The sequence below is a fragment of the Acrocarpospora sp. B8E8 genome, from assembly GCF_039871605.1.
GTDB classification, from domain to species: Bacteria; Actinomycetota; Actinomycetes; order Streptosporangiales; family Streptosporangiaceae; genus Acrocarpospora; species Acrocarpospora macrocephala.
In genome coordinates, this window is the sequence record NZ_JBDPLV010000042.1 from 57,672 (window position 1) to 99,682 (window position 42,011).

A 42,011-nucleotide genomic window follows, 5' to 3' on the forward strand; every position below is an offset into this window, starting at 1 on the left:
TCCAGCGGGCCAGAGACATCGCCGATCCGGCGGACCGGCTGGCGGCGCTGACCGGCGCGGCGGGCCTCTCCGCCGACGCGCAGCAGCCGGGCGACGAGTTCCGGATCCTCACCGCCCTGTATCTCCTGACCGCCGACCTGGCGGCGCGAAACCCGCTGGTCATCGTGGTGGACGACCTGCACTGGGCGGACACGCCCGCCGTGCAGTTCCTGACCTTCCTCGCCGCCCGCCTCGACGCGTTGCCGGTGGTGCTCGTGCTCGCCCTCCGGCCCGGCCAGGACCGTATCGGCCGTCTGGTCTCGGCCATCGCCGGCCTGCCGCACGCGGTCACCCGGGCGCTGCGGCCCCTCAGCCCGGACGGCTGCGCCGAACTGCTCGCCAGGGTGATCGACATCGAGCCCGACCGCGACCTGGTCGGCCAGTGCCACGCCATGACCAGCGGCAACCCCTTCCTGATGCGGGAGCTCGCCGCGCAGCTCACCGCCTCGGGGGGCGATGTGCGCAAGGCCGTGCCCGAGGATTCGCCGGGCGTGACCCGGTTCGCCAACCAGCAGCTGCGCTATCTGCCCCCCGCCGCCGTGGACGTGGCCAGGGCCTTGGCCGTGCTGGGCGACGAGGTCGGCAGCGACTGGCTGGCCCAGGTGACGCGGACATCCCCCAGGGAGGCCATGGACGCGCTGGTCCCGCTGCTGGCCGACCAGCTGATCGTCGCCGCGGGCATCCCGGCCAGGTTCTCCTTCGCCCACCCGCTGATCCGCGCCTCGGTCTACGACTCCATGCCGGCGGCACTCCGTACCGACCTGCACCTGCGGGCCGTGGACGTGGCGATCCGCGGCCAGGATCCGATCAAGGCGGCGACGCACCTGCTCAGGGTCCCGCCGCGCGTCGGCGGGCCCGATCCGGTCGAGGTGCTGAGCCTGGCGGCCGAGCTCAGCCTGGCCAGCGGCTCGGTGAGCAGCGCGGTGAACTTCCTGCGCCGGACTCTGGAGGAGGATCTCGGCGAACGGCGGACCGGGATGCTGACCCGGCTCGGCATGGCGGAGGCGCTGGTGGACAGCGAGCGGGCCATCGAGCGGCTGTCGGAGGCGCTGGCCGGGGAGCCGGACCCCGAGGCGCGCGCGCAGATCCGGTTCGGGCTGGCCAGCACGCTGTGGCTGGCCGGCAGGCCGCGGGAGGCGGCTCTCGTCTGCCAGGACTCCCTGGCCCGCGACCAGGGCATGTCCGCGGAGGCCAGGCTGTCCCTGCGGGGGTGCATCGCGATGGTGGCGTTACGGCACGCGCCACGGCACCGACCTGGTCGCGCTGATCGACGGTTTCGCGGCCGAGCCGCCGCACGAATCCGTCGGCGGGCTCATCCTCGAATCGGGCCTCGCCCTGCATGACATGTACCAGAACCGGCGGGAGTCGGCGGCGCGGCGCGCCTCGCGGGTCATCGCGGGCGACCGCCTGCTCAGGCTCGCGATGGCCGAGCCGACGCTCACCTGCGCCTGGTATGCCCTGATCCCGTGTGATTCGCCCGCGCTGCTGCCGTCCGTGGAGGCGGCGCTCGCGCACAACCAGAAGGCCGGTTCTTCGCGCGGTCTCGCGCCTTCCCTCTGCGTCCGGGCGGAGGTCATGTACGCCCACGGCCGCCTGGCCGAGGCCCTCCGCGACGCGCGGCAGGCGTGGGAGGTCTGCCAGTTCACCACCGTCGGTCTCGGCGGGATGTTCATCGGGAACGTGCTGATGCTGGCGCTGGCGGCGCACGGGGAGGTCGAGGAGGCCGCGAAGGTCCTCAGGGAGGTCAAGGCCAAGCAGGTCGCCAACGTCACGGCGTCCCTGTACGCCCCCGGCGAGATCGCCGTCCAGCTGGCCATGGGTCAGACCCGGCGCGCCTTCGAGACGGTGCTGGCCACCCGGAACGAGTGCAGGTGGCAGCCCATGAACAATCCGCTGGCCACCGACTGGCGGGCACCCAGGCCAACCTGGAGCACGCCAAGTCCCTGCACGCGTTCGGCGCGGCTCTGGCCGAACCGGGCCACCTCGCGGACGCGCGAGCCCGCCTGGCGGCCGCGCTGGACCTGGCCGCGCTCTGCGGGGCGCTGCCCCTCCAGGACGCCGTCACGGCGGCCGTCCGGCGGGCCGGGGCCGCCCCCGGGGGTGCGTCGACGCCGTTGCCGGCACCCCCAGGAGCGGTTCACCCCGCGATCAGCTGATCAGGGGTTGATGGGGCCGGGCCAGGGCCAGTCACCGGGCTCCTGGAAGTCGTACGGAGGAGTCGGATCCGGACCCGGCAGGGACGGGCAGGGGATCTCGTACGTCTCCCCAGGGTGTCCGGGCATGGGGAGTTCCACACCGCAGGGGGGCAGAGCCCCGACCCTGGTCTCCACGGCCCCGCTGACCGCGACGGCCAAGCAGGCGCCGAGGGCCACGCCGAGCGCCGCCAGCGCGGCACGTGACCGCCCTCGCATGACGTTTCTGAAGTCACTTAGACCTCCATGATGGTTATCTCGCTTTCGCGACTGGCATAATCATCAAAAGGCATTCCGCGGCGCACAGCCCAGTACCGCTTACGGTGAAATAAAGCGCCCAAGTGGACTATTCCGGTCCGCTTCCCGGCCAATATTCCGGCCAAGCGGACCTGTGGCCGACACGGCCCGGCGAGTTCTCATGAACTAGGCGAGTGCTTTATGACACAACGGTCGGCGTCAGCCCGTTCGGAAAGTCGAATTCCGCGCGCGGCCACGTACTACGACTGGCTGCGCATCCTCCACGACGTCAAGTCGGCCCGTTTCATGGGCGACGACGACGCTCCCAGTACCGCGAGCTGGCTGGGTGACAACCTCAGGCGGGCCGTGCACACCGGCCGGACGTCCGCCCTGGCGTATCCCACGCTCGGCCTGACCGAGACCGCCCTGCTGGCCGCCCCGCTGCTGCCCTGCGGACGGCCGGTCCCGGCGGAGCTGAAGGATCGTTTCCCCCTGCTGCACACCTTGAGCACCACCTGCTCCTGCCGCGGCTGCGCCGGCGAGGTCACCCGGGTGTTCTGCAACCTCGCCTCGCTGACGATCGGCCTGCCCTGGCCGCAGTTCCGCTCCCGCTACGAGGTCCAGGTGCCCGTGGAGCGGTTCGACCTGGTGATGGCGCACAATCTGACCACACTGCGCGGCGGTCGGGGGCGCGTCGTCGAGCCGCTCCGCCTGGTGCTGGACACGCCGTCCGGGCCGGAGTACGAGGCGTGGCTGAGCCGGGCCTGGCGAAGACTCGACGCGTGACGCGGATGCCCGGCTACCTGCTGGATCCGAGGGCCGACGCGACCGATGCGCGGATGGCCGGCGGCCCCAGCCGAAGCAGCTCCCGCGGATCGGTCACGCCGCGGAGCACCCCCGCCTCGACATGCCACAGCCCTTCCCCCGGCTCGACACCGAGCTCGTCGATGAACGTCCGCCTGGCCCCGCCCGCCCGCGCGCCCCAGCGCGGCCCTCAGCTTGGCGATGTGCGCATGCAACGTACGCACGGCTTTAGGCGGCGCGTCCTCCCCCCACAGCCCGTCCACCAGCTGCTCCACGGTGACCATGCCCCCAGCCCTGAGCGCCAGCAGCCCTCTCCGGCGCGGCGGCAACACCACAGCCTTCCCCGCACACCACACCTCAAGCGGCCCCAGCACGTTGATCCATCTCCGGGTTGTCGGTCCGCCCATTTCACTTCCTCACGTACGGCAGGACTGACCGGTACTCTCTCCCGACATGCTGAGACACCCCTGATATGGCACTGGAACGACGCTGGATTCCGGCTCAGGCCCTCGAATGGATTTCAGGGGCCACAAGGCGCGGTCCGTACCGGAGGATCAGCGGTAGGGACGCGAGGAGGAAAGCTCCCGCCACAGTCACCCACGCGAACCACTCGCCGGAGGTTCCGGCGATGGCGGGGACCGCGGTCGCGCCGATACCGGCGCCGATCGCACCGGACAACGCCACCGCGGAGACCGTGGACGCCCGGTGGTCGTCGTTGACCATGCTGTGCAGCCAGCCGCCGGTGGTCGGTGTGGAACCGGCGAGCGCCACGTGGAAGGTCACGAAGGCGGCGGCCAAGGCGACCGGTGAGGCCAGCGGCATCAGCGTGGCGCACCCGGCCGCCGCGACGATCATCAAAATCAGGACGATCCGGACCGGGCCGAAGCTCTGGGCGACTTTGGTCAGGTAGGTGGCGGCGAACGCGCTGAGTGTCATGCCGCAGACGATGACAACGCTGTAGAACGTGGGGGCCGTCTGGGCGCCGAGCAGTCGGATCGCCGATACGGGCAATAACGTCTCCAGAGCTCCAGCGACCAGCCCCGCACCGCAGCCGGCGTACAGCACGGCCCGGACGGCCGGTCGTCGGATGGCGTCGCCGAAGTGCTGGAACACGGCACGGTTTCGGGGCGATGCTCCGGCCGTACGCCGGTGTGGTGGGCCGGTCATCAAGACCGCGATCGCGATGCCGTGGACGGCCGCCAGCGCGCAGGCGAGCGCGATGGGAACCGCGGTCGCCGCGATGCCGGCCTGGGGTCCGGCGAGCGGAAGCAGACCACCCGCCAGCGCGCCGGACGCGATTCCCGTGCCCAGTCCCGCCTCGGCGCCGGCGAGGCCCCGTGGCACCTCCTCCGGCGCTGAACTCGCCTGGTCGACGAACCAGGACTCGGCCGTCCCGGACAGGGCGGCACGGCTCGCACCGATGAGGGCGCCGGCCGCGACCATGGCACCCAGGCCGGCACCGAGGGCGAGCACGCCTAGACCCACCGTCTTGGTGATCGCGCCGCAGAGCGCGACCGGCTTTCGCCCGTACAGGTCGGCCAGCAGGCCCGCGGGGAGTTCGAAGCCGGCCGAGACGACCGCGTGAACCGCGAAGATCATGCCTATCTGGACGGGGTCGACGCCGCGCTCGACAAGCAGGAGAGCCACCACGGGGAACATCAGTCCACCTGGCAACCACTCGAGGAATGCGAGCGTCCGCAGGCGGCGCCGGATCAGGCTGACATCGGTCACGTCCGCAGCCTTCGCTCGGATATCCGCGCCAGCTCCGCGACCAGCTCGCGCGCCCGGCGAAGAAGCCGGTGCTCCTCCCCCACCCGTCCGGCGAGACCAGCCACGACGTCCAGGGCATGCTGCCAGGCTTCGTCGACACGGCCCATCCGCGTCAGCAGCCGGGCGAAGTTATGAATGCTCAGCAAGGTCGTCGGGTTGTCGGGACCCCAAACCCGCGTCTTGATGGCGATGGCGCGCGCATAGAGCCGTTCCGCCTCCTCGAAGTCGTCGCCGGCCACCGCCACGGCGGCGAGATTTCCCAGATTCACCGCCACCTCGGGATGGTCCGGGCCGTAGGAGTTCGCAAAGATCTCGCACGCTCGGGAAAAGCATCGCGCGGCCTCCTCAACCCGGCCGACGTCGAACAGCAGACCGCCAAGATTCGACAGGTCCGCGGCGACCAGCACGGAGTTTTCTCCGTGCCGGGCGGTACGGATGCGAACCGACTCCTGCCCGGCCTCGATACCCGATCGGGCATCCTCCCGCGCATGGGCGAGCCCGGCGATGTTGTGCAGGATCGTCGCGAGGGCGTCCTCGTCGCCGGCGCCGCGCAATTCCGTCCGCGCCAGCTCGTAGTATCCGGCCGCGTCGTCGAAACGAGCGGTGTATCGGCAGAGCATGCCAAGCGCGTTCAGGCACATGCCATGGAGCAGGCGCGCCGCACGGAGATGGGTGTCGACGTCGTCAGCGGCCGCGCGTAACTCCCTTTCGGCGTCGTCGTACTGCCCCAGCGCGGTCAGGATGTTGCCCAAGTCGACTCGAAGAGCTGCCAGCGCCCCGTCGGCCCCGTCGACGATCGCTGCGATGCCGCAGCGCAGAATCCCCACGGCGGCGAGGGCGTCGCCCTGCTCGAACGCCGCCGATGCCGCCTCCTGGTGCGCTACCGCACTACCCGTGGTGGATACGCAAAGACGGCAGTCGTTACCGAATTTGGCGGTCACATCTACTCTCCCTGAACAAGGTCGTAAAGCGTCTGGGACGACCCCTCTCCCAAACGGAGGGTGCCGTTGGTGGCTGGCCATCGATGATGACCAGCCACCACGACTAACCGATTACCTCAGAGTGGTTCGTCGCGATTCTGGCGCTGTTCATCACGTGTTCCTCCTTTCCGTCGGTTCAGAGGTACGAGGAATCTGTTGCCATTCGGTTGCCATCATGCGCGAGGGTCCGGAGTCCGACCGGCCGTGGCGGTCTGAACTGCGCGGACAAGCTCGCATCAGCGTCGTTTCAGGCCCGTTCCAGCAGTCCCGGCTACTTTGCCGCAGAAATACTCCACTCGACTGACGCCCTGCCCGAAGCCGACCACAGTCACCTGAAAGTTTCAGAATCCGAAACCATGACCACCCAACCCAGCGCGCACTTCTGACGACCTGCGCTATCAGGTGGATAGGGCCTCAGTAAATTCGATTTCCAGCGGGCTAACAACGCTTTTGTGCCTGATGTTAACTCCCCCGCCCGCCGGTCCGAATTTTGCGTACGAAATGCGAGATTGAAAGTCCGGCCACGGCGGCACACACTCGGCGATAAGAAGGCCCACCCCCGATTGTGGAGGCACAATGGACCGAGCCGTAACCGGAATTCACGGACGTAGAAAATCGATGCTCCGGCGCCTCTCGTCCGCCGCCGTCGCGGTGCTCGCCGTGGCATTCCTCGGCGTGCCGCCCGCCTCCGCCCTCGCGCTGCCGACGCCGAAGGATCTGACCGCCTTCCTGGACCTCGAATGCTTCAAGACCAACCCGTACCAGCCGCCCGCCACCACGCTCACGCTGCGGCACATCAACCCGGTGCTCGGCAACCTGCCGATCGAGACCGTCACCCTCGGCCAGCGTGAGCAGCTGTGCGTCCCGGTCGCCAAGAACACCCAGATGGCGCCGTCGCCCGCGATCGACTTCATCAAGTACATCGACCTGGCCTGCTACAAGATCTCCGGCACCACGGTGACCACGGGCCTCGTGCTCAGCCACCTCAACCCGCTGTTCCAGACCCTGCCGCGCACGCAGATCTCGATGAACACCCCGCAGCAGCTGTGCGTGCCGGTCATCAAGAACAACGCGGTCCCACCCGCTGACGTGCTGGCGCTGGTCCGGCACATCGACCTCAAGTGCTACGCCATCACCCCCAACAACCCGCTGAACCAGCAGTTGTCGCTGCGCCAGCTCAACCCCGTCCTGACGCCGATAATCCCCACGCACGGCGCGCAGGTCCGCTACGCCCGCCAGCTGTGCGTCCCGGTGCAGAAGGCCGGCGACAACATCCCCGCCCAGGTGTTCACCATCGTCCGGTGGATCGACCTGGAGAAGTTCGACCTCGTCACCCCGGCCCTGCCGACGGTCACGCTGACCCTGCGGCACATCAACCCCGTCCTCGCCGGCCTCCCGGCCGAGCAGGCCACCCTCACCGGCGCCAGCCAGCTGGCCCTGCCGGTCGCCAAGAACGGCAATCTCCCCCCGGGCTGATCCCGTGACCCAGAGTCCCTCCACCCGCGCCGGTGGAGGGACTCCGCCGTTGCGCCGGCACGCGTCGCCCGGCCTGAAGACGACCTTGACGATGGAGATTCCGGATCCTACCCTCTTGCCGTGGGAGCGTTCCCACGGTCGGGCGCGCAGGCGTTCTCGAAGGCTCTGGTACGCGATCCCCCGTCCGATGGAGGTTATGGATGCCCCGGAACCCGGCCTCACCTTTACAGCGGGGCATGTGGATCAACGAACTGGCCGGATCCGGCACCGCCTACCAGATGCCGCTGGCGATCACTTTCGAGGGATCGCTCGACGTGCCCGCGCTGCTCGCGGCATGCACGGCCGTCCTGGACCGGCACGAGCTCCTCGGCGCCGCGTTCCAGGAGGACGACGGCGAGCTGCTGATCGTCCGAGCGGACATTCCGCCGACCGTGGCGCACGGTCCGGAGCAGCCGCCGGATTTCGACGTCCGCTGGGGGCCGCTCGCCCGGTTCACCCTGACGGAGACCGGGCCGGACCGGCACCGCCTGCTGTTCGTCGCCCATCACCTGGTCTTCGACGGAATGTCGAAGGACATCCTGGTCCGGGACCTCGCCGCGCTGTATGCCGGACGTCCGGTGGCGCCCGCCGCCCCGCCGTACGGCGAGGTGATCCAGGCCGAACGCGAGCGGGTCGAGGAGGCGCTCCCCGCGGCCGAGACCTTCTGGAAGGCCCGATGGCGCGACCAGTTCGAGGTCTTCACGCCGGGCGGCGAGACCACCGCGTCCCGGCGGCCCGGGCCGGGCGCGAGCGTGGCGGCGCTGTCCGGTCTCCCCGATCCCGGCGACCTGGGCGTGACCACGTTCGAGCACGTCCTGACCGCGCTGCACGCGCTGCTGCACCGGTACGGCCCCCGCGAGCCGATCATCTCGGTGGACCTGTCCACCCGCGGGCCGGAAACCGCGGAGACCGTGGGCCTGCTGGTCAACGAGCTGCCCGTGGTGGCCAGGCCGGAGCCGGGCGGCACCTTCCGCGAGCTCGCCCACCAGGTGCGCGACGAGCTGCGCGCCGTCTACGGCTTCCGCGAGGTGCCGCTGGCGCGGGCGCTCGGCGGCCTGTCGCCACGCGGCTCGCTCACGCCGGTCTCGGTGAGCTACCGGCGGCGCGGACCCGACCCCGACTTTCCCGGCCTGACGGTCGACGTGGACTGGGCGATGTTCAACGGCGGCGCCCGCGGCGCGCTGCACCTGCAGGCCGTCGAAGGGCCTGGCACGCTCGACGCCTGGCTCCGCTACGACCCGCGGGTGCTCTCCGGCGAGGATGCGGCGCTGGTCGCGGCCGACCTGCGGGCGGTGCTCGGCCAGCCGCCGGACACGCCCCTGTCGGAGCTCGTCCTGCCGTCTTCGGGGGCCCGTACCAGCCAGGTACAGCCGGCCTTGCCCGCCGCCGTCGCCGCGGCCGCGCCCCCGGAGATCGTCGAAGGCGTGGCCCGGATCTGGTGCGACGTGCTCCGCCTCAAGCACGTCGGCCCGCACGAGGATCTGTTCGACCTGGGCGGGCACTCGATGTCGATCATCAACATCATCGCCAGGATCGACAAGCAGTACGGCGTGGAGTTGCCCATGGACGTGTTCTTCGACAACCCGACCGTGGAGGGCGTGGCCGAGGCGGTCGCCCAAGCCTCGATCCATTCGGGGGCCTGACCCGCATGCACGCCACGTTCGACACCGGCCAGGACGAGTGGACCGGGCCGCTCGCCTGGGGCCAGCGCTCCATCTGGGAGGCGATCCGGCAGGTCGGCCCGTCCGGGGATCGGTACTTCAACTTCAGCAGGGTGGTGCAGGTTCCGCGCGGGGCGCCCGCCACGGACGTGGCCACGGTGGTGGCCGCGCTCGGTGTCGTGGTGGCCCGGCACGACTCGCTGCGCACGCGGGTACGTCAAGGCGCCGGTGGCGAGCCGTACCAGGTGGTAGCGGGCGGCGGGGCGATACCGGTCGAGATCGTCGAGTCGGCCGCCGAGGAGGAACGGCTGGTGGGGGTGCGGTTCGAGTTCGGCTCGGACTGGCCGCTCCGGGTGGCGCTGGTGGTGACGGCCGGCCAGGTGCGCGAGGTGGTGCTGGTCTTCTGCCATGTCGCCGCGGACGGGTACGCGGCCGATCTGGTCGCCAGGGATCTGCGCCTGACCCTGCTGCGCGGCGCCCCGCCCGGCGAGCCGGAGCAGCTGCGCGAGCTGGTCGCCGCGCAGTCGGGGCAGGACGTGTCCCGCAGCGAACGCGCGATGGAGTTCTGGGCGGCGCGGTCGCTCGGCGGGCCGCTGCTCGACCGGCGGCGCGAACCCTCGGACGGGCCGCGCTACCAGCGGGCGGCGATCTTCTCGCCCGCCATGGACCGGGCCTCCCGCGTGCTGGCGCAGCGGTACGGCGTCAACGGGTCCACCATCCTGCTGGTGGCCGCCTGCGTGCTGGTGGGCCGGGCGGCCGGGCGGCCGAGGTCGGCCATGACGCCGCTGGTCAACAATCGTTTTCTGGCCAGGCACAGCGAGGTGGTCACCTCGCTCGCCCAGTTAGGCCTGCTGGTGGTGGACTCCGGGCAGGCCGACTTCAATCAGGTGATGGCGGGTGCCAGGGCCGCGGCGCTGCGCGCGTACCGGCATGCCTACTACGACCAGGCGGCGCTCAACGTCCGGCTCGCCGGAGCCGATCCGCTGTGCTGCTTCAACGATCAGCGGGCGGCGGAGACCACCGGGGTGCCGATCCCGGGCGGGGCCGAGCCGGGTGAGACCGTGGTGAAGGCCGAGAGCGGCCTGGACGAGCTCAACTGCCGGTTCTGCGTGCATGTGACCGGGAATCCGGGACAGCTCAAGGTGATGGTCACCGCCGACACCCACTACCTCGGGGCCGGGGATCTGGAGACCCTGCTTCGCGAGATGGAATCGCTCGTCGTGGCAGCCGGATAGGCGTACGTTCAAAGGAGATCCGCCGATGTCTGCCGAGGTGAACCGGCTTCCGCTCTCCGCCGACCAGGAACGCCTCTGGTTTCTGCAGCAGGTCGATCCCGCCGATCCCACCTACCATCTTTCCCACACCGCACGGCTCATCGGCCCGCTCGATGTCTCGGCGCTGACCTGCGCGTTTCAGGAGATCGTCGCGCGGCACGAAGCGTTGCGCGCCAGGTTTCCGGCCGTGGACGGCAGTCCTTCCCAGGTCATCGATCCGCCCGGAGATTTCGAGCTGGAGACCCTGACCTGCGAGGGGCCGGTGGACGCGCTGGTGGCCGGGCTTGCCGCCCGGCCGTTCGACCTGGCCAGGGATCGGTTGATCCGAGTCACCCTGATCAGGACCGGGCCGGAGGAGCACGTCCTGTCGGTGGTCATGCACCATGTCGTCGCGGACGGGCGTTCGATCGGCATCCTCCTGGGCGAGCTGTCCGCCTTTTACTCCGCGTTCTGCAAGGGTGAGCCCTCGCCGCTGCCGCCATTGCGGGCGCGGTGGGCGGATTTCGTCCGCGCGGAAACCACCGACACGGAGTCGCTGGCGTACTGGAAGGATCAGCTGGCCGACGCGCCGCCGCTGCAATTGTCCACCGACCGTCGCCGGCCGGCCGTCGCGAGTCCCGACAGCGCCCTCGTCCGGCACAAGTTGCGCGGGCCGCTCGTGGCGCGCTTCGCGGCGGTTGCCGCTGCGGCGCGGTGCACGCCGTTCATGGCGCTCATGGCCGCCTACCAGGCGCTGCTCGCCGCGCGGAGCGGTCAGCATGACTTTTGCGTCGGCTTCCCGACGGCTGGAAGGGACGGCCAGGACGACGATCAGCTGATCGGCTACTTCGCCAGCGTCGCGGTGTTGCGAGCGGATCTGTCCGGCGACCCGACGTTCCTGGAGCTGATGCACCGGACCCGGTCCCGCCTGATGACCGCGCTCCGGCATCGGAAGCTTCCGCTGGAAAGGCTGCTCACCGCGCTGGACATCGAACGCGATCTCAGCCGCCCGCCCTTGTTCCAGACCACGTTCGGGATGACCTACGACGCCAGCGATCAGGCCATCCGGCTGGCCGGGCTGCAAACCGACTGGCTCGAGTCCGGCTTCACCCACTCGCCGTACGAGCTGAAACTCGACGTCTTCGAGCACGGCGGCGAGTGGCTGATGATGCTCGTCTACAACCGCGACCTGTTCGACGCGGACACGATCGAGCGCTTCGCCCGCGACTTCGAATTCCTGCTGTCCCGGGTCGCCGATGATTCTCAGGTACGGCTGTCGCGTCTCACAACCCCGTCCGGTGCCGAACGTGATCGGTTGATCCATGACTGGAATCGGGTGGCGCCGCCCGAGCGAACCCTGTTCCCCGACCTCTTCTCCGAGCAGGTCGAGCTCCGGCCGGACGCGACTGCGGTGAGCTGCGGGCCGACCCGGCTGAGCTACGCCGAACTCGACCGCCGCGCCGACGAACTGGCCGCCCAGCTGGACGTACGACCCGGGGACCGCGTGGCGGTGTGCCTGCCCCGCTCGATTGAGGCGCTGGTAGCGCTACTGGCCGTGCAGCGGACCGGCACCGCGTACGTACCAGTCGATCCCGACTACCCGGCCGCCCGGCTGGCCTTCGTCCTGGCCGACTGCGGCGCGTCCTTGGTGCTCGCGAGCCGCGAGACCGCCGCCCTCCTGCCCGCCCATACGGTGCGAACCGTGCTGGTGGACGAGCCGGAGCGCGGGCAGGAATTCCGCCGGACGCGCGTGCGCGGCGACGACACCGCGTACGTGCTCTACACCTCCGGTTCGACCGGCCGCCCTAAAGGGGTCGCGGTGTCGCATGCCGCGCTCGGGAACCTGCTCGCCGCGATGGCGGACCTGGTCAGCGCGACATCCCAGGACGTCTGGCTGGCGCTGACCTCCCTGTCCTTCGACATCTCCGCCCTTGAGCTCTATCTGCCGCTGGCCACCGGCGGCCGGGTGGAGATCGCCGACACTGCGGCCGACGGCTTCCAGCAGGTCCGGCTGATCCAGCAAGCCGGAATCACCCACGTCCAAGCCACCCCGTCCGGCTGGCGCGTGCTGCTGGAATGCGGCCTCCACGACCCAGCGCTCACCGCCCTGATAGGCGGCGAAGCCCTCGGCGGCGAACTGGCGAACCGACTGCGAGCTGCCACCGGCCGACTGTTCAACGTCTACGGCCCGACCGAGACCACAATCTGGTCAACCGCCTGGCCCGTCCCCGCCAACCCGAGCGAGGTACGCATCGGCGGCCCCATCCGAGGAACCCAGGTCTATGTCGTCGGCGACCACCTCGAACTGGTCCGCCAGGGCGTACCCGGCGAACTGCTCATCGGCGGTGCGGGAGTGGCGCACGGCTACCTGGGACGGCCCGCACTGACAGCCGAACGGTTCGTCCCCGATCCATACGGATCGCCCGGTGGCCGTTTGTACCGGACCGGCGATCGGGTGCGATGGCATGACGACGGCAGCCTGGAATTCCTCGGCCGCGGCGACAACCAGGTCAAACTGCGCGGCCACCGGATCGAGCTGGGCGAAGTGGAAGCGGCCTGTGAGGCCGTGCCCGGCGTGGTGGCGGCGGTCGCCGCCGTGCACGAGGAGAATCTGGTCGCCTACCTCGTCGGCGAGGTGGACCCGGACGGCGTGCGCGCGGACCTGGCCGAACGCCTGCCCGCCTACCTGGTGCCCGCCTGGTTCACCCGGCTCGACGCGCTGCCGCTGACGCCCAACGGCAAACTCGACCGGCGGGCGCTTCCGGCCCCGCAGGCGCCCGAGACGAGGTTCGTCGCCCCCAGCGGGGACGCCGAGGAACTGGTCGCCGACGTCTGGCGCGAGCTGCTCGGCCTGGAGCGGGTCAGCGCGGTAGACGACTTCTTCCGGCTCGGCGGGCACTCCCTGCTCGCCGTGCGGGTCAGTGCCCGGCTGCGGGCGCTGGCGGGGGTGGAGCTGCCGATCTTGACGATGTTCACCCACCGGACGGTGGCCGAACTCGCCGCCGAGTTGGAGGAGCAGTTGCTGTCGGAACTGTCGGAGCTGTCCGAGGAGGAGGCCGAACGGCTCCTCGACCGCCCCTGAGAAATCCGGAAATTCGATGAAACATTCATCGTCAAGATGCTGAAGGCACCCCCTGCTGCGCCGCCAGATAGTCGGCGCACTGCGGCAGGCCGCGCTCCCGGATCACGTCGTTGAGCGTGAAGAAGTCGAGGTTCCCGACGGCGTCCCCCACCGAGAGCAGGAGCTCGATGATCGGCGTCTTGTACTTCTCCGCCATGTACTTGTAGTTCTCCGTCACCTGGACGATGTTGTCGTCGAAGTCCTTCTCGTGCGGGCAGTGCACGGCCGCGGCCTGGCGGTTCAGCACGAAGCGGGCGCCGTCCCGGTGCAGGCGGTAGCCGAGGTCGAGATCCTCGCCGCCCCAGCGCCGGAACGCCTCGTCGAACATCCCGACCGAGCGCAGCTGCTCGGTGCGCGCCGACACGTTGCAGGTCCAGAAGTTCAGCCAGGGCGCGGGCAGGTCGGCGATGTTGTCGCCGTACTTGCCGTAGAAGGTCTCGCGCACGTCCAGCCACAACTTCCTGGCCTTCAGCTTCGCGATGGTGATGTCGGGGTCGTCGTAGTCGATGACCTGGTCCATCAGCTTGGCGAAGTCGTTGTTCACGTGGAAGCAGTAGACATAACCGCAGACGGCGAGCGGGACGTCGGAGGCCGCGTGGCTGTCGAGATGGGCCCGCAGCAGGTCGGAGTGCGCGAGCACCCCGCAATCCAGCATGACGCACACCTCGCCGTCCGCATGGGAGATGCCGAGGTTGCGGGCCTTCGCGACCTGAAAGCCGTCACGCTCCTGGAAGAAATAGCGCAGGTTGAGACGCCCCCGGAACGTCTCCACCAGCTCGGCGGTGGAGTCGTCGGAACCGTCATCGGCGACCAGCACCTCGAACTGCTCCTTCGGCAGGCTCTGCCAGACGAGCGAGTTGAGCGTGTGCCGAAGCAATTCCACTCGGTTGTACGTCGGAATCACGACACTGCACTTCAACGAGCCGTTCCCTTCCACTGTCCCGTTTCCCCAGCCGAAAACCGATCCATCTCGAATCAGCGTTTCCAGGTGCCGACAGTCTCGCCTGAGGTGATCGCCGCAGCCTTGATCTGCTCGTGCACGGCTTTTGCGCTGCCGTTCGGCTCGATCGGGCTCTTCAGGGCGTACACGATGAAATGGTAGTGATGTTCGCCGCTGGCCGGACAAGGACCCGAATAGGCGGCCGTGCTGTTGGTGCCCGGCAGCACCTGACCAGGGGCCTGGCCCTCACTCGCGCCCGTCGCGGAGACAGGAATGCCAGTCACGATCCAGTGAATGTACGTCCCACCGCGAGCGTCCGAATCGTTCACCACAATCGCCAGCTCGCTAGCCGATTCGGGTATTCCACTCCAGGTCAGCGGGGGCGAAACGTCCTGACCTTCCATCCGGGCGCACGCGTGCTTCTGCGGGATCGCGGCACCCTCGGCGAACGCCGCGCTGCTCACCTTCAGAGCGCCCGCAGACGCACCGCCCTCAGCCGAGCACCCCGGGAGAACATTCGCCAGAAACAGCACACCGCCGACAACGCCAAGCTTGCCGATCTTCATGCGCACAGGATAAGCGGCTGGATATTGAAATGGCGATGCCAGGCGAGAGGCGACGAGTTCGTCGGTTGTCGTTGCTAGCATCGCCCGATCCGGCGTCGTCGATCGGGAGAGTTGGCATGGGCCGTACGACACCTTCTCGCGTGGTGGATCTGACCGAGCTCTTTCCTGAACTAACCGATTTCGCTCGTACGGCGACGCGACTGCATCCTCGCCCCGGCGTTCCGGAGGTGACGGACAGCTCCGTAGGCGGGCCGTTTCTGTGGCCGGCGGACGAGGCATGGCCGGTATGCCGGGAACAGCACGATGATGTGACCGATTTGCAGAGACCGGATGATGAGCGGCTTCGGCGGCGGGTGCTCGCGGATGGCTACAGCCGGACCGGTCCTGGGCAGCGGCTCCAGCTCACGGACCAGGAGCGTGCGGATCTGGCGCGCATCGATCGGGAGCTTGTCGCCGGTGTCGGCCTTCCGCCGTTTCCGATGATGGCGGTCGCGCAGTTGTTCGCGCGCGATGTGCCCGACCTGGTCTGTCCTGAGGGGGCGGATCTGCTCCAAGTGCTGTGGTGTCCCATCGATCACGAGGCCGGCTGCCCTCGTGTTCTCTTGAAGTGGCGCAATTCCGGGGATGTCGTCCATGTTCTGCCCGATCAGCCCGAGCCGCCGCTGATGGAGATGAACACCTACCTGCCTGAGCCGTGCGTGCTCCACCCTGAGCGGGTGGTCGAATGCCAATATGCCGATCTGCTTCCGGAGAAGCTGCGGGAGCGCATCGAGGAGTGGGAGGAGGCCACCGACCACAGCTACCAGGATCTTTCGATCGCGCACGGCTGGAAGGTCGGCGGATGGGCGTCGTGGCACCTCACCGACCCCTGTCCGATGGACTGTGAGTGCGGCCAGGAGATGCGGCTCCTTCTGACCATCGCCAGTAGCGAATGGGATGCTGGCTACACGTGGCGACCCATCGAGGACGAGCCGACCGGAACGGATCCGATCTATCCGCGGACAGACGAGCCGACAATGATCACAATCGGGCGTGGATACAGTCTCTGGATCTTCGTCTGCCCCCGGTCGTACGACCATCCCCATCAGATGAGCATGCAATGAACCCACAGGCTTCGATTCCCATGGCGTCCAACACGATATGAGCCAGGTGAAGTGGGTGCCGGTGATGGCGATCGTGCTGCTGGCGATGAGCTGCCAGTGGAGCGCGCCGGTAGCTGCGCTGCCCGTCCCCGCGGCGCCGGCGGACTCGGCGGAACAGATCGCCGGGCGGCTGTACGGGCATCTGGCCGAATCCCCCGCCTCCGCGGACAGCAGGGCGCGTGCGCTGGATGGGCCCCTCGCTTCGGAGTGCTACACCAAGCAAGGCACGGATCGGCGAGTGCCACCGCAGGGCGTCCCCGCCTACACCGCCGAACTCCGAGTGGCCCAGGTCGCCACGCCCATCAATGTCCGGATCTGGCTGGCCTCACCTGCGGAGGCGCGACGACCATGATCGATTTTGTCGGATCGAAGGCTGGCGTGCGACACGGAACGCTCGCGGAGGAACGGGAACCCACCATGTCACACGCGTGGATGAGCCGAGACGATGTCATCGCCAGGCTCCAGAAGTACTGGACCGACGGCGTCTGGTCGGGATCGCCGCTGGGCCTGGCAGGAATGCCTGAAGCACGCCCGGCACCTTGACGGTGGAGATCCGGAATCCTACCCTCTTGGCGTGGGAGCGTTCCCACCGGTCCAGCGCCGTGGCGGTTTCGCGTAGGGCGCCCGCCACGGACGTGGGGAGTCGATCCACTGTGCTGCTTCAACGACCAGCGAGTACCGGACACCACCGGGGTGCCGACCGACCGGTCGGAGAGCGGGCTCGATGAGCTGAACCGCTGATTCCGCGTGCCCGGGGGCCCGACGTACCGCGTTCCTTCAGAAGGAGACTCTCCCGTGGCGACGATATTGATGTCCACTCAGGGCACCCACGGTGACGTGCTGCCCTTCATCCGCCTTGGTGGGGCGCTGCGGCAGGCGGGACATGAGGTCACCTTGTTCACGCACGCTCCCTTCGGGGACCGCGTCGCTCGCGCGGGGCTCGAATTCGTCCCCGTCGACACCGTGTCCGGGTACGAGCGGCATATGGCGGACACGACGGCTCTCATCGGCTCGCGCGACCTGTCCTGGAACGCGCTCTTCCGCCGCCACGGGCTGTTCGAGCAGCTCGCCTGGGAGGTCCGGCAGATGGCGGATCGGCACCGGCCCGGTGACACGGTCCTGATCGGACGGCACACCTCCACCTTTTCCGTGCGATTCGCCGCGGAACTGCTCGGCGCTCCCTCGGCGTGGGTCGCGCTTTCCCCGTCGCAGATGATGCTGGTGGGCATGGCCGTACACAGTTGCCGGACGCAGCTCGCGCCCGGGATGGACGCGGTCCGCCGCGAGCTCGGGCTGGCCGCTGTCACCGACTGGCGGAGCTGGTTCAAGGAGGTCGGCCTCGAACTCGGCCTGTGGCCGGAATGGTTCGACGAGGCGGGCCCGCGGACGCCCCGTCGCGTGGTGCGGACCGGCTTCGTGGTGCCGGACGAGGATCCCGGCGAAGGGCTCCCGGCCGGCGCCGAGGCGCTGCTGGCGGAGCGCCCGGTGCTGCTGACCGGTGGCACGAGCAGGATGCAGGACTGCCGCTTCTACGAGGCCGCGGTCGAGGGATGCGCGGGCAGGCCGGTCATGCTGGTGGCGCGCCACGCCGACCTGGTGCCCGACCCGCTCCCCGACGGCATGACGTGGTTTCGGCGGCTCCCGTTCCGCGATGTCGTGCCCCGGGTGGCGGCGCTCGTCCACCATGGCGGGATAGGCACCCTCACCCGCGCGCTGGCCGCGGGCGTCCCGCAGGTCATGCTGGCGGACACGGTGGACCGGCCCGACAACGCGGCGCGGCTGTCGCGTCTCGGCTTGGCCACGTGGCTGCCGAGCAGCAGCTGGAACCGCGACGAGATCTCCGCCGCGGTGGCTGAGGCGGCCGATGACACCGGCTATGGGGAACGTTGCCGGAAGACCGTCGGTGCTCTGGATCCGGAGGCCGGGCTCGCCGAGGCGTGCGCTCGAATCGAACTCCTGCTGGAGCCGGCGACTGGATTGCCGGCGTGAATCCCTTACCGCTCTCAGCCGATCAGGAACGTCTCTGGTTCCTGCACCACGTGGATCCCGGCGATCCGTCCTTCCATCTTTCCCACGCCGCCCGGCTCATCGGCCCGATCGACGTCTCGGCGCTGACCCGCGCGTTTCAGGAGATCGTCACGCGTCACGAAGCGCTGCGCGCCCGGTTTCCGGCCGTGGACGGTAGTCCTTCGCAGGTCATCGATCCGCCCGGAGATTTCGAGCTGGAGATCTTGACCTGCGAGGGACTGGTGGACGAGCTCGTCACCAGGCCGTTCGACCTGGCACGGGACCGGCTGCTCCGGGTCGCATTGATCAGGCTGGGCCCCGAGGAGCACGTGCTGGAGCTGGTCGCGCATCACATCGTGTGCGACGGGCGTTCGATCGGCATTCTCCTGAGCGAGTTGTCCGTCCTGTACGAAGCCTTCCGCAAGGGCGAGCCTTCGCCGCTGCCGCCGTTGCAGACGCGGTGGGCGGATTTCGTCCGCGCGGAGACCGCCGACGGCGAGTCGCTGGCGTACTGGAAGGACCAGCTGGCCGATGTGCCGCCGCTGCGGCTGCCCACCGACCAGCCGCGGCCGGCCGTCGCCGGAACCAGGAGCGCCCTCTACCCGTACACGATCCGGAGGCCCCTCGCGGCGCGTTTCTCGGCGTTCGCCGCCGCGGCGCGGTGCACGCCTTTCATGGCGCTCATGGCCGCCTACCAGACGCTACTCGCCGCCAACAGCGGCCAGCACGACTTCTGCGTCGGCTTCCCGACAGCCGGTCGGGACCGGCCCGAGGACGATCAGCTGATCGGCTACTTCGCGAACATCGCGGTGCTGCGAGCGGATCTGTCCGGCGACCCCACGTTCCTGGAGTTGATGCACCGGACCCGGTCCCGCTTGATGGCCGCGCTCCGGCATCGGAAGCTGCCCCTGGAAAGGCTGCTCACCGCGCTGGACATCGAACGCGATCTCAGCCGCCCGCCCCTGTTCCAGACCACCTTCGGGATGACCTACGACGCCGGCGACCAGGCCATCCGGCTGGCCGGGTTGCAAACCGACTGGCTCGAGACCGGCTTCACCCACTCGCCGTACGAGCTGAAGCTCGACATCTTCGACCATGACGGCGAGTGGCTGATGATGCTCGTCTACAACCGCGACCTGTTCGACGAGAGCACAATCGACCGCTTCGCCCGCGACTTCGAATCCCTGCTGTCCCGGATCCCTGACAATCCCCAGGTACGGCTGTCGCAACTGACGGCTCCGTCCGGGCGCGAACGCGACCAGCTGATCGACGAATGGAACCGGACAGCGCCGCCCGGGCGAACCCTGTTCCCCGACCTTTTCCAGGAGCAGGTCGAGCTCCGGCCGGATGCGATCGCGGTGAGCTGCGGGCCGACCCGGCTGAGCTACGCCGAACTCGACCGCCGCGCCAACGAGCTGGCCGCCCAGCTGGACGTACGACCCGGGGACCGCGTGGCGGTGTGCCTGCCCCGCTCGATTGAGGCGCTGGTGGCGCTACTGGCCGTGCAGCGGACCGGCGCCGCGTACGTACCAGTCGATCCGGGCTACCCGGCCGCGCGGCTGACCTTCGTGCTCGCCGACTGTGGCGCGTCGCTGGTGCTGACCAGCTCGGAAACCGTGACGGCCCTGCCCGGCCACCCGGTCCCGACCGTGCTGATCGACAACCCGCCCCCCGCCCGGCCCGGCTTCACTCGCGCCGGGATCCGCGGCGCGGACGCCGCCTACGTCCTCTACACGTCCGGTTCGACCGGCCGCCCCAAGGGGGTCGTAGTGCCGCACGCGGCGCTCGCCAACCTGCTGGCTGCCATGAGAGACCTGATCGGCGCGACACCTCAGGACGTCTGGCTGGCGCTGACCTCCCTGTCCTTCGACATCTCCGCCCTCGAGCTCTACCTGCCGCTGGCCACCGGCGGCCGAATGGAGATCGCCGACACCGCAGCCGACGGCTTCCAGCAGGTCCGGCTGATCCAGCAAGCCGGAGTCACCCACGTCCAAGCCACCCCGTCCGGCTGGCTCATGTTGCTGGAATGCGGGCTCCACGACCCAGCGCTCACCGCCCTGGTGGGCGGCGAAGCCCTCGGCAGCGAACTGGCGAACCGGCTGCGAGCTGCCACCGGCCGACTGTTCAACGTCTACGGCCCGACCGAGACCACGATCTGGTCGACCGCCTGGCCTATCCCCGCCGACCCGAAGGAGGTGCGCATCGGCGGCCCCATCCGAGGAACCCAGGTCTATGTCGTCGGCGACCACCTCGAACTGGTCCGCCAAGGCGTACCCGGCGAACTGCTCATCGGCGGCGCAGGAGTGGCCCATGGCTACCTGGGACGGCCCGCACTGACAGCCGAACGGTTCGTCCCCGATCCATACGGATCGCCCGGTGGCCGCCTGTACCGCACCGGAGACCGGGTGCGCTGGCATGACGACGGCAGCCTGGAATTCCTCGGCCGCGCCGACAACCAGGTCAAACTGCGCGGCCACCGGATCGAACTGGGCGAAGTGGAGGCGGCCTGCGAGGCCGTGCCCGGCGTGGTGGCGGCCGTCGCCGCCGTACACGACGAGAACCTCATCGCCTATCTCGTGGGAGACGCGGACTCGGACGGGGTGCGTGCCGCCCTCGCCGAACGCCTGCCCGCCTACCTGGTGCCCACCCGATTCATCCGGCTCGAAGCGCTGCCACTGACGCCCAACGGCAAACTCGACCAGCGGGCGCTCCCGGCCCCGCAGGCACCCGAGACGAGGTTCGTCGCCCCCAGCGGCGACGCCGAAGAACTGATCGCCGATATCTGGCGCGAACTGCTCGACCTGGAGCGGGTCAGCGCCGCCGACGACTTCTTCCGCCTCGGTGGGCACTCCCTGCTCGCCGTCCGGGTCACCGCGAGACTGCGGGCGATCGCGGGCGTGGAACTGCCGATCATGACGATGTTCACCCACCGGACGGTGGCCGAACTCGCCACCGTGGTGGAGGAGCGGCTCCTGAAGGAGCTCTCCGAGCTATCCGACGAGGAAGCCGAGCGTCTCCTGGACGGCCATGGAGGGAAACTCTGAAAATTTCATCCCTGCGACGGGAATGGCGCGCCCGCCGTTCCGCCGAATAGTCGGTGCACATCAGCGGGCCGCGCTTCCGGATCTCGTTGTATTCGAAGTCCGCAGCTTTATGACCGGCGTCCCGTACTTCTCCGCCCGCCGAAGAGCCCGGTCACCCTGGGATTGACAGGTGAGTCGCCGTCGCGTTACGAATACGGCCGAGCCCTCAATTCACCACCGCGTCCCAGCCGTGGTTATGTTAGCGCAAACATCCGCTGCGGTCTCCAGTCAAGGACGGTCCCATGCGTGCACCGAGGAGTCACAGGACCCGGAACGCCGCTGCCAGGAGGGTGCTCGCCACCGTTCTGACGTTGTTTGCCGCCGTCGCCACGGGCATGCTCCAGCCCGTCCCGGCCCACGCCGCCGGCCCGGTCCCGCACTACCTGATGACCGCGTTCACCAACAGCAGCGAGTCGAACATGTACGTCTACGACTCCTTCAACGCCACCAACTACAACCTGGTCCGGGCCAACGCCTACACCCCGCCGTCAGGGTTGATCCGCGACCCGAGCGTGATCCGGCACACCGACGGCTACTACTACCTCGTCTACACCACCAACTGGACGGGCAACACGATCGGCTTCGCGCGCAGCGCCGACTCCGTCAGCTGGACGTTCCTGCGCAACGTCGCCGTCGGCCTCAACGGCTCCACCGGCAGCACCTGGGCGCCCGAATGGTTCAAGGACTCCGACGGCAGCGTCCACGTGATCTTCTCCGCGTCCACGACCGGCACCGCCGGCCAGTTCCGCCCGTACCGGATCACCGCCACCAACACCGCGCTGTCGGCCTGGACCGCGCCGGTCGCGCTGGGCATCCCGGCCAACTACATCGACAGTTTCGTGGTCAAGGTCGGCGGGACGTACCACAACTTCCTCAAGAACGAGACGACCAAGTACATCGAGCACGCCACCGCCACCTCGCTCAACGGCCCCTGGCAGTTCCCCGGGACCGGCAACTGGGCGGGCTGGGGCTCCGGGCTGGAGGGGCCGGCGCTGACGCGGCTGGCCGACGGCCGGTGGCGGCTGTACTTCGACAACTACACCGGCGGCCGGTACTACTACGCCGACAGCTCCAACCTGTCGTCCTTCGGCGCCAAGGTGGAGCTGGCCGGGCTCTCCGGCGTGGCCAGGCACTTCACCGTCCTGCGCGAGGACGTCGGCGACACCACGGCCGTCCCCACCGGCAACCGGTCCCTGCGCTCGGCCAACTTCCCCGACCGGTACGTACGCCACCGGAGCGGCCTCGCCTACATCGACCCGCTCAGCGCCACCAGCCCACTCGCCGACCGCCAGAGCGCCACGTTCACCGTGGCCGCGGGACTGGCCAACTCCGGCTGCTACTCGTTCCAGTCGGTGCACACGCCCGGCTACTACCTGCGCCACTACAACATGGCGCTCACCCTGCAGCGCGACGACGGATCGGCGATCTTCAAGGGCGACGCCACCTTCTGCGGCCGGGCCGGGCTCGCGGGCGGCGGCGCGATCTCCTTCGAGTCCTACAACCTGCCCGGCCGCTACCTGCGCCACTACAACTACGCGATGCGACTCGACCTGAGGGAGTCAACCTCGGTGTACGCCTCCGACGCCTCCTTCACGATGACCTCACCACTGGCCTGACCGACACGCCCTCCGGCTTGGGTGGTCTCGGACAGCGAGCCGACATCCCACTTGACCGACGTGGGGGTCCCAGAATTCGGCGTGTCATGGGGTGATCCGTAGGATGCGGTCGCCTTCGGGGGTCTGGGGGAGGCGGTCCTCGCGGCCGACCTGGTCGCGGTTGGAGGTGGTGACCCATAGGGAGCCGTCTGGGGCTACGGCGATGGTTCGCAGGCGGCCGTGGGTGTTGAGTAGTTTGCGGGGGTCGGTGCCGTCCAGGGTGAGGCGGTAGAGGGTCTGGCCGCGGAGGCAGGCGACGTAGAGGTGGTCGCCGAGGACGGCGATGCCGCTGGGGGAGGCGATGCTGGTGGGGGTCCAGGTGGCGATGGGGTTGGTGAACTGGGGGTTGGTGCTGAAGCCCTCGACTACCGGCCAGCCGTAGTTGCGGCCGGGCTGGATCAGGTTGATCTCGTCATAGGTCTTGGAGCCGAACTCGGAGGCGTACATCCGGCCTTGAGCGTCCCATGCCAGTCCCTGCACGTTGCGGTGGCCGTAGCTCCACACGGCGGAGTTTGCGAACGGGTTGCCGGGTGCGGGTTTGCCGTCGGGGGTCAGGCGCAGGATCTTTCCGCCGAGTGACGCGCGGTCCTGGGCGAACCGGCTTTCGAAGTAGGTTTCGCCGACGCTGGCGTAGAGCATGCCATCGGGGCCGAACGCGAGGCGGCCGCCTTGGTGGAAGCGGGCCCCTTCGCCGCCGGAGACGGGGATGCCGGTCAGGATCGGCTGCGGCGGTTGGCCAAGGTGGAGCCGGGCGATGCGGTTGTCGTTGGTGGCGCTGTAGTAGATGTAGACCCATTTGTCGGTGGCGTAGTTGGGAGATACGGCGATGCCGAGCAGGCCGCCCTCCCCTAGTCGCCGGTCCACCTCGGGGAGTCGTTGCGCCTCGGTGACCTTCCCGTCCGGGGTAACCGACATGATCCGCGCGATGCCGCCCGCGTCGACCGAATCGTCCTGGAAGGTGGGCACCTGGTTGCCGCGTTCGGTGACCAGGGCGGTGCCGTCGGGGAGGAAGGCCAGACCCCAGGGGATGCGCAGGCCGGTGGCGACCGTCCGTACGGCCGAGGCGGGCAGTTCGATCTCGGCGGCGCCGGTGATGGCGGGAGTTGCCGACGACGAGCCGGGGGTGCCTTCCACCAGGGTGTCGCCGTCATCGCCACTGGCACACCCGACAAGGATCGCGCCGGCCAGGGTTAACCCGGCCAGGGCTGCGGCGCTTCGTGCGTACCTGCTCATGAGCGGCTCCTTTGGTAGTAGGGGCCCGGGTCGGTCCTCAAGGGGTGAGGAAGTACGACCAATGCGTTCGCGTGATATTCAGTTAAGCCGCCACTTCGATTTCGACAATATCGACGTCCCCGCTCATTGAGCGTCTTGGCCAGGGACTCGGCGTGAGATGAATTTTGCCACTTCTGATCCGCCGCTGGGAGCGGAGCTGCGGATTGCGGAGTAGATGACATGTGAAATAATTGTGCAGATTAAGGACGAAATTCGTTGAATTGTAGTTTTTCCATCGAGTTCGGTGATCGGATGGCAAACCCTCGGCTTGGGCTGGACGATATGCCCGGACTTGTGTAGTTTCCGGGCATGCCCGTGGTGCGCGAGGGGCAGTCCGATCTGGTCGCCGGTCGCTACCGCCTGGTGCGGGAACTGGGACGCGGGGGCATGGGCGCGGTGTGGCAGGCCCACGATGAGGTGCTGGGGCGTGACGTGGCGCTCAAACGGGTTCTGCTTCCCGACCACGCCGACCGACAGGAGCGTGAGCAGGGGGCACGGCGCATCCTGCGCGAGGCCAGGGCGGCGGCCCGGCTCCGGCATCCATCGGTGATCCGCATCCACGACGTGGTGGAGGATCGGCAGGGACCGTGGATCGTCATGGAGCTACTGGCCGCCGAATCGCTGCAGCAGCGGATCACCCGGACCGGTCCGCTTCCGGAGCGGCAGGTGGCGCGAATCGCCGCCCGGCTCCTGGACGCGTTGCGCGCGGCGCACGCCGCCGGGGTCGTGCACCGGGACATCAAGCCCGGCAACATCCTGCTCGGCGAGGAGGATGAGGTCCTGCTCACCGATTTCGGCATCGCCCATCCCGCGGGCGACCCCGCGATCACCACCAGCGGGGTGATCGTCGGCTCCCCCGCCTACCTGCCGCCGGAACGCCTCCGGGGTGACTCGGGCGACACGGCCGGGGATCTGTGGTCGCTGGGCGCGACACTGTTCGCGGCGGTGGAAGGACAACCCCCCTACAACAGGGCAGAACCGGCCGCTGTCCTGGCCGCCATCCTGACTCACGACCCCGACCCCATGCGGCACGCAAACCTGCTGCGGCCACTCATCCAGGGCCTATTGCGCCGCGACCGGCGCCAGCGACTGAGCATCGAACACGCGCTCGTCCTCCTCGCGGCCACCGGCTTCGAACCGGCGACGGCCAGGTGGCCGGGACGCGGGTGGCCTGCCGCCATCAGCGGTGCGGCGGCGGTGATGACCGCGGTGTCGGCGGTGCTGGTCGCCGTGCTGCCCATCTCGGTGCCGTGGACTTTCCTCACGGCGGCGATGTTCCTGGCCGGTCTGACCCTGCTCGCCCCCGCCCTGCCCGGGCTGCTGCCTCCGGTTGGGCCCTGGCAGCGGCGAGCACTGCTCCCAAGGTGGGGAATGGCGGCGGCGAGCCGGGCTGGGTCCTGGCAGCGGCGGGCACTGCTCGCGGGCGCCTCCATCCCGCTGTGCGGCGCCGTGATCCTGTCCCTGTTCACCGCGCTCGACCTGCTCGGATCCCTCGGTCCCCCACTTCAGGCCGTCATCACCGGCACCAGCCTGTGGCTTGCCTTCATCGGCGCGCTGACCTGGCGGCTCAGCAGAATCGCCGCCGCCGCCCTCCTGTTCAGCGCCACCGCTTACCTGTCGATCGCGCTCCCCGGCCTGTCCCGGCTCTGGTTCGACATCCCCCAGTTGCCGCTGCCCATCGGCTGGCGCTTAGCTCAGCTCGGCGCGTTCGCCGCAGCCGGATGGGCCGGCTGGATCGCCTACCGGCTACTGCGACCACCCACCCGCAGCTGATCTACACGGTTTCGGGGTCGGAGTGCGGTGGCGTCAGGGTGGCTCCCAGGAGGCGCGAAGGGAAAACCCCACGGAGCTCAGAGCGTACCGTCGGTCCGCTTGCCTGAGAGCATCGCATACTTACTCGTACGCCCCGCGCTATCGAGAGCTATCGCGTTCGGGGATCGCCATTCCGGCGCCGGAACGAATAACCTGGATCTCGTGACTGAGCAAAGCGCCGGTGAGATCCACAGGACTCTGCGAGCTTCAGATGCGGACCGCGAGGCGGTGTCGGATCGTCTGCGGGTGGCCGCCGGTGAGGGCCGGATCACCCTGGACGAGCTGGAAGACAGGCTCGAAAGCGTATACGCCGCCAAGACCTACGCCGAGCTTGACACCCTAGTCGTGGATCTTCCGCGAGGCCGGTCGGTGCTGCTGCCCGATGCCCAGGCGCTGGTCCTTGAGACCCGTTCCGGAAAGATCAGGCAGGAGGGTCGCTGGGTGGTGCCCGAGCGGATCACGGCCACGGTCACGATGGGCAACATCACGATCGACTTCACCGAGGCGGTATGCCATCACCGGGAGGTGCGCCTGGAGGCCACCTGCGGGTCGGGAAGAATCATCGTCATCGTGCCGCGCGACTGGATCGCCGTCGTCGACGGGCTCGTCTCGGGGATGGGCCATGTGATCAACAAGGCACCTGGCTCCGCCGACATGAATGTGACGACGACGCTGCGGCTGAGCGGCAAGCTCGGCATGGGTCGTATCAAGATCAGGTATCCAAGCCGCTGAAGTGACGACGCCATTCGGTCCGAAGCGTTCTGGATCGCGCCGGAGGCCCTGGCGCTTCTTGCGCGGGCGGGTCTCGCCCGCATCCTCCGAGGCCGCCACGGGACGAGCGATGCCACACAGCTGGAGAGCGCTCGATGGCGGGCGGCCTCGTCCACGAGATTCAGCCAACCGCATCGCGCGAGGCTGGCGTCACCGCTGTCTCCGGCCGATCGCTTGGTGTGGTACGCCGTGGTACGGCGGGGGTACTATTGAGTCATGGATGCTCAGAGGTCTCGTCCGACCGAGGTGAGCGTGCGCCAGTTCGTCAACGACTCCGGTAGCGTCACGCGCGGCTTGCGCGAGGGGAAGCGGTACATCTTGACGATCAATGGTGAGCCGCTTGCCGAAGTCAAGCCGATCAAGCGTCGCCGGTTCGTTCCCACGGGTGAGGCGCAGGCCGTCTTCGCCACCGCTCCGGCTGTTGACTGGGGCGAGGTACGGGCTGATCTGGACATGGTGATCGATGACGAGCTTCGTGATCCATTCGAGGGGACTGGCCTGTGAGCCGGCATGAGCGAGGCGTTCTGGACACGAACATCGTGGCCGCCTTCAAGCTTTTCGATCCCGCCGAGCTGCCCGTGGAGTCGGCGATCACCACCGTCACGCTCGGTGAGTTGTCGCGCGGGCCGTACGCGACCGATGATCCGGTCAAGCGCGCGGGAAGGATCGCGGTGCTCCAGCATGCCGAGGCGGCGTTCGGTGATCCGCTGCCGTACGACGCCGAGGCGGCCCGGATGTTCGGACAGCTCTGTGCCGTCGTGTACGCGCAAGGCCGGCAGCCACGGAGCCGGACCGCCGACCTGATGATTGCCGCGACAGCCGCCAGCAACGAACTGCCGTTGTTCACCGCGAACCCCAAGGACTTCGACGGCTTGGAACGGCTGGTGGATGTGGTCGCCGTGATGCGCCCTCACGGCGCGACGGGCTAGCCGCAAGGGCGTCCTCAGTGCGCGGCCAGGATCGCGGCGTTGACGAGTTTGGCGGCGCGGTCGGCGGTGCCGAATCCCGGGCGGGGGCCCGAGTAGTACAGGGACGCTGTCACGTTGGCGGTTTTGAACATGACGGTCGTCTGGTGGTAGCCGTCGGCTTGGCGGGTCCAGCTGTAGGTGGCGTCGCCGACGGTCCGGGTGGCCCGCAGGCGGGTGGCGGGATAACGTTTGGGCTCGTCCTCCATGGTCGCCCGGGTCATGTCGTACGCCGACTGGGTGACTTCCATTGTCGTGAACTGGGTCTTCTGCAAGTTGATGAACGCGGTGTTGCCGGGCCCCGTCCACATGCACGAGTCGTGGGTCTGGAACTGGCGCTTGACCGCACCGCCCAGGAGAATCCGCGCCTGGGCCGGGGTGAGCAGGTCACACGCTTCGGGATTACCGAGGAGCAGCGGAGTCGCCTGGGCCGTGGGTTCTGACGTGGGTTCTGACGATGGCTCGCCGGTCCCGGGCGCGGTGGCGGAGCTGCTCGTGCGTGGAGTGTCGGCGAATGACGGGATCAGGTCGCCGCGCCACACGACCACGCCGGTGACGGCGAGCAATGTCACCCCCAGGACGCCGCCGACGATGAGCGGCGCCGGGGAGCGACGGCGCGGGGCCGGCTGGGCGGGCATGGTGGGGCCGGTGGGGATCCCGCCTCCGGCGATCGCCTGAAACTGGGCGGCGGCATAGCCGGGCGGGCAGCGGCGCGCCGGGTCCTTCTCCAGGATCGCGGCCAGTACGGGCGCCAGCGGCCCCGCCAGCCGCATCGGATGCGGCTCGTGCATCAGCACCGCGGCCATGATCGCCGCGGGGTTCTCCCGATGGAACGCCGTGGTCCCCTCGACGGCCGTGTACAACGTGGCGCCCAGCGACCACAGATCCGCCAGCGGCCCGTCAGGCTCGCCACGCAGGCGTTCTGGAGCCATATATCCGGGCGAACCGCTCAGCAGCCCGGTCTGCGTCAGGGCCACGTCGCCCGCCACGGTCGCGATGCCGAAGTCGGTGAGCAGGACCCGGCCCTGGCCGGTGATCAGCACGTTGCCCGGTTTGACGTCCCGATGCAGGATGCCCATGGAATGCGCGGCGTTGAGCGCGTCCAGCATGGTCAGCCCGATCTCGGCCACCCGCTGCGGCGGCAGCGGCCCACTGGTACGGACGATCTTGTCAAGGGACTGCCCCCGGACCAGCTCCATGATGATCCACGGACGCCCGCCGTCCAGGACCACGTCGTGCACGGTCACGATCGAGGGGTGGGAACGCAGCCGCGCGGCGGCGCGGGCTTCGCGCAGGGTGCGCTCGCGCATCTCCACCAGCTGGGCTTCGCCGAGGTCGGGCGGTAGCAGCACTTCCTTGATCGCGACCTCTTGGCGGAGGAGTTCGTCCATGGCGTGCCAGACCGTGCCCATGCCACCCTGGCCGATGGGCGAAATAAGCCGGTACCGTTCGGCGAGCAGGGTCACTTCGCGAATCCCCACATTGGTCGGGGATCGGTAAAGTCCGCCACGGCGTTTCTCCTCAGGTGTTTCCGGCGGGTCAAACCGTACTTCATCACACGGTCCCGGCTCATCCTGAAGGAGCGAAGTTCTAGTGGTGGACCCTTCTGTGGTGCTTTATCAGGGCGGCCACGCCCGCCGCGACGGCGGCGGCGGTCACGTAGCGGGCGCGGTGCTTTCGCGGCGGCGTTTCGGAGGCCGGCCGGGCAGGGGTGGTCTCCGGTGGTGTGTTATGCCGGGTGTGGGCGGCGACGACGTCGTTGACAGGAGGCGCTTCGTTCATGCGCCTGGCACTCTCGGCTAGGTCGTCGGATATGTCGGGCCGGCGTGGTGGTTCGATCGGCGGCCAGATCAGCATGGCGGGTGTCGGGTCGGCGGTGGACGGCGCCGCCGCCTCCGGCCGGGTGGTCGCCGCCGGCCGAATCTGGGGCACGTTGAGCGAGAGCGAGACACTGTCCGGCAGTCGCTGCCCCATCTCCGCCCGCCGCGCTCCCACTTTGCCTGCCGTAACCGGCTCGGCCACCGCTCTCGGGTCAGTATCGGTCATCGACACACCCTCCCCTCGGCAATATCCACCTTTATGGTGGTTTAGTCCCCTACTAGGCCACCTACCCACGCTTCCCAGGCGAAACCATCGGGCCGGGCGAATGTAATTTTCATGCACCCGGCCTTTACCGTCCGCCCGGCCGGGAATCTTCCCAGATCCGGAGATCCCCGCAGGGAGTGGGCGCAAGTTCCTCACGCCAACAGGTGGCTGGAACGTCGTGTGATGGATACCGTGACGGAGAACTCGCGCTGGTTCCGCCCGCGGTAAGGGTGGGAGCGTTCCCATAGGTGCGCGAGTTCGAGTGGAACGGGGTTGCTTTTGTGGCTCCGTGTTTTTGGTCTGCCGATATTGGTCGTGCCGGAACAAGTAAAACCGTACCAAGCAAGATGGGAGCGCTCCCAGTGTTTCGTGCCCGTGGAGTTCATCCGGGGATCATGCCGTGACGCGGGCCGAACTCTCGCCTGCCCAGCGTTCCCGGCTCGCGCAACGGTTCCGGCAAGGGGCCCCGGCGCTGTCGATCCAGCGGCGCGCCGCGGACACGCCTCCCCCGCTGTCGTACGCCCAGGAGCGCCTCTGGTTCCTGGAGCAGTACGCCCCCGACACCCCCGCCTACACCGTCCCTTTCGCCGTCCGGGTGGACGACGCGATCGACGAAGAGGCGATGGCCAAAGCGCTCAAGGACCTGACCGCCCGGCATGAGGCCCTGCGGATGCGGTTCACCGCCACCGAGGACGGCGAGCCGCAGGTCCTGCTCGACGGCCCCGACGCCGAGTTCGACGTGGACGACAACCTGTCGCGGCTGCAGCGGGAGCTGGACCGGCCCTTCGACCTGGAGCGCGGGCCGCTGATCCGGGTACTCGTGATCAAGCTTTGCGCGAGCGAGTCGGTGCTGCTGCTGTCCATGCATCACAGCGTCACCGACGGCTGGTCGTGCGACATCGCGATGGAGGAGCTGTTCGCGCTCTACACCGCCAGGCGGGCGGGGACTGAGGCGCGGCTGGCGCCGATCGCCGTGCAGTACGGCGACTACGCGCGCTGGCAGCGGGACCGCTCGCACGACAAGGACGTCGCCTACTGGCGGGGGCAGCTGGCGGGGCTGCCGCCGCTGGACCTGCCGACCGACTTTCCCCGGCCGCCGGAACAGCGGTGGGAGGGGGCGGCGAGTGACGTCTGGGTGGACGCCGAGCTGACCGAGGCGCTGACCCTGCTCGGGCGTAAGCACGGCGCAACCAGGTATATGACGATGCTGGCCGCGTTCCAGGTGCTGCTGTCGCGGTTCTCCGGGCAGGAGGATTTCGCGGTCGGGTCGCCGGTGTCGGGGCGGGATCTGCCGGAGCTTGAGCGGATGGTGGGGGTTTTCATTAACTCGCTGCCGATGCGTGCGGACCTGTCCGGGGATCCGACGTTCGCGGAGTTGCTGGGGCGGACCCGGGAGACGGCGCTGGACGCGTACACGCACCAGGAGTTGCCGTTCGACCGGCTGGTGACCGAGCTGGCGGTCGAGCGGGACGTGTCCCGGCCGCCGGTGTTCCAGGTGCTGTTCTCGCTGCACAACTACCGGTCGAGCGGGCTGAAGACGCCGGGTCTGACGCTGGAGGCGTTTCCGGTTCCGACGGTTTCCAGCAGGTTCGACCTGGCGCTGTATCTGTTCGAGACGCCGGGCGGGCTGACGGGGACGTTCATCTATTCCACGGCGCTGTTCCGGCCCGCGACGATGGAGCGGCTGAACGCGTGTTTCGGCAGGCTGCTGCGGTCGATCGTGGCCGATCCTGACGTGCGGATCTCGGCGCTGGACATGCTCGCGGAGGAGCAGGCCGCCGAGGTCCTGGCGTTCGGGGCGAGTGAGCCGGCGACGCCGTTCACATCGGCGGGAACATTGCACGAGGCGATTTCCTCGCAAGCCGCTCGTACGCCCCTGACCACGGCGGTCGTCTGCGGCGAGAAGTCGCTGACCTACGCGGAGCTGGACGGGCTCGCCGAAGGGCTGGCGAACCGGCTGCTGCGGCTGGGGGCGGGGCCGGGAAGCCGGGTGGGGATCTGCCTGGAGCAGTCGGTGGAGTCGGCGGTGGCGGTGCTCGGCGTGCTCAAATCGGGCGCGGCGTATCTGCCGCTGGATCCCGAACATCCGCGGGAGCGGCTCGCGTTCGTGTTGTCGGACGCGGGGGCGGAGCTGGTTGTCACGGACAGCACGCTGCTCGACCGCCTTCCTGGTGGGGTCAGCCCGGTCCTGGTCGGCGAAGGGTTGAACGGGGCGAACATCGACCGAGGCGCTGGAAGCGCGGATCTCGCGTATGTGATCTACACCTCCGGGACGACCGGGCGGCCGAAGGGTGTCGCCGTTCAGCATCGCGAAGTCATGACATATCTGGCGGGCGTGCACGAACGTTTCGGGATAGAACCGGGCGCGTCATACGCGCTGCTGCAATCGCTGGCGTTCGACTTCGCGGTGACGGTCTTCTACCTGTGCCTGATGACCGGCGGCACCCTCAACCTGATCCCCTCCCGCACAGCAGGCCCCGATTTAGCCGCATATTTCCGGAGAAAACCGGCGGACTATCTCAAGATCACGCCATCACATCTGGCCGCGCTGTCCGCCGACACGCCACCCGCCGAACTGCTCCCCCGGCGGCTGCTGATCCTCGGCGGCGAGGCGGCCGACGCCACGTGGGCAAGCGAACTCGCCCAGATCTGCCCGGTCGTCAACCACTATGGCCCGACCGAAGCCACGGTGGGCGTCACCACGTACAAGATCGAAGGCCCGCACGACCACGGCACGCTCCCCATCGGCAAACCCCTCCCGGGCGCGCGCGTGCACGTCCTTGACCGGCACCTGCGCCCCGTCCCCGTGGGCGTCCCCGGCGAGGTCTATCTCGGCGGCCCCCGCCTGGCCCGCGGCTACCTGAACAGAGCGGCGCTCACCGCCGAGAACTTCCTCCCCGACCCGTACGGCGAGCCCGGCGCCCGCATGTACCGCACCGGCGACCTGGCCCGCTGGCTGCCCTCCGGCGACCTGGACTTCCTCGGCCGCCGCGACCACCAGCTCAAAATCCGCGGCTACCGCGTCGAACCCGCCGAGATCGAAGCCGTCATCGGCGGCGCCTGCGTAGTCGTCCCCCGCAACGGCCGCCTGATCGCCTACCTCACCGGCGACCCAGTCCCCGACGAGGACCTCCGCGACCGCCTGGCACGAACCCTCCCCGACTACATGATCCCCACCCAGTTCATCTGGCTGGCCGAACTCCCCCTCAAATCCCACGGCAAGATCGACCGCGACAAACTCCCCGAACTCGCCGCGCTCCCAGCGGGCGAGCACATCCCCCCGGCCACCGAATCCGAGCGGATCGTCGCCGCCATCTGGGCCGACCTGCTCGACGCCGAGCGAGTCGGCGCGCTCGACGACTTCTTCACTCTCGGCGGCCACTCGCTGCTGGCCATGCGCGTGATCGCCCGCCTCCGCAAGGCCGTGCCACACCGGACCGTGACCGTACTCGACCTGTTCAAACACCGCACCGTACGCGACCTGGCCCGCCTCCTCGACACCGGCGACAGCGGCCCGAAACGTTTCCTCCACCGGTTCACACCACCCCGGAAGCTGACAAAAGGCACCCTCGTCTGCGCGCCGTACGGCGGTGGCAGCGCGGTCATCTACAAACCGCTGGCCGACGTGATGCCGGCCGACTGGCAGCTCCTCTCCATCGCCGTCCCCGGCCACGAGCTGGGCGAACAGGGTCGCCCGATCCCGGAGGTCGCCGACGGCTGCGTGGCGGAGATCCTGGAGAACGTCCAAGGCCCGCTCGTCCTGTACGGCCATTGCGGCCTGGGCGTCATGCTCACCGTGGACATCGCCCGCAAGCTGGAGGCGGCCGGCCGCGAGGTGGACGCCGTCTACCTGGGCGGAATCTTCCCGTTCGGCCGCCCGAGGGGCCGCCTGGCCGGGCTCTCCCGCGTCATGGAGCGCCTGCGCAGCGACCAGATCTGGGCCAACGCCCTGCAAGCGGCCGGCCTGGACCTCGACGACCTCGAACCCGCCCAGCTCAAGCTCGTGATCGAGAACCGCAGGCGGGGCACCCGCGAGGCCGAGCAGTACTTCACGAACCTGTTCGAGCAGGGCATCGCGCGCCTGCGCGCCCCCGTCATCTCGGTGGCGGGCGAGCGCGACCCGGCCTGCGAGTTCTACCAGGAGCGCTACCGCGAGTGGCATCTGCTGAGCGACTGCGCCGCCGGGGTGGTACTCGACGAAGCCGGGCACTTCTACCTGAAGTACCGCGCCGAGGAGCTGGCCGCGATCGTCACCGGCACCCACCGGGCGATCGCGGCGGACGCCACAGAGCCGCTCCGCCGTACCGAGCGGTCCACCTGGTGGCTGCAGGGCCTGTCCCGCAAGGACGTGGCGGCCGACGAGGACGGGCTCGCGCTCGGCCCCAGCCCGAGCATGCGCCGCTTCTTCGCCGTCGCCGCCGGGCAGCTGATCTCGTGGACGGGCTCGGCGCTGACCGACTTCGCCATCCCGGTGTGGATCTACATCACCACCGGGTCGCTCGCCGACTTCACCATGTTCGCGGTGCTCGGGCTGGTGCCCGGCATGCTGGTGTCGCCGCTGGCCGGGGCGATCGTGGACCGGTACGACCGGCGCACCATCATGATCCTCGGCGATCTGGCCGCGGGCGGGGTGCAGCTGATCCTGGGCGTCCTGGCGTGGACCGGCAACCTCCAGGTGTGGCATATCTATCCGCTGATCGTGGCGCTGTCGCTGGCGCTCACGTTCCAGCGGTTCGCGTACATGTCGGCGGTCCCGCAGCTGGTGCCCAAGCAGTACCTGGGCCACGCCAACGGCGTCGTGGCGACCGTGAGCGGGTCGGCCATGCTGCTGGTGCCGCTGCTGGCGGTGGGGCTGCTGTCGGTGATCGGCCTCGGCGGCATCCTGGCGCTGGACGTGTTCAGCTACGTGGTGGCGACCCTCGTGGTGGTCTTCGTCCGGTTCCCCAGGACGATGGCGTGGCGGCGCAGGGAGGGGCTGCTCGCCGAGATCGCGGGCGGCGTCCGGCACTCGTGGGGCAACGTCAGCTTCCGGGCCATGCTGCTCTGGTTCGCGGTGCTCAACGTGTTCCTCGCGCCGCTGTGGCTGATGTTCACGCCGCTGGTGCTGTCCTTCGCGGCGCTGGCCGACATCGTGCGGGTGTCGCTGGCCGGCGGAGTGGGCGGCCTGCTCGGCGGCCTGGTGATGAGCGTCTGGGGCGGGCCGCGCAAACACCGGCTGCGCGGGGTGTTCCTGGCCACGCTGGGCTTCGCGGTGTTCTGCGGGGTGGTGGGGGCCCGCTCGGACCTGACCCTGATCGCGGCGGGCGCGTTCGGCATGGCGTTCTGCATGACCCTGATCAACGGCCAGTACGCGACGATCATCCAGGTCAAGGTGCCGCAGCGGTTCCACGGCCGGGTGATCGCGCTGAACACGCTGGTGGCCTGGTCGACCCTGCCGTTCGGCTACATCGTGGTCGTGCCGTACGGGTCGGAGCTGTTCAAGCACATCGGCGAGGCGGCCGGCGTCGGCGCGGACCGCGGCATCGGCCTGCTCTATCTGGTCTGCGGCCTGGCGATCGCGGTCATCGCGCTGGCCGCGCTGCGGATCAGGAGGCTGGCCCGTTTCGACGAGGAGGTGCCGGACGCGGTGCCCGATGACCTGGTTGGCACACAGGCGCTGAAGCGCCGGCTCGAGAAGGTCGCGTCATGACCCCCGAGGATCGCGCGGAGCTGGTCAAGCGGCTGGCGGAGCTGCCGCAGGCGCGGCGGGAGGCGCTGCGCAGATCGCTGGCCGAGCAGGCGGACGGCATGGCTTGGCCGCTCTCCTCCGGCCAGGAGCGGCTGTGGTTCCTCAGCAGGTTCGACCCGGCCGACACCGGCTACCACATGATGTGGCATGTCCGGCTGCACGGCGCGGTGGACCACGCGGGGCTGGTCTGGGCGTTCTCCCGGATCGTGGCCAGACACGAGGTGCTGCGCACCCGGTTCCTGCTGCGGGGCGACCGGCCGGCGCAGGTGGTACGGGAGCCGGCGCAGGTGCCGGTGGAGCGGATGGACGGCGGCGAGCAGGCGGTGGTCGGGTTCGTCAACCGGCCCTTCGACCTGAGCAGGGACCTGCCGATCCGGGTGGCGCTGATCGCCGACGGGGACGCGCACCTGCTCTGCATGGTGATCCACCACATCGCCGGCGACGCCTGGTCGCTCGACGTGCTCATGCGCGAGCTGGCCGAATGTTATGCCGCCTACCGGGAAGGCCGGGAAGCCGACCTGCCCGCCCTCCCCCTGCAATACCGGCATTTCGCGGTGTGGGAGCGGAAGCGGCAGGACCCGCGCGCCCTGGAGTGGTGGGCCGAGTGGCTCGCCGGGGTGCCGCCCTTGGACCTGCCCACCGACCGGCCGCGGCCGAGGCGGTGGAGCGGGCGGGCGGTTCGCCAGTACGTCTCGGTGCCCGACGACGCCGCGACCAGGCTGGAGGAGCTGGCCAAGCAGGAGCGCTGCACCCAGTTCATGGCGCTCGTGGTGGCGTTCCAGGCGAGCATGGGCATGCTGGCCGGGCAGGAGGACTTCTGCGTGGGCGTGCCGGTGCACGGGCGGGGCCGGGCCGAGTTCGCGCCGCTGATCGGCTGCTTCTCCAACACGATCGCACTGCGCGCCGACCTGTCCGGCGACCCGACCTTCCGGGAGCTGCTGCGCCGGGCCAAGGGGCCGTTCCTGCGGGCGCTGCAGAACTCCGACACACCGTTCGAGCGGGTGCTGAACGCGGTCCAGCCGCCCCGGGACCTGAGCCGCCCGCCGCTCTGCCAGGTGGTGTTCAACCTGACCCACGATCTGCCGAAGGCCGACCTGTTCCGTACCACGCTGGGCGATCTGCGGGTGGAGACGTGCGAGCCGCTGCGGGTCACCCAGGCCAGGGCGGAGATCTTCGGGGAGATCTACCGGGACGCCGGCGGCGTCGGCGGCTGGCTCGAATACAACAGCGACCTGTTCTCCGCCGAGACGGGACACCTGATCGGGGAGACCTTCACCCGCCTGGTCCATCGGGCGGGCAAGCACCCCGATCTGCGTCTATCCCATCTGAAAGGCATGTGAGTTGACTTCCTCCCCATGGCCGAAGCCGGAGGATTCCAGCCCTCGCAGGCTGGACTTTCCTGCTTCACCGGCGACCGCCCCCGGGACGAACCCAAGCCGAGGTCTTACACAGCCTCCACAGGCATCACATCCCGCCAGCCCGGCGGTAGGTCCGGTGGCTTGGTTCTCACTACCGGACAGGACACAGCGTACCAAGCGAAGGGAAGTCCGATGACCCTTTTGGCGCGATGGCGTGACCTGACCCCGGACGCGGTCGCGGTGAGCGGCCCCGGCGGGGACCTGACCTACGCCGAGCTGCATCGCCGGGTGAGCGCGCTGGCGGGGGTCCTGCGCGGGCGCGGGGTCCGGCCGGAGGTGCCGGTCGGCCTCTGCCTGGAGCGGACCACCGGCATGCTGGTCGCGGTGCTGGCGGTGTGGGCGGCGGGCGGCGCGTACGTGCCGCTCGACCCGGCCTTCCCGGAGGACCGGCTGCGGCTGATGCGCGAGGACGCGGGAATCCGGCTGGTGCTGACCCAGCCGGGCGTGGACGAGCGGCTGGTCGCGGGCGTGCCCGAGGTGCTGACGATCAGCGAGGGCGGGCTGGCGGCGCAGGACGCCGAGCCGGGCCTCTGGCCGCACGGCGATCTGGCGTACCTGATGTACACCTCGGGCTCGACCGGCCGCCCGAAGGGGGTGGCGGTCCCGCACCGCGCGGTCACCCACCTGATCGAGTCGTTCGCGGACACGCTGAAGCCGGCCCCCGGCGACGTCTGGCTGGCGGTGACGACCCTGTCGTTCGACATCTCCGTGCTCGAGCTGCTGCTGCCGCTGGCCTGCGGCGCCCGGGTGGTGATCGCGGCGGACACCGCCGACGGCAAGGCGCTGCGCGAGCTGGCGATCGCCCAGGGGGCGACGATCATGCAGGCCACCCCGGCCGGCTGGCGGGTCCTGCTCGAATCCGGCGGCGTGCCGGAACAGATCGCGACCCGCCTGTGCGGCGGGGAGGCGCTGCCTCGCGACCTCGCCGACGCGCTGCTCGCCGACGGAGTGCGGCTGTGGAACGTGTACGGCCCCACCGAGACCACGGTCTGGTCCGCCGCGGGCCTGGTCGCGCCGGCGCCCGCCCCGGTCACCCTCGGCGACCCGGTCGGCGACACCGGCCTGTACGTGCTCGCCGAGGACGGCTCCCCCGCCGAGGAGGGCGAACTGCACATCGGCGGCGCGGGCGTGGCCCGCGGCTACCGCGGCCTGCCGCGCATGACGGCCGCGCGGTTCCGGCCCGACCCGTTCAGCCCGCGTCGCGGCGCCCGCATGTACGCCACCGGCGACCTGGTCCGCCGCACCGGGGCCGGTCTGGAATACCTCGGCCGGGCCGACCAGCAGGTCAAGGTGCGCGGCTTCCGCATCGAGCTCGGCGAGATCGAGACCGCGCTGCGCTCCGGCGTCGAGGTACGCCAGGCCGCCGCGGCCGTCCACCCCGGCCCGGACGGCACGCTCCGGCTGGTCGCGTACGTGGTGCCGCGGGACGCCGACCCCGGCGCGCTCTGGCCGGTGCTGCGCGAGCGGCTGCGCAGAACGCTGCCGGAATACATGGTGCCCGCGCACCTGGTCGTGCTCGAGGCACTGCCGCTCACCCCCAACGGCAAGCTCGACCGGGCCGCGCTGCCACCGCCCGCCTGGACCAGGGTGGGCACCGTCCCCTACCGGGAGCCGGCTACCCCGGTCGAGCAGGAGCTGGCCGCCATCTGGGGGGAGGTGCTCGGCGTGGCCGAGCCGATCGGCGCCGACGACGACTTCTTCGACCTGGGCGGGCACTCGCTGGCCGCCACCCAGATCATCGCCAAGATCCAGGCGCGGTTCGCCATCGTGGTGCCGATCGTGCTGCTCTTCGAGCATTCCACGGTCGCCGCCCTGGCCCGCGAGATGGAGCTGTTCGACCCGGACGAGCTGGACCTGGACGAGGTGGCCGCGCTCCGCGACCAGCTGGACGGGCTGAGCGCCGAGGACCTGGCCGCCATCTTCGACGACCTGGCGGCCGGGTCATGAAAGCGCCCCTCTCCCCCGCCCAGGAGCGCCTGTGGGTGCTCCAGCGGCTGAAGCCCGACAACTCCGCCTACAACTGCCATCTGGTACGGCGGCTGCGCGGCCCGCTCCACCGGGCCGCCGTGGACCGCGCGGTCGCCCTGGTCGCGGCCCGGCACGAGAGCCTGCGCACCCGCTTCGTCGACGAGGAAGGCGTGCCGTGGGCGGTGGCGGGCCCGCCACCCACGGTGGATTGGCGGCGGGCGGGCAGTGAGGCCGAGGCGGAGGAGCTGGTCGCCGAGCTGGTGGGGCGCCCGTTCGACCTGTCGGCGGGGCCGCCGGTGCGGATCTCGATGATCGAGCTCGGGCCGCTGGAGCACGTGCTGTGCGTGGTACCGCACCACATCATCGTGGACGGCTGGTCGCTGCAGATCCTCCTGGCCGACCTGGCCGAATGTTACGACGCCTCGGTCGCGGGGCGGGAGCCCAGGCTGGCGCCGCTGCCGATCCAGCCCAGCGACTACGCGCGCTGGCAGCGCAGGCGGGACGAGCGCGCGGTGCCGTTCTGGCTGGAACGCCTGGCCGATCCGCCGCCGCCCGACCTGCCGTTCCGTGCGGTGGGAGCGGCGAGCGGGCGGGGCGGATTCCATCTGATGGAGATTCCGCCTGAGGTGGTGCGCGGGCTTGAGCGGGTGGGCAGGGAGCGGCGGGCGACGCTGTTCATGGTGCTCACGGCCGCCTACATGGCCCTGATCTCCCGGCATACCGGGCAGCGTGACGTGCTGGTGGGCACGGCGGTGGCGGCCAGGGAACGGGCCGGGCTTGAGGCGATCGTCGGGTTCGTCTCGCAGGTCGTGGCGCTGCGCGGGGATCTGAGCGACGATCCGGGCTTCGCCGAGCTGGTGGATCGGACCCGGGCGGACGCGGTGACGGCGCTCGGCCGGCCGGGCGTGCCGTTCGAGCGGTTCGCGCAGCCCGCCGAGACGCTGGTGCCGAGCCTGTTCATCCTGCACAACCAGACACCGGGCAAGGACGGCTCGTTCGGCGGGCTCACCATGAGCCAGTTCGAGTCGGGGTACCGGCAGGCCAAGGTGGACCTCAACATCGACGCCTGGCATGACGGCAGCCGGATCCTGATCTCGTTCAATTACGACACCGCGCTGTTCCGCGAGGCCGATGTCCGGCTGATGGGCGAACGTTTCCTGCGGCTGCTGGAGTCGGCGGCGGCGGATCCTCGGGTGCCGGTGTCGCGGCTGGCGATGGCGGATCCGGTGGCCGCTCCGGTGGTGGAGCCGGTACGGGAGGCCGCGTTCGCGCTGGGTGGGGAGCCCGACGCGGTCGCGTTGATCTGCGGGGACGAGCGGGTGACGTACGGGGAACTCGACACGCGAGTGGAGGAGATCGCCCGAGGGCTCTCTGGGGTACGGCCCGGGGATCTTGTGGGGGTATGCCTGCCGAGGTCGGTGGAGGCGATCGCGACGTTGCTGGCGGTGTGGCGATTGGGGGCCGCGTATCTGCCGCTGGATCCTGACGATCCGGATGATCGCATCGCGTTGCTGGCCGAACCCGCGCACTGGATCGTCACCTCCGAAGGCGTCACTCAAGGTGCGGGCACTCTCCGGTATTCGGGGGCCGCGTATGTGATTCCCACGTCGGGGACAACCGGAGTCCCCCGTGGGGTGATCGCGGAGCGGGCCGGGGTTGAGGCGCGGGTCGCGTGGATGCGGGAGGCGTACCAGATCGGGCCGCGGGATCGGGTGGTGCAGTTCTCGGCGCTGAGTTTCGACGCGCATGTGGAGGAGGTGTTTCCGGCGCTGGCGGCGGGGGCGGCGCTGGTGCTGCTGCCCGACGGGGCGGCCACGCTGCCGGATCTGCTGCGGTCGGGGCCGGAGGTGACCGTGCTGGATCTGCCTACCGCGTACTGGCATCGGCTGGTGGACGTGCTCGACGAGATCGCCTGGCCGCCGGGGCTGCGGCTGGTGGTCCTGGGCGGCGAGCAGGTCATGGCGGCGTCGGTGGAGCGGTGGCGTGATCGGTTCGGGGATACGGTGCGGCTGGTCAACTCGTACGGGCCGACCGAGGGGACGGTGATCGCGACCATCGCCGACCTGGGGGCGGAGGACGCGCGGCGGAGGCCGTCCATCGGGGCGGCCATCGGCGGGGCGTCGGCGGTGGTGCTCGACGATCAGGGTTTGGCGGCGCCGGCCGGGGTGGTGGGCGAGCTCGCTCTTGGCGGGGTCGGGGTGGCGCGCGGTTATGTCGGGCTGCCGGGGTTGACCGCGAGCCGGTTCGTGCCGGATCCGTACAATCCGGGCGGACGGCGGTATCTCACCGGGGATCGGGCGCGGTGGCGGAGCGACGGGCAGCTGGAGTTCCTCGGGCGGACGGACGACCAGCTCAAGGTGCGCGGATTCCGGATCGAACCGGGTGAGGTCGAGAGCCATCTGCTGGCCCATCCCGAGGTGGCGCAGGCGTATGTGACGGCGCGGCAGGACGATCTCGTGGCCTACTACGCGGGCACCGCCGATCCGGCGGACCTGCGGGCCGATCTGGTGGCGCGACTGCCCCGGCAGCTGGTGCCGACCGTGTGGGCCCGGATGGACGCGCTGCCGCTCACCAAGGGCGGCAAGGTCGACCGGGCGGCGCTGCCGGAGCCGGGCAGGCCGGGGGCGGCCGAGCGGGTGCTGCCGCGTACCGACGCGGAGGGGTTCGTGGCCGCCATCTGGTGCGGGCTGCTGGGAGTGCCCGAAGTAGGAGTGTTCGAGGACTTCTTCGAGCTGGGCGGGCATTCGCTGCTGGCGACCCGGATGGCGGCCAGGATCCGGGCCGGGCTCGGGGTGGAGGTGCCGATCCGCACCCTGTTCGACAAGAGCACGGTGGCGGAACTCGCCGAGGTCCTGGAGGATCTGCTGCTGGCCGAGATGGCGGAGGATTGACTGCTCCCCGCCCTGAAGGACGGGGATTCCTGGCTCAAGCTGCCTGCCGGGACGACGTCCCGGCAGGTCTTACGCCATCAACACCAGCCGGGGCCAGACCAGCCCGGGCGAGCATCACGTAGGCGGAGTTCTTGTC

Annotated in this window: 27 protein-coding genes (1 of these 27 only partly in view); 20 read left to right on the forward strand and 7 right to left on the reverse strand. The window is 69.6% G+C overall.

Going from position 1 to position 42,011, the window contains the following annotated elements; genetic code table 11:
• From ABGB08_RS33370 to ABGB08_RS33380, 3 genes are all read left to right on the forward strand, one after another.
• Positions 1-1,382, forward strand: the 3' portion of a protein-coding gene (locus ABGB08_RS33370) for a winged helix-turn-helix domain-containing protein (RefSeq protein WP_347598511.1). It extends 310 nt beyond the left edge of the window; 1,382 of the gene's 1,692 nt are visible here — the last part of the coding sequence; its start codon lies off the left edge, out of view; the stop codon is at positions 1,380-1,382.
• Between the two features lies 1 nt (position 1,383).
• A complete protein-coding gene (locus ABGB08_RS33375) occupies positions 1,384-2,481 on the forward strand; it encodes a hypothetical protein (RefSeq protein ID WP_347598514.1) in 1,098 nt (365 codons plus the stop codon).
• 188 nt (positions 2,482-2,669) lie between these two features.
• The gene (locus tag ABGB08_RS33380) at positions 2,670-3,254 is read left to right on the forward strand and encodes a hypothetical protein (RefSeq protein ID WP_347598517.1); all 585 of its coding nucleotides are present in this window, start codon (positions 2,670-2,672) and stop codon (positions 3,252-3,254) included.
• A 519-nt stretch (positions 3,255-3,773) separates the two neighbouring features.
• Here ABGB08_RS33380 and ABGB08_RS33385 read toward each other — a convergent pair.
• Both ABGB08_RS33385 and ABGB08_RS33390 read right to left on the reverse strand, forming a co-directional pair.
• Positions 3,774-5,003: an MFS transporter gene (locus ABGB08_RS33385; protein ID WP_347598520.1), complete on the reverse strand. Its 1,230-nt coding sequence runs from the start codon at positions 5,001-5,003 to the stop codon at positions 3,774-3,776.
• Positions 5,000-5,983, reverse strand: coding sequence for a tetratricopeptide repeat protein (locus ABGB08_RS33390; RefSeq protein WP_347598522.1), 984 nt, complete (start codon positions 5,981-5,983; stop codon positions 5,000-5,002). Before ABGB08_RS33390 ends, ABGB08_RS33385 begins: the two co-directional genes overlap by 4 nt.
• Positions 5,984-6,640: 657 nt before the next feature.
• Between ABGB08_RS33390 and ABGB08_RS33395 the strand changes: the two genes are divergently transcribed.
• The 4 genes from ABGB08_RS33395 to ABGB08_RS33410 all read left to right on the forward strand — a co-directional run bounded on the left by ABGB08_RS33395 (position 6,641) and on the right by ABGB08_RS33410 (position 13,533).
• On the forward strand, positions 6,641-7,498 hold the full coding sequence (locus tag ABGB08_RS33395) for a hypothetical protein (RefSeq protein WP_347598525.1): 858 nt from the start codon (positions 6,641-6,643) through the stop codon (positions 7,496-7,498).
• A gap of 200 nt (positions 7,499-7,698) precedes the next feature.
• Complete coding sequence (locus tag ABGB08_RS33400) at positions 7,699-9,180, forward strand: condensation domain-containing protein (protein ID WP_347598529.1); 1,482 nt, start codon at positions 7,699-7,701, stop codon at positions 9,178-9,180.
• 5 nt (positions 9,181-9,185) lie between these two features.
• Entirely contained in the window at positions 9,186-10,433 is a 1,248-nt protein-coding gene (locus tag ABGB08_RS33405) for a condensation domain-containing protein (protein WP_347598532.1), read from the forward strand.
• Positions 10,434-10,458: 25 nt separating this feature from the next.
• Positions 10,459-13,533 carry an amino acid adenylation domain-containing protein gene (locus ABGB08_RS33410; RefSeq protein WP_347598535.1) on the forward strand — a complete coding sequence of 1,025 codons (3,075 nt, stop codon included), beginning with the start codon at positions 10,459-10,461 and terminating at the stop codon, positions 13,531-13,533.
• Positions 13,534-13,564: 31 nt separating this feature from the next.
• Here ABGB08_RS33410 and ABGB08_RS33415 read toward each other — a convergent pair whose 3' ends face one another.
• The gene (locus ABGB08_RS33415; protein ID WP_347598538.1) at positions 13,565-14,509 is read right to left on the reverse strand and encodes a glycosyltransferase; all 945 of its coding nucleotides are present in this window, start codon (positions 14,507-14,509) and stop codon (positions 13,565-13,567) included.
• A 38-nt stretch (positions 14,510-14,547) separates the two neighbouring features.
• A complete protein-coding gene (locus ABGB08_RS33420; RefSeq protein WP_170323026.1) occupies positions 14,548-15,078 on the reverse strand; it encodes a YbhB/YbcL family Raf kinase inhibitor-like protein in 531 nt (176 codons plus the stop codon).
• Between the two features lie 143 nt (positions 15,079-15,221).
• Here ABGB08_RS33420 and ABGB08_RS33425 point away from each other — a divergent pair, with 143 nt between their 5' ends.
• The 5 genes from ABGB08_RS33425 (at position 15,222) to ABGB08_RS33445 (ending at position 22,926) form a co-directional block, all read left to right on the forward strand.
• Positions 15,222-16,181: a hypothetical protein gene (locus ABGB08_RS33425; RefSeq protein ID WP_347598542.1), complete on the forward strand. Its 960-nt coding sequence runs from the start codon at positions 15,222-15,224 to the stop codon at positions 16,179-16,181.
• 37 nt (positions 16,182-16,218) lie between these two features.
• A complete protein-coding gene (locus tag ABGB08_RS33430) occupies positions 16,219-16,572 on the forward strand; it encodes a hypothetical protein (protein WP_347598545.1) in 354 nt (117 codons plus the stop codon).
• Positions 16,573-17,015: 443 nt separating this feature from the next.
• Entirely contained in the window at positions 17,016-18,209 is a 1,194-nt protein-coding gene (locus ABGB08_RS33435) for a glycosyltransferase (protein ID WP_347598548.1), read from the forward strand.
• Positions 18,206-21,271: an amino acid adenylation domain-containing protein gene (locus ABGB08_RS33440; protein ID WP_347598551.1), complete on the forward strand. Its 3,066-nt coding sequence runs from the start codon at positions 18,206-18,208 to the stop codon at positions 21,269-21,271. The genes ABGB08_RS33435 and ABGB08_RS33440 overlap by 4 nt, the downstream gene beginning before the upstream one ends.
• A 329-nt stretch (positions 21,272-21,600) precedes the next feature.
• Positions 21,601-22,926, forward strand: a complete 1,326-nt coding sequence (locus ABGB08_RS33445) for a glycoside hydrolase family 43 protein (protein WP_347598554.1) — start codon at positions 21,601-21,603, stop codon at positions 22,924-22,926.
• 84 nt (positions 22,927-23,010) lie between these two features.
• Here the strand turns inward: ABGB08_RS33445 and ABGB08_RS33450 are convergent, their stop codons facing one another.
• Complete coding sequence (locus ABGB08_RS33450) at positions 23,011-24,198, reverse strand: PQQ-dependent sugar dehydrogenase (protein ID WP_347598557.1); 1,188 nt, start codon at positions 24,196-24,198, stop codon at positions 23,011-23,013.
• Positions 24,199-24,546: 348 nt separating this feature from the next.
• Here ABGB08_RS33450 and ABGB08_RS33455 point away from each other — a divergent pair, with 348 nt between their 5' ends.
• From ABGB08_RS33455 to ABGB08_RS33470, 4 genes are all read left to right on the forward strand, one after another.
• Positions 24,547-26,010, forward strand: coding sequence for a serine/threonine-protein kinase (locus tag ABGB08_RS33455; protein ID WP_347598560.1), 1,464 nt, complete (start codon positions 24,547-24,549; stop codon positions 26,008-26,010).
• Between the two features lie 201 nt (positions 26,011-26,211).
• Positions 26,212-26,781, forward strand: a complete 570-nt coding sequence (locus tag ABGB08_RS33460; protein ID WP_347598563.1) for a DUF1707 domain-containing protein — start codon at positions 26,212-26,214, stop codon at positions 26,779-26,781.
• Positions 26,782-27,072: 291 nt separating this feature from the next.
• The gene (locus ABGB08_RS33465; protein ID WP_347598566.1) at positions 27,073-27,324 is read left to right on the forward strand and encodes a hypothetical protein; all 252 of its coding nucleotides are present in this window, start codon (positions 27,073-27,075) and stop codon (positions 27,322-27,324) included.
• On the forward strand, positions 27,321-27,749 hold the full coding sequence (locus tag ABGB08_RS33470) for a type II toxin-antitoxin system VapC family toxin (RefSeq protein WP_155343830.1): 429 nt from the start codon (positions 27,321-27,323) through the stop codon (positions 27,747-27,749). Before ABGB08_RS33465 ends, ABGB08_RS33470 begins: the two co-directional genes overlap by 4 nt.
• A 14-nt stretch (positions 27,750-27,763) precedes the next feature.
• On the opposite strand, the gene ABGB08_RS33475 is transcribed toward ABGB08_RS33470, so the two are convergent.
• A complete protein-coding gene (locus tag ABGB08_RS33475; RefSeq protein ID WP_347598569.1) occupies positions 27,764-29,251 on the reverse strand; it encodes a protein kinase in 1,488 nt (495 codons plus the stop codon).
• Between the two features lie 124 nt (positions 29,252-29,375).
• On the reverse strand, positions 29,376-29,831 hold the full coding sequence (locus ABGB08_RS33480) for a hypothetical protein (protein WP_347598572.1): 456 nt from the start codon (positions 29,829-29,831) through the stop codon (positions 29,376-29,378).
• A gap of 439 nt (positions 29,832-30,270) precedes the next feature.
• Between ABGB08_RS33480 and ABGB08_RS33485 the strand changes: the two genes are divergently transcribed.
• The 4 genes from ABGB08_RS33485 (at position 30,271) to ABGB08_RS33500 (ending at position 41,875) form a co-directional block, all read left to right on the forward strand.
• Positions 30,271-35,559, forward strand: coding sequence for an amino acid adenylation domain-containing protein (locus ABGB08_RS33485; protein ID WP_347598575.1), 5,289 nt, complete (start codon positions 30,271-30,273; stop codon positions 35,557-35,559).
• Positions 35,556-36,938, forward strand: a complete 1,383-nt coding sequence (locus ABGB08_RS33490) for a condensation domain-containing protein (protein WP_347598578.1) — start codon at positions 35,556-35,558, stop codon at positions 36,936-36,938. The genes ABGB08_RS33485 and ABGB08_RS33490 overlap by 4 nt, the downstream gene beginning before the upstream one ends.
• A 210-nt stretch (positions 36,939-37,148) precedes the next feature.
• A complete protein-coding gene (locus ABGB08_RS33495) occupies positions 37,149-38,963 on the forward strand; it encodes a non-ribosomal peptide synthetase (RefSeq protein WP_347598581.1) in 1,815 nt (604 codons plus the stop codon).
• The gene (locus tag ABGB08_RS33500) at positions 38,960-41,875 is read left to right on the forward strand and encodes a condensation domain-containing protein (RefSeq protein ID WP_347598584.1); all 2,916 of its coding nucleotides are present in this window, start codon (positions 38,960-38,962) and stop codon (positions 41,873-41,875) included. Before ABGB08_RS33495 ends, ABGB08_RS33500 begins: the two co-directional genes overlap by 4 nt.
• Positions 41,876-42,011 lie beyond the last annotated feature (136 nt).

Coding starts and splice junctions, on each gene's coding strand:
- ABGB08_RS33375 (WP_347598514.1), top strand. CDS start 1,384: ATGTACCAGAACCGGCGGGAGTCGGCGGCGCGGCGCGCCTCGCGGGTC.
- ABGB08_RS33380 (WP_347598517.1), top strand. CDS start 2,670: ATGACACAACGGTCGGCGTCAGCCCGTTCGGAAAGTCGAATTCCGCGC.
- ABGB08_RS33395 (WP_347598525.1), top strand. CDS start 6,641: ATGCTCCGGCGCCTCTCGTCCGCCGCCGTCGCGGTGCTCGCCGTGGCA.
- ABGB08_RS33400 (WP_347598529.1), top strand. CDS start 7,699: ATGCCCCGGAACCCGGCCTCACCTTTACAGCGGGGCATGTGGATCAAC.
- ABGB08_RS33405 (WP_347598532.1), top strand. CDS start 9,186: ATGCACGCCACGTTCGACACCGGCCAGGACGAGTGGACCGGGCCGCTC.
- ABGB08_RS33410 (WP_347598535.1), top strand. CDS start 10,459: ATGTCTGCCGAGGTGAACCGGCTTCCGCTCTCCGCCGACCAGGAACGC.
- ABGB08_RS33420 (WP_170323026.1), bottom strand. CDS start 15,078: ATGAAGATCGGCAAGCTTGGCGTTGTCGGCGGTGTGCTGTTTCTGGCG.
- ABGB08_RS33430 (WP_347598545.1), top strand. CDS start 16,219: ATGAGCCAGGTGAAGTGGGTGCCGGTGATGGCGATCGTGCTGCTGGCG.
- ABGB08_RS33450 (WP_347598557.1), bottom strand. CDS start 24,198: ATGAGCAGGTACGCACGAAGCGCCGCAGCCCTGGCCGGGTTAACCCTG.
- ABGB08_RS33455 (WP_347598560.1), top strand. CDS start 24,547: ATGCCCGTGGTGCGCGAGGGGCAGTCCGATCTGGTCGCCGGTCGCTAC.
- ABGB08_RS33480 (WP_347598572.1), bottom strand. CDS start 29,831: ATGACCGATACTGACCCGAGAGCGGTGGCCGAGCCGGTTACGGCAGGC.
- ABGB08_RS33490 (WP_347598578.1), top strand. CDS start 35,556: ATGACCCCCGAGGATCGCGCGGAGCTGGTCAAGCGGCTGGCGGAGCTG.
- ABGB08_RS33495 (WP_347598581.1), top strand. CDS start 37,149: ATGACCCTTTTGGCGCGATGGCGTGACCTGACCCCGGACGCGGTCGCG.
- ABGB08_RS33500 (WP_347598584.1), top strand. CDS start 38,960: ATGAAAGCGCCCCTCTCCCCCGCCCAGGAGCGCCTGTGGGTGCTCCAG.